At 57.6% G+C, this 57,671-nt stretch carries 50 protein-coding genes (2 of these 50 running past the window's edge); 27 read left to right on the top strand and 23 right to left on the bottom strand.

The features are described from left to right. Both ahcY and CSR02_RS07265 read left to right on the top strand, forming a co-directional pair. On the top strand, positions 1–413 hold the end of the coding sequence (gene ahcY / locus CSR02_RS07270; RefSeq protein WP_042788522.1) for an adenosylhomocysteinase. Its footprint begins 877 nt before the window's first position; the window shows 413 of its 1,290 coding nt (coding positions 878–1,290); its start codon lies off the left edge, out of view; its stop codon occupies positions 411–413. 270 nt (positions 414–683) lie between these two features. Continuing rightward, positions 684–1,079 carry a DUF3597 domain-containing protein gene (locus CSR02_RS07265; protein ID WP_099541074.1) on the top strand — a complete coding sequence of 132 codons (396 nt, stop codon included), beginning with the start codon at positions 684–686 and terminating at the stop codon, positions 1,077–1,079. 101 nt (positions 1,080–1,180) lie between these two features. Here CSR02_RS07265 and CSR02_RS07260 read toward each other — a convergent pair whose 3' ends face one another. The 5 genes from CSR02_RS07260 to zapE all read right to left on the bottom strand — a co-directional run bounded on the left by CSR02_RS07260 (position 1,181) and on the right by zapE (position 9,868). Beyond that, the gene (locus CSR02_RS07260) at positions 1,181–2,215 is read right to left on the bottom strand and encodes a L,D-transpeptidase (protein ID WP_099541073.1); all 1,035 of its coding nucleotides are present in this window, start codon (positions 2,213–2,215) and stop codon (positions 1,181–1,183) included. Positions 2,216–2,280: 65 nt separating this feature from the next. After that, on the bottom strand, positions 2,281–4,002 hold the full coding sequence (gene lpdA, locus CSR02_RS07255) for a dihydrolipoyl dehydrogenase (RefSeq protein WP_099541072.1): 1,722 nt from the start codon (positions 4,000–4,002) through the stop codon (positions 2,281–2,283). An 80-nt stretch (positions 4,003–4,082) separates the two neighbouring features. Then, positions 4,083–5,324 carry a 2-oxoglutarate dehydrogenase complex dihydrolipoyllysine-residue succinyltransferase gene (gene odhB, locus CSR02_RS07250; RefSeq protein ID WP_099541071.1) on the bottom strand — a complete coding sequence of 414 codons (1,242 nt, stop codon included), beginning with the start codon at positions 5,322–5,324 and terminating at the stop codon, positions 4,083–4,085. Between the two features lie 111 nt (positions 5,325–5,435). After that, complete coding sequence (locus CSR02_RS07245) at positions 5,436–8,303, bottom strand: 2-oxoglutarate dehydrogenase E1 component (protein ID WP_099541070.1); 2,868 nt, start codon at positions 8,301–8,303, stop codon at positions 5,436–5,438. A gap of 209 nt (positions 8,304–8,512) precedes the next feature. After that, positions 8,513–9,868, bottom strand: a complete 1,356-nt coding sequence (gene zapE / locus CSR02_RS07240; RefSeq protein WP_099541069.1) for a cell division protein ZapE — start codon at positions 9,866–9,868, stop codon at positions 8,513–8,515. A 17-nt stretch (positions 9,869–9,885) separates the two neighbouring features. Here zapE and CSR02_RS07235 point away from each other — a divergent pair, with 17 nt between their 5' ends. Beyond that, positions 9,886–10,224: a carboxymuconolactone decarboxylase family protein gene (locus CSR02_RS07235; protein WP_042788516.1), complete on the top strand. Its 339-nt coding sequence runs from the start codon at positions 9,886–9,888 to the stop codon at positions 10,222–10,224. Between the two features lie 11 nt (positions 10,225–10,235). On the opposite strand, the gene CSR02_RS07230 is transcribed toward CSR02_RS07235, so the two are convergent. Beyond that, a complete protein-coding gene (locus tag CSR02_RS07230) occupies positions 10,236–12,437 on the bottom strand; it encodes a ComEC/Rec2 family competence protein (RefSeq protein ID WP_099541068.1) in 2,202 nt (733 codons plus the stop codon). A gap of 38 nt (positions 12,438–12,475) precedes the next feature. Between CSR02_RS07230 and gltX the strand changes: the two genes are divergently transcribed. The 10 genes from gltX to CSR02_RS07180 all read left to right on the top strand — a co-directional run bounded on the left by gltX (position 12,476) and on the right by CSR02_RS07180 (position 26,181). After that, positions 12,476–13,882 (top strand): glutamate--tRNA ligase, encoded by a 1,407-nt coding sequence (gene gltX, locus CSR02_RS07225; RefSeq protein WP_099541067.1) that lies wholly within the window; start codon positions 12,476–12,478, stop codon positions 13,880–13,882. Continuing rightward, complete coding sequence (locus CSR02_RS07220; protein ID WP_099541066.1) at positions 13,875–14,816, top strand: aspartate carbamoyltransferase catalytic subunit; 942 nt, start codon at positions 13,875–13,877, stop codon at positions 14,814–14,816. The genes gltX and CSR02_RS07220 overlap by 8 nt, the downstream gene beginning before the upstream one ends. Further along, complete coding sequence (locus CSR02_RS07215; protein WP_099541065.1) at positions 14,813–16,105, top strand: dihydroorotase; 1,293 nt, start codon at positions 14,813–14,815, stop codon at positions 16,103–16,105. Before CSR02_RS07220 ends, CSR02_RS07215 begins: the two co-directional genes overlap by 4 nt. Then, the gene (gene plsY, locus CSR02_RS07210) at positions 16,105–16,746 is read left to right on the top strand and encodes a glycerol-3-phosphate 1-O-acyltransferase PlsY (protein ID WP_099541064.1); all 642 of its coding nucleotides are present in this window, start codon (positions 16,105–16,107) and stop codon (positions 16,744–16,746) included. Before CSR02_RS07215 ends, plsY begins: the two co-directional genes overlap by 1 nt. Before the next feature lie 30 nt (positions 16,747–16,776). After that, positions 16,777–18,015, top strand: coding sequence for a DNA-processing protein DprA (dprA, locus tag CSR02_RS07205; RefSeq protein ID WP_099541063.1), 1,239 nt, complete (start codon positions 16,777–16,779; stop codon positions 18,013–18,015). A gap of 29 nt (positions 18,016–18,044) precedes the next feature. Next, complete coding sequence (gene topA / locus CSR02_RS07200) at positions 18,045–20,738, top strand: type I DNA topoisomerase (RefSeq protein WP_099541062.1); 2,694 nt, start codon at positions 18,045–18,047, stop codon at positions 20,736–20,738. Between the two features lie 6 nt (positions 20,739–20,744). Continuing rightward, positions 20,745–22,772 carry an RNB domain-containing ribonuclease gene (locus tag CSR02_RS07195; RefSeq protein ID WP_099541061.1) on the top strand — a complete coding sequence of 676 codons (2,028 nt, stop codon included), beginning with the start codon at positions 20,745–20,747 and terminating at the stop codon, positions 22,770–22,772. A 49-nt stretch (positions 22,773–22,821) separates the two neighbouring features. Then, complete coding sequence (locus tag CSR02_RS07190; RefSeq protein WP_183172592.1) at positions 22,822–24,465, top strand: S41 family peptidase; 1,644 nt, start codon at positions 22,822–22,824, stop codon at positions 24,463–24,465. A 9-nt stretch (positions 24,466–24,474) separates the two neighbouring features. Further along, on the top strand, positions 24,475–24,816 hold the full coding sequence (locus CSR02_RS07185; RefSeq protein WP_042788501.1) for a DUF1491 family protein: 342 nt from the start codon (positions 24,475–24,477) through the stop codon (positions 24,814–24,816). 129 nt (positions 24,817–24,945) lie between these two features. Continuing rightward, a complete protein-coding gene (locus CSR02_RS07180) occupies positions 24,946–26,181 on the top strand; it encodes an OmpA family protein (protein WP_183172571.1) in 1,236 nt (411 codons plus the stop codon). Positions 26,182–26,283: 102 nt separating this feature from the next. Here the strand turns inward: CSR02_RS07180 and cysK are convergent, their stop codons facing one another. Further along, on the bottom strand, positions 26,284–27,270 hold the full coding sequence (gene cysK, locus CSR02_RS07175; protein WP_099541060.1) for a cysteine synthase A: 987 nt from the start codon (positions 27,268–27,270) through the stop codon (positions 26,284–26,286). Between the two features lie 141 nt (positions 27,271–27,411). On the opposite strand from cysK, the gene CSR02_RS07170 reads away from it, so the two are divergent. Next, positions 27,412–27,861: an RrF2 family transcriptional regulator gene (locus tag CSR02_RS07170; protein WP_099541059.1), complete on the top strand. Its 450-nt coding sequence runs from the start codon at positions 27,412–27,414 to the stop codon at positions 27,859–27,861. 119 nt (positions 27,862–27,980) lie between these two features. On the opposite strand, the gene CSR02_RS07165 is transcribed toward CSR02_RS07170, so the two are convergent. Further along, the gene (locus CSR02_RS07165) at positions 27,981–28,508 is read right to left on the bottom strand and encodes an Ig-like domain-containing protein (protein WP_042788496.1); all 528 of its coding nucleotides are present in this window, start codon (positions 28,506–28,508) and stop codon (positions 27,981–27,983) included. A 26-nt stretch (positions 28,509–28,534) separates the two neighbouring features. Beyond that, a complete protein-coding gene (locus tag CSR02_RS16590; RefSeq protein WP_183172572.1) occupies positions 28,535–28,708 on the bottom strand; it encodes a hypothetical protein in 174 nt (57 codons plus the stop codon). Between the two features lie 187 nt (positions 28,709–28,895). Here CSR02_RS16590 and CSR02_RS07160 point away from each other — a divergent pair, with 187 nt between their 5' ends. The 3 genes from CSR02_RS07160 to CSR02_RS07150 all read left to right on the top strand — a co-directional run bounded on the left by CSR02_RS07160 (position 28,896) and on the right by CSR02_RS07150 (position 32,561). Then, positions 28,896–29,420 carry a hypothetical protein gene (locus CSR02_RS07160; RefSeq protein WP_042788492.1) on the top strand — a complete coding sequence of 175 codons (525 nt, stop codon included), beginning with the start codon at positions 28,896–28,898 and terminating at the stop codon, positions 29,418–29,420. Positions 29,421–29,525: 105 nt separating this feature from the next. Continuing rightward, positions 29,526–31,565 (top strand): DNA topoisomerase IV subunit B, encoded by a 2,040-nt coding sequence (gene parE, locus CSR02_RS07155; RefSeq protein WP_099541058.1) that lies wholly within the window; start codon positions 29,526–29,528, stop codon positions 31,563–31,565. 72 nt (positions 31,566–31,637) lie between these two features. Further along, a complete protein-coding gene (locus CSR02_RS07150) occupies positions 31,638–32,561 on the top strand; it encodes an EamA family transporter (protein WP_099541057.1) in 924 nt (307 codons plus the stop codon). Between the two features lie 28 nt (positions 32,562–32,589). Here CSR02_RS07150 and CSR02_RS07145 read toward each other — a convergent pair whose 3' ends face one another. The 12 genes from CSR02_RS07145 to CSR02_RS07090 form a co-directional block, all read right to left on the bottom strand. Then, complete coding sequence (locus CSR02_RS07145; protein ID WP_099541056.1) at positions 32,590–34,107, bottom strand: complex I subunit 4 family protein; 1,518 nt, start codon at positions 34,105–34,107, stop codon at positions 32,590–32,592. A gap of 118 nt (positions 34,108–34,225) precedes the next feature. Then, a complete protein-coding gene (mutL, locus tag CSR02_RS07140; RefSeq protein WP_099541055.1) occupies positions 34,226–36,160 on the bottom strand; it encodes a DNA mismatch repair endonuclease MutL in 1,935 nt (644 codons plus the stop codon). 17 nt (positions 36,161–36,177) lie between these two features. Then, positions 36,178–36,708 (bottom strand): DUF3035 domain-containing protein, encoded by a 531-nt coding sequence (locus tag CSR02_RS07135; protein ID WP_042788487.1) that lies wholly within the window; start codon positions 36,706–36,708, stop codon positions 36,178–36,180. A 46-nt stretch (positions 36,709–36,754) separates the two neighbouring features. Continuing rightward, complete coding sequence (gene lspA / locus CSR02_RS07130; RefSeq protein ID WP_099541054.1) at positions 36,755–37,270, bottom strand: signal peptidase II; 516 nt, start codon at positions 37,268–37,270, stop codon at positions 36,755–36,757. Next, positions 37,267–40,182 (bottom strand): isoleucine--tRNA ligase, encoded by a 2,916-nt coding sequence (gene ileS / locus CSR02_RS07125; protein WP_099541053.1) that lies wholly within the window; start codon positions 40,180–40,182, stop codon positions 37,267–37,269. The genes lspA and ileS overlap by 4 nt, the downstream gene beginning before the upstream one ends. A gap of 173 nt (positions 40,183–40,355) precedes the next feature. After that, complete coding sequence (locus CSR02_RS07120) at positions 40,356–41,303, bottom strand: bifunctional riboflavin kinase/FAD synthetase (protein ID WP_183172573.1); 948 nt, start codon at positions 41,301–41,303, stop codon at positions 40,356–40,358. Positions 41,304–41,306: 3 nt separating this feature from the next. Next, positions 41,307–42,011: an acireductone synthase gene (gene mtnC / locus CSR02_RS07115; RefSeq protein WP_099541052.1), complete on the bottom strand. Its 705-nt coding sequence runs from the start codon at positions 42,009–42,011 to the stop codon at positions 41,307–41,309. An 11-nt stretch (positions 42,012–42,022) separates the two neighbouring features. Then, positions 42,023–42,568 carry a 1,2-dihydroxy-3-keto-5-methylthiopentene dioxygenase gene (locus CSR02_RS07110; RefSeq protein ID WP_099541051.1) on the bottom strand — a complete coding sequence of 182 codons (546 nt, stop codon included), beginning with the start codon at positions 42,566–42,568 and terminating at the stop codon, positions 42,023–42,025. Further along, entirely contained in the window at positions 42,565–43,188 is a 624-nt protein-coding gene (locus CSR02_RS07105) for a methylthioribulose 1-phosphate dehydratase (protein ID WP_099541050.1), read from the bottom strand. Before CSR02_RS07105 ends, CSR02_RS07110 begins: the two co-directional genes overlap by 4 nt. A gap of 32 nt (positions 43,189–43,220) precedes the next feature. Then, the gene (locus tag CSR02_RS07100) at positions 43,221–43,475 is read right to left on the bottom strand and encodes a twin-arginine translocase TatA/TatE family subunit (protein WP_042788480.1); all 255 of its coding nucleotides are present in this window, start codon (positions 43,473–43,475) and stop codon (positions 43,221–43,223) included. Between the two features lie 127 nt (positions 43,476–43,602). Next, positions 43,603–44,061 carry a CHAP domain-containing protein gene (locus tag CSR02_RS07095; protein ID WP_099541049.1) on the bottom strand — a complete coding sequence of 153 codons (459 nt, stop codon included), beginning with the start codon at positions 44,059–44,061 and terminating at the stop codon, positions 43,603–43,605. After that, positions 44,058–44,717: a RecX family transcriptional regulator gene (locus CSR02_RS07090; RefSeq protein WP_099541048.1), complete on the bottom strand. Its 660-nt coding sequence runs from the start codon at positions 44,715–44,717 to the stop codon at positions 44,058–44,060. The genes CSR02_RS07095 and CSR02_RS07090 overlap by 4 nt, the downstream gene beginning before the upstream one ends. A 198-nt stretch (positions 44,718–44,915) precedes the next feature. On the opposite strand from CSR02_RS07090, the gene CSR02_RS07085 reads away from it, so the two are divergent. From CSR02_RS07085 to CSR02_RS07050, 7 genes are all read left to right on the top strand, one after another. Next, positions 44,916–46,163, top strand: a complete 1,248-nt coding sequence (locus CSR02_RS07085) for an aspartate aminotransferase family protein (protein ID WP_183172574.1) — start codon at positions 44,916–44,918, stop codon at positions 46,161–46,163. 11 nt (positions 46,164–46,174) lie between these two features. Beyond that, a complete protein-coding gene (argF, locus tag CSR02_RS07080) occupies positions 46,175–47,161 on the top strand; it encodes an ornithine carbamoyltransferase (RefSeq protein ID WP_099541135.1) in 987 nt (328 codons plus the stop codon). A 4-nt stretch (positions 47,162–47,165) separates the two neighbouring features. Beyond that, positions 47,166–47,483 carry a hypothetical protein gene (locus CSR02_RS07075; protein ID WP_042788477.1) on the top strand — a complete coding sequence of 106 codons (318 nt, stop codon included), beginning with the start codon at positions 47,166–47,168 and terminating at the stop codon, positions 47,481–47,483. Between the two features lie 122 nt (positions 47,484–47,605). Beyond that, positions 47,606–48,556 (top strand): Hsp33 family molecular chaperone HslO, encoded by a 951-nt coding sequence (hslO, locus tag CSR02_RS07070; RefSeq protein ID WP_099541047.1) that lies wholly within the window; start codon positions 47,606–47,608, stop codon positions 48,554–48,556. A 92-nt stretch (positions 48,557–48,648) separates the two neighbouring features. Further along, positions 48,649–49,626, top strand: a complete 978-nt coding sequence (locus CSR02_RS07065; protein ID WP_244176852.1) for a RodZ family helix-turn-helix domain-containing protein — start codon at positions 48,649–48,651, stop codon at positions 49,624–49,626. Between the two features lie 98 nt (positions 49,627–49,724). Then, a complete protein-coding gene (gene hrpB, locus CSR02_RS07060) occupies positions 49,725–52,292 on the top strand; it encodes an ATP-dependent helicase HrpB (RefSeq protein ID WP_099541045.1) in 2,568 nt (855 codons plus the stop codon). Between the two features lie 138 nt (positions 52,293–52,430). Then, positions 52,431–53,549, top strand: coding sequence for a S1C family serine protease (locus CSR02_RS07050; protein ID WP_099541043.1), 1,119 nt, complete (start codon positions 52,431–52,433; stop codon positions 53,547–53,549). A gap of 17 nt (positions 53,550–53,566) precedes the next feature. On the opposite strand, the gene CSR02_RS07045 is transcribed toward CSR02_RS07050, so the two are convergent. Beyond that, entirely contained in the window at positions 53,567–54,421 is an 855-nt protein-coding gene (locus CSR02_RS07045) for an aldo/keto reductase (protein WP_042788473.1), read from the bottom strand. A gap of 105 nt (positions 54,422–54,526) precedes the next feature. Between CSR02_RS07045 and CSR02_RS07040 the strand changes: the two genes are divergently transcribed. Then, positions 54,527–54,973 carry a DNA polymerase III subunit chi gene (locus tag CSR02_RS07040; RefSeq protein WP_099541042.1) on the top strand — a complete coding sequence of 149 codons (447 nt, stop codon included), beginning with the start codon at positions 54,527–54,529 and terminating at the stop codon, positions 54,971–54,973. Positions 54,974–55,034: 61 nt separating this feature from the next. Here CSR02_RS07040 and CSR02_RS07035 read toward each other — a convergent pair whose 3' ends face one another. Then, positions 55,035–56,519 carry a leucyl aminopeptidase gene (locus CSR02_RS07035; protein ID WP_099541134.1) on the bottom strand — a complete coding sequence of 495 codons (1,485 nt, stop codon included), beginning with the start codon at positions 56,517–56,519 and terminating at the stop codon, positions 55,035–55,037. A gap of 143 nt (positions 56,520–56,662) precedes the next feature. On the opposite strand from CSR02_RS07035, the gene cysQ reads away from it, so the two are divergent. Beyond that, positions 56,663–57,433: a 3'(2'),5'-bisphosphate nucleotidase CysQ gene (gene cysQ, locus CSR02_RS07030; protein ID WP_183172593.1), complete on the top strand. Its 771-nt coding sequence runs from the start codon at positions 56,663–56,665 to the stop codon at positions 57,431–57,433. Positions 57,434–57,524: 91 nt separating this feature from the next. Further along, positions 57,525–57,671 carry the 5' portion of an L-threonylcarbamoyladenylate synthase gene (locus CSR02_RS07025; RefSeq protein ID WP_042788470.1) on the top strand. The gene runs 855 nt beyond the window's last position, so 147 of the gene's 1,002 nt are visible here — the first part of the coding sequence; its start codon is at positions 57,525–57,527; the stop codon falls past the right edge of the window.

The following is a 57,671-nucleotide window of genomic DNA, read 5'->3' as shown; positions in this document are numbered from 1 at the left end:
TTGTGTGCAACATCGGGCACTTTGATTCTGAAATTCAGATCAACGCGCTGCGTAACTTCCCGTGGGAAAACATCAAGCCGCAGGTGGATGAAGTTCTGTTCCCCGATGGCAAGCGCCTGATTGTTCTCTCCGAAGGTCGTCTGGTCAACCTTGGCAACGCCACAGGTCATCCCTCCTTCGTGATGTCTGCTTCCTTCACCAACCAGACACTGGCCCAGATTGAACTGTGGACAGCACCGGAAGGTAAATACGAAGCCAAAGTGTACACCCTGCCCAAAAAGCTGGATGAAAAGGTTGCAGACCTGCATCTGGCCAAGGTTGGCGCACATTTGAGCAAGCTGAGCAAAAAGCAGGCCGAATATATTGGCGTGCATATGAACGGCCCGTTCAAGCACCACGATTACCGCTACTGATTTTTTAGATCAGACGCGCAAAAGGGTATGGGTTGCCAGTTAGCGGCCCATACCCTTTTTTTATGCCCCGCTTGCTGGGGGCGTGCAGCGCCGACTGCCTTTTTTCAGCCATATCATGTAAAAAAACTTAATGTTCAGAAAGCATTAAGCGCTCTATGCAACACACAGGGCTGCTGTATGCTTAGGGGCAGTTGCATGGCTTGCCTTTAAGCATTCTGCTTTAATTGTATTGTAAAAGTCATGCTGGCTCTTGCGAAAGGATTTCTGAACATGAGCATTTTTGGCTCCATTCTCTCTGCCATTTTCCATCATGCCAAGGCCGCCACGCCAGACACCACATCCCCCGCCAACGCAGGTGCGCAGCCTTCTGCTGCTGCCGCTGCAGCACCGGGCACCATTCCGCCTGCTGGCACGCCGGTAAATGTTGATGCCGTGCTGGCCGATATGGCTGCCAAAAACGGCCAGAACCTGAACTGGCAGGAATCCATTGTGGATCTGCTGAAGCTTCTGGGCCTTGATAGCTCTCTGGATGCCCGCAAGAAACTGGCGGCCGAACTGGGCTATACGGGTGACACAAACGATAGCGCCACCATGAACGTATGGCTGATTAAAGAAGTACGCCAGAAACTGGCCGAAAACGGCGGCAAAGTGCCTGCTGGCCTGTAATATCTGGCAAAAAACCAGTTAGACCGGTTTGACTAAACAAAAGGCGTGCAGCTTACAGGTTGCACGCCTTTTGTGTCTTTTTATTCCTGCGGCCTAAAACCTTACCCACGCGCTGCTATTTTATGTGTGTCTGTCATATCTTTAAAAACTGCGGTTTTATCGGCATCCGGGTGATAATCGGCCGAATCCACCACCACAACCGCCATACCAGAAATGGCGGAGGGTTTTCTGTCTGACCGCAACAAGGCCCTGAAGCGAATATCCACAGCGGCCCATTGCTCGTACTCTGCATCTAACAAACCGTGCTTATCAATAAACACGTTCAAAGATGCGGGGATACGAATACACCCTTCAGATGCCGTGTGCCCCAGCCGTTGCTCCAGATAAATCGGGTCTGTTGCATGCATTTCCAGCCTGATCTGGCCTTTTTCCCGGCTGGGTAGCCATCCTTTTTCGGCCCATTGCCAGCCAAAATCCCACACCCGCATGCCTTTAATACCATTGCCGCGGATACCGTTTTCATTTTTGGTGCCCAGCGCGCGGTATCCAAGCCGATCTGCCGTGTTGGTAAAGACCCCGGTTGGTGTGATGTAATAATATTTGCGCCCAGTGGTGCCGGTAGAAACCTTAGTACTGCCAATAACTTGCCAGTCTGGATCATTTGGCAGAGCCAGAATCAGGCACAGGCGCTGCACGGAAGGATTCCGATCCACCACCACCAAAACCTGTGGCCGATCAATACTATATCCAGCCTGTTCCAGTTGCTGGCGGGCCAGCGTAATCCATGCGACCTTACGCGCGGCAGAAACTTTTAGGGCGACGGGCACTTCGTGCCGAAAATCCCGCGTAAGGCTATCTGCTTCCTTTCGGGCTTCCTCATTATCCACAACAGGCATGGGGGGAAGTTGCGCGGCTTCTTCTGGTGGGGGTGTATAGGGCACATGCCCATCTGGGGCATCGGGCGTAACAGGCGCTGTTTGCGGCGCATCACCCTGTGTGGATGATTTTTCGGGCCGTGAATCTTCAGTTTGGGAGGACGCATCTGGCGCAGGCGTCTGGGCAGCGGCAAAGCCGCCCGGCGCCAAAAGCAGGCTGCCCGCCATTGCCCATATTGTTGGATGCCTTGGCACAAACATGCCATCTCTCTCCCATCTTCTGAATGGAAGAGAGTATGGCATCACTTTCAGCGAGAAGGAAACTTTCAGATGTTGATCGCGCGGTTGTCAGCGCCCAACGCGGCTTCCTTCACAGCTTCACTCAGGGTTGGATGTGCGTGGCACACGCGGCCAATATCTTCGGCAGATGCCCCAAATTCAATGGCCATTGTGGCTTCGGCAATCAGCTCGCCAGCACATGGGCCAATAATATGCACACCCAGAACGCGGTCTGTCTGCTTATCTGCAAGCACCTTCACAAAACCATCCGTCATGCCCAAAGCGCGGGCACGGCCATTGGCCATGAAGGGGAACTTACCGATTTTGTAAGCCACGCCCTTTTCTTTAAGCTGCTCTTCCGTAAAGCCAACGGAAGCAACTTCCGGCCATGTATAAATCACGCCCGGAATGGCATCGTAATTGACATGCCCGGCCTGGCCAGCCAGCAGTTCTGCCAAGGCTACGCCTTCTTCTTCTGCCTTGTGGGCCAGCATGGGGCCTGCAATTACATCGCCAATGGCGTAAATGCCCGGCACACTGGTGGCGTAATGGGCATCCACCTCAACACGGCCGCGTTTATCCAGCGCAATACCGGCTTCTTCCAGCCCCATATTCTTGCTGGCAGCCGTGCGGCCTACTGCAACCAGAACCACATCGGCTTCAAGCGTTTCTGCTGCGCCACCGGCTGAAGGTTCAACCGTCAGCACCACGCCTTTTTTGGTTTTTTCGGCTTTGGTCACCTTATGGCCCAGCTTCATCTTGAAGCCCTGCTTGACCAACAGTTTCTGGAACTGGGAGGCCACTTCGTTATCCGTGCCCGGCACCAGACGGTCAAGGAATTCAACCACTGTAACATCTGCGCCCAGACGGCCCCAGACGCTGCCAAGTTCCAGACCGATCACGCCGCCACCAATCACCACAAGGCGCTTGGGCACTTCAGAAAGTTCCAGCGCACCGGTGGAGGTGACAATAACTTTTTCATCCACCTCAATACCGGGCAGATTGGCGCTGTTACTGCCACTGGCAATAACAATATGCTTGGCGGTTACCGGCTTGCCATCCACGCTCAGGCGGCCTGTGCCTTCCACCTTGCCGTGGCCTTTCAGCCAGGTGATGCCGTTCTTCTTAAACAGATATTCAACGCCCTTCACGTTGGCGCCCACAATATCTGCCTTACGGGCCTGCATACGGGCCAGATCCAGCTTTACGCTATCAATCACCACACCATGTGCTGCAAAATCGTGCCCGGCTGCATGATAGTTTTCGGAAGACTGAAGCAACGCCTTGGAAGGGATACAACCCACATTCAGGCAGGTGCCACCAAGCGTTGCCCGCTGTTCAACACATGCCACCTTAAAGCCAAGCTGGGCTGCACGAATGGCGCACACATACCCGCCGGGGCCTGCACCAATAACAACCACATCATAATCTGTTTCTGCCGGGGCCTGTGCTGCTGGCGCAGCGGCTGGCTTGGCTTCTTCTGCCTTGGCGGCAGGGGCGGCTGCTTTTGCAGCGGGCGCTGTGCCAGCAGCACCGGGTTCCAGCGTTGCCAGAACAGCGCCAACTTCTACTTCATCGCCTTCTTTTACGGCGTGGTTTTCAAGCCGACCGGCTGCCGGGGCAGGCACTTCTACACTAACTTTATCTGTTTCCAGTTCAACAACTGGTTCATCTTCCTTTACAGCCTCACCTGGCTGCTTCAGCCACTTCCCCACCGTGGCGGTCGTAACGCTTTCTCCAAGTGTGGGAACTTTAATTTCAATAGGCATGGGTCTCGTCTCGCTCACGTAGGGATATGCAGAAAAACAGGCCGAAGGGGCACGTATTCACCCCTTCGGCAACCGCGCTATCAGACTTCAATCAGAAGGCGGCGTGGGTCTTCCACATTCTGCTTCACCCGCACAAGGAAGCTGACGGCTTCCTTGCCATCTACAATGCGGTGATCATAAGAAAGGGCAATATACATCATCGGGCGGATCACCACCTGCCCGTTAACGGCTACCGGACGTTCCTGAATGGAGTGCATGCCCAGAATACCGGACTGCGGCGCATTCAGGATGGGGGTGGACAGCAGAGAGCCGTAAATACCGCCATTGGTGATGGAGAAGGTGCCGCCGGAAAGCTGATCCAGCTTCAACGTACCTTCACGCGCAGCCTTGCCAAAACCTGCAATGGTTTTTTCAATTTCGGCATAGCTCATCTTGTCGGCATCACGGATAACCGGCACCACCAGCCCGTTTGGCCCACCCACGGCAATGCCGAGGTTTACGAAATCACGGTAGATAACATCATCACCGTCAATTTCTGCGTTAATGGCCGGGAACTCTTTCAGAGCAGCCACAACAGCGCGGGAGAAGATGGACATATAGCCCAGCTTGACACCGTGCTTTTTAACAAACGATTCCTGATATTCGGCACGCAGCGCCATGGCGCCAGACATGTCAATTTCATTAAACGTTGTCAGCATGGCCGCCGTGTTCTGTGCTTCCTTCAGGCGGCGGGCAATGGTGCGGCGCAGGCGCGTCATCTTCACGCGTTCTTCACGCGGGTCATCATTACGCGGCGGCTTGGGGGCAGCAGCAGGTGTTGCAGCCTGCGGGTTGGCCAAAAAGCCCAGCACATCACCCTTGGTAATGCGGCCACCAAGGCCGGTGCCTGCAAGCTGCTGTGCGCTCAGGCCGTTTTCAGCCATCATCTTGCGGGCTGCGGGCAGGGCTGCACCGGCATCTACTGCCGGAGCAGGTGCTGCGGCCTTAGGTGCTGGTGCGGCTGCTTTTGCCGGAGCGGCAGCGGCCACTGGTTCAGCCTTCTTTTCCGGGGCAGCGGCTTTGGCGGCTGGTACAGCGCCAGCCTTGGCAGGTTCCAGCGTGGTCAGCAGTGCGCCCACTTCCACTTCCTGGTCTTCCTTGGCAGCCTGTGGGCCCAGAATACCAGCCTGCGGCGCAGAAACTTCTACGCTCACCTTATCTGTTTCCAGCTCAACAATCGGTTCATCTGCCTGCACCGCTTCGCCCGGCTGCTTCAGCCACTTGGCCACGGTTGCTGTGGTTACGCTTTCACCCAGTGTCGGCACCTTGATCTCGACAGACATCCTGTTCCCCATCTTTTCTTTAAATCCCCGATGCCTGTTTAACTTTTGGCAGTGGCACCGGGGGTGCGCCCGTATTTGCGGGCTATTTTCTTCAATTCAGCCTAATCCGGTTCAGCCAGACTTTTTCAGCCCCAATGCGCGTTCAACCAGATCCGCCTGCTCTGCCGCATGAATACGGGCAAGGCCGGTGGCCGGGCTGGCGGCTGCGGCGCGGCCCACATATTGCGGACGGCCCGCCTTATGGCCTGCGGCAACAAGGGCTGCTTCAATCCGCCTGTCTGCAAAATGCCATGCACCGCCGTTTTCCGTTTCTTCCTGACACCAGACAATGTCTGCTTCAGGATAGCGCTTAAGTTCGGCGGCAAGGGCTGCTTCCGGGAAGGGGTAGAGTTGTTCCAGACGCAGGATGGCAACATCCTTAATGCCTTTTTCCCGGCGTTCGGCCAGCAGATCGTAATAGACCTTGCCAGAACAGATCACCACGCGGCGCACCTTGTTATCGGCACCCAGATCATCAATTTCGCCAATCACGGGTTTGAAGCGTGTGCCCGGACCAAAATCTGCCAGTGCGGAAACTGCAAGTTTGTGCCGCAGCAGAGATTTTGGCTCCATCAGGATCATCGGCTTGCGGTAATCCAGCTTCAGCTGACGGCGCAGAGCGTGGAAGTAGTTTGCTGGCGTGGTAATGTTGCAAACAAACATGTTATTTTCAGCACAAAGCTGAAGATAGCGTTCCAGACGGGCAGAAGAATGCTCCGGCCCCTGCCCTTCGTAACCATGTGGCAGCAGCATGACCAGACCGGACATACGCAGCCATTTGGTTTCACCCGATGCAATGAACTGATCAATAATCACCTGCGCACAGTTGGCAAAATCACCAAACTGGGCTTCCCACAGCACCAGCGTTTGCGGATTGCGCACGGAATATCCGTATTCGAACCCAAGCACGCCGTATTCTGAAAGAAGCGAGTTCCAGATTTCGATTTTTGCCTGCTTGTCCTGAATATGGTTCAGCGGCGTAAAGGGTGTCTGGTTGACCTGATCAATCCACACAGCATGACGCTGGCTGAATGTGCCGCGCTGGCAATCCTCGCCAGAAAGACGCACGCGGTGTTCATCCAGCAGCAGGGAGCCAAAGCCCAGAGCCTCACCAGTTGCCCAGTCAAACCCTTCACCCGTGCTGAACATGTTTGCCTTGGCCTTGAGCTGGCGGGCAATTTTGGAATTCAGGTGGAAGCCTTCTGGCACTTTTGTAATGGCTTCGCCAATTTTGCGCAGCGCATCCAGTGCAACACCCGTTTCGGGGAAAGCGCGTTCCGGATCATGCCCGGCAGCCACCAAACCTTTCCAGCCACCTTCCAGCCAGTCTGCCTTGTTGACCTTGTAAGACTGGGCCGCCTTGTAATCTTCATCCAGCTTGGCGTGGAAGGCATCCCACTGGGCCTTCACTTCGTCATCTGTCACAACGCCAGCTTTTACAAGGCGTTTTGCGTAAAGCGTATGGGGCGTATCATGCGCGGCAATGGCCTTGTACATGATAGGCTGGGTAAAGACAGGCTCATCCGTTTCGTTATGCCCGTGGCGACGATAGCAGACGATATCCAGCACAATGTCACTTGCAAAAGCCTGACGGTAATCTGCTGCAAGGCGAGAGACGTAAATCACCGCCTCGGCATCATCACCATTCACATGCAGCACGGGGGCTTCAATGGATTTGGCAACATCGGTGCCATAAATGCCCGAATGTCCACATTCCGGATTGGTGGTAAAGCCAATCTGATTGTTCACCACCATATGCACGGTGCCACCGGTGCGGTAGCCCGGAAGCTGAGACATGGCAAAGGTTTCGTAAACAATGCCCTGCCCGGCAAACGCGGCATCACCATGGATAATAATGCCAAGGCTGGAAAGACGTTTTTCCGTATCGCCCGCATCATCCTGAATAGCGCGCACCTTACCGCACACAACCGGATCAACCGCTTCCAGATGGGAAGGGTTGGGCTGGAGAGAAATATGCACCGCCTTGCCGGCTACATCCACATCTGTGGAAGAACCAAGGTGATATTTAACGTCCCCCGAACCTTCCACATTGTCCGGCTTGAAGGAACCACCCGCAAATTCGTTAAAGATGGCCACGTAGGGCTTGCGCACTACGTTTACCAGCGTGTTCAGGCGGCCACGATGGGCCATGCCGATGGCAACAGAGGTAACACCTTGGCTGGCGCAGGAATCGATAATGGCATGCAGTGCCGGAATGGAGATTTCGCCCCCTTCCAGACCAAAGCGCTTGGCGCCGACGTACCGCTTCTGGCAGAAGGATTCAAACCCTTCGGCTTCCGTCAGGTTCGCCAAAATAACTTTCTGCTCTTCCACTGTTACATGGGCGCGCCAGTTATCGCCTTCCAGCCGCTTGCGCAGCCATTCGCGCTGTTCGTGGTTGCGCGCATACATGTACTCTGCACCAATGCTTTGGCAGTAAACAGAGCGCAGAGCTGCAACAACCTCGGAAACCTTGGCCGTGTTCTTGCCCTTGAGCAGCGGATCAAGCAGAGATCCAAAAAACACCACGCGGTTCAGGTCTTTTTCACCAAAACCATATGTCGCGGGGTCCAGTTCCTCGGTTTTATGAGGCTCCTTCAGGCCCAGCGGATCAAGCGAGGCTTCCTGATGTCCATATTCACGATACGCACGGATCAGCCGGGCAATGGCCAGACTATCCTGCGCGGCCAACCCACCTGCCGGGCCACCTTTTGGCGCGGGTGCGGGTTCATCCCCCGTGATAATGGAAGGGCGTGGCGCCCAGGAAGCCCCTACAGCATCCTTCAGCACCGCCGCTTCATCATCCCCCAGCGAGCTGAACAGAATATCGAAGGACGGATCCACACTTTTGGGATCTTTCGCCCACTGGGCATACAGATCCGCAAGGTAAGCGATATTGGCACCGTTAAGAGCGGTTGCCAGTACGTCCGAAACCGCCATCTCACATTCCTCCTTGCCACGGGGCACACACGCGCCGTTGGCCAGATATTGCGTTGTTCTCCACCGTAAACCGGACCATTTTTTCTTCACTCCGCCCCATAGCGCGGAGCGTCCCCTGTGTCCTTTTTGCCGAAAAGCCATCCCGCTTCCGGCTTGTTCTGTATCAAAGAGCTAGACCGCGTATGTGGCGGGAACAAGGGCATGGAATGTCACGCTCTAGAGAGGCTGTGGGCCTGTTGCGCAGCCTGCGCCCCATGCTCCAGCCAGCTTTCGCTTCCCATCTCAGCGAGACGTGATGCCGTACGGGCAAACGCATCTGCGCCATCCCCATCCGTAAACAGCTGATCTGGCTGGGCATCCGCCGAGGCAAACAGCAAATTTCCGTTGTCGTACAAGGCATCTATGAGCGTGATGAAGCGCCGGGCCAGGTTGGCGTCATCCTGCCCCATGCACGGAATGTTATCTATCATCACCACCGGAAAACGCTTTGCCAGCGCCAGATAATCGTTCGGCCCGCGCGGCTTGCCACACAAAGAGTTGAAATCAAACCGGCACACCGGGCCTGCCGCCTGATCCACCTCAAACACGCGCCCGCTGAACTTCAGGGCCACGGGTGCGGGCTTTTCATCCCCTGCGTAGCGGGCAAAAATTCTGTCCAGCCTGCTTTTGGCCTGAGAATCCGCTGGTACAATCCATGTTTCGCGGTCCTGCTCACGCCCTCGGCGATAATCGCGCGGCGAATCCAGTTCAATCGTATCCAGTTCTCGCTGGATGATGGCGATAAACGGTTTAAACGCATCTGCGCCGGGGCGGTTCTGGAACAATTGCGAAGGTTCTGTGTTGGAGGTGGCCACAATAACCACCCCATTGGCAAACAGGGCCTCAAACAACCGCCCCAGAATCATGGCATCAGCAATGTCATTCACCTGGAACTCATCAAAGCACAGAAGCTGCGCCTTGCTGGCAATGGTTTTAGCCAGTGGTGGAATGGGGTCTGCCATATTGGGGTTGGCGGCTTTAAGGTCATGCAGATCACGGTGCACATCCTGCATGAAGCGCAAAAAGTGGATACGCTCCTTTTTCTGCACGGGCGCGCAGGCGTAAAACAGATCCATCACCATGGTTTTGCCGCGCCCCACGCGGCCCACAATATACAGCCCACGCGGGCGAACAGGCCAATTGGCGGCAATATCTTCTGGCTGAGAGCGCAATTTGCGGGCCAACCCGGCCAAAAACCCCTTGGCCCTGCTCTCCAACCCGTTGGTAGATGGCGGCGCGGCTGCAGAAGCCGGCATGGCCGCAAGTTCCTTCCACAAGGTATTCAGCCGCGTTACAACGCGCAGCTGGTCTGGATCACTCTTGAGTTCTCCTGCAGCAATACGCTGCTGGTAAACTGCCAATGGCCCCAGCCGAGTTGCGGCTGCTGCCCCGTTCATGTCTGTCTGTGTCATAATCCTGCCCGATAACGGCTCCACCGCATATTCCGCAAGCGTACATGCCTCTCCTAACCGTGTCGTGACAAAAAGCGCCACATCTGATGCAGTTGTGATCGGTTCAGACCACATAATTCAGAGAGGTGATTATGACAGACTGGAATGCTTACCGTGCAAATATGGCACAGAATGTCAAAACACTGGCGTCCCTTACGCCCAATACCCTTAAAGGGCTGCAAACGCTGGAAACACCCTTGCCAGAAAAAAAGCATCTGGATGATAAAACACGTGAACTGATTGCGCTGGCTGTGGCCGTAACCACCCGGTGCGATGGCTGTATTGCCGTGCATTCCGCCGCCGCCAAAAAAGCTGGTGCCAGCAAGGAAGACATTGCCGAAGCCCTTGGCGTGGCCGTAGCGCTGAACGCAGGGGCCGCCCTTGTCTATTCCAGCCGCGTGATGGAAGCGTTTGAAGATACGCCTGAATAAACGCCTTTTGTTTATTCAGAAGGTGCAAGTGGCAGAACAGGCATGCCGTGGCCGCCGGGTTTGAGCACCCAGGGGCGTTGCCCGCGCCATGTGCGGTCTGTTCTGACCACATTTCCGCTTTTGCGCAAAAACACGGCCTCCGCCCCGTTTTCCCATGCTGAAAACCGATCCAGCCTTATAGGCACATTCGGGCAGGACGCACGCAAGGGTGCGACGCTAATCACTACATCTACCCCCACACAAAGAGCAGCAGGCAAAAGTGCACGTCCATCCGAGGCATCCTGCCTGCGCACCACCACATCCTGCCCACGCAGCAAAGCCACGCAGGTATCTGGCGCATCCTCTGCTCCGCAGACAAGCGCGCCATCAGGCGTTTCTCCCTGTGGTGGAAACATCTCTACGGGCTGCGCAAAATATTGGCTCCATGCCTGCATCACAGGCCGCTGCGCGCGAGATTGACCCATCACATGGATCTTGCCGGCATCCCGCACCCCTACCAGCCCACCATCTGGGCTGATCACCACATCTGGCTGTGCCACAAGCCACGGGCTTGCCATACCTAACACCAAACTGGCGCACCCAGCCCAACGCCAGTACTGCCGCCACAGGCACACCCAACACAGCCCCAGCATAACAGCCAGCAAACCCCACCCCGGCATGTGCGGCACAGCCACGCGTGCGGCAGGCCAATGCGCCACCATATGCGCCAGCCCTATAACGGGGCGGATACCTGCGCCCATCAGCCACAAAAACGGGGCATCCATATGCAGGGGCATGAGCGCCAGGGCCAGCAGGCCAAACGGCATGATCCACACAGCCATCAGCGGCACGGCCACCATGTTGGCCACCACAAAAAACGGCTGAATAACGCCAAAATGCGCCATGGCCACAGGCAAAGTGGCACAGCCTGCCAGCACACTTGTTAATGCCAAAACAGCACCATGCCATGCCAGCCAGTGCCCAGCCCCTGTTGTGCTGGCCCGCCAGCGCATCAGCCAAGGCTGCAACACCTCATACCCCGCCACCAGCGCCATAACCGCTGCCATGGACATCTGAAACGCCACACCCATCACCACCTGTGGCATACACAGCACCAGCACACAGGCCGCCACCGCCAAGCCGCGCATGGAAACAACACGCCGCCCTGCCGCAATGCCCAACACTGCCACTGCAGCCATTAACAGGCTGCGTTGGGCGGGCAGATGTGCCCCCGTAAGCAGCACATAAACCAGCCCTACCCCCCAAGCACATAAAGCGGCCAAGGCCTTACAGGGCCAGCGCAAAGCTGTGTATTCTGTTGTAGCCAAAAGCAGGCGGCCTGCTGCCATAACAAGCCCCATTACGATCCCCAGATGCAGCCCTGCAACTGCCAGCAAATGCGCCAGCCCAGAGGCTGCAAAATCTTCGCGCACCTGTTTTTCTACAGTTTCGGATGCGCCCACCAGCACGGTGGCCGCCACACCACCCTCCGGGCCAGGTAAAACGGCGTGGATGCGAGCATTCATGCGTTCGCGCAGGGTTTCAAACCACAGTTGCGGCTTATTATGGCCCCACGCCATTTGCGCCGTTGCCTCAAGCTGCACATAGCCCACGGCACGGCCACTCCCTGCCTGATTGGCAAACCATGCCTCAAACTGTTTGTCCCGCGTGCCCGGAAGAGCCAGAAATGGCGGTGGCTGTAACAGAGCCTTTACGTGCAGTTGGTCTCCCACCCGCAGCACGGTCAAATCATTGGGTTGGAGATAAATGGAAAGCACGCGCCGCAAAGGCGGCATGCCGTCATCCAGCGCATTGTAAAAAACGGCCTGTGCCAGCTCCACCCTGCGCTCAAACGGGGCATCTGTGCCATTTTCTGACGGCAAATGGGCAATGGCCTGCACCGTGCCGGATATTTCTGTGGCAAAACGGGGCAAATCGGGCATGGGTGGGTGCCTGTGTGTGCCGCCCCAAGCCGCGGCAAACCCAAGAGCCACAGTTATGCATCCGCCCCAGAGCAGACGCCCCCAAAGCGAATAACGCATACCCCACGCCGCAATGCTGGCCAGCACAGCCACACCGCACGGCAGCACAAAGCCCACCAGCAGCGCGGGTTCCGTGCGCAACAGGCCAAAATACAACACCGCACCCAGCGCCAAACCCATTGGTGCCCACAGCACCAGCCGCCTTTGTTCCTGAACAAGCAAAGAATGCAGATGTAACATCAGGTGTGGCATATGGCTCCCGGCGCCTGCGCATGATATGGAGCCACCCTATGACCACCATCCGTACACGCTTCGCTCCGAGTCCTACAGGCCTGCTGCATATTGGCAACGCCCGCGCAGCCCTGTTCAATTTCCTCTTTGCCCGTCATCACGGCGGCGAGTTCCTCCTGCGTATTGAGGATACCGACCGTGAGCGTTCCACCCAACAGGCTGTTGACGTTATTTTTGACGGTCTGGCCTGGATGGGGATTGAACCGGATGAAGAACCCGTCTTCCAGTCCTCGCGGGAGGATCGGCACCGGGAAGTCGCCCTTGAACTGCTGGAAAAGGGTCTAGCCTATAAATGCTATTGCACGCCTGAAGAGCTGCACCAGATGCGTGAGGACGCCAAGGCCAAGGGGCTGCCCCCGCGCTATAACGGCATGTGGCGGGACCGTGACCCATCCGAAGCCCCGGCTGGCGCACCTTTTGCCGTGCGCATTAAAGCCCCGCGTGAAGGGGAAGCCACAATCAATGACCTCGTGCAGGGTGAAGTGCGCGTTGCCAATGCCGAACTGGATGACATGATCATCCTGCGCTCCGATGGCACCCCCACCTATCAGCACGCCGTTGTGGTGGATGACCACGATATGGGCATTACCCACGTGATCCGTGGTGATGACCACCTGACCAACACTTTCCGCCAAGCCATGATCTACCGCGCCATGGGGTGGGAGCTTCCACGCTTTGGGCACCTGCCGCTTATTCATGGCCCGGACGGCGCAAAGCTTTCCAAACGCCATGGCGCACAATCTGTGGTGGAATTCCGTGAAATGGGCTACCTGCCCGAAGCCCTGTGCAACTATCTGCTGCGTCTGGGCTGGGGCCATGGGGATGCGGAAATCCTCTCGCGTGAAGAGCAGATCAAGCTGTTTGATATTGATGGCGTTGGCCGCTCTCCTTCCCGCATGGATTACGCCAAGCTGCTGCACATCAACGCCGTATGGCTGCGGCAGGCGGATGATGAACGCCTGACCAACGATGTGATGGAACGCTTTAAAAAGATGGAAGGCGTAAGTGTGGATGAAACCACCCGCGCCCGCGTGGCCGCCCTGATGCCGGGGCTGAAGGAACGCGCGCGCACGCTGGTGGAACTGGCAGAAAGTGCGGCTTTCCTTGGCCGTCAGGTGCCGTTGACGTTTAATGACAAAGCGCAGAAGCTGCTGACGCCAGAAGCCCGCACCATGCTGGGTGAACTGGCGCGTGATCTGGCCGCCGTGCCGGACTTTACGCCAGAAGCCATTGATACCACCCTGCGCAACTTTGCTGAAAAGCATGAACTCAAACTGGGCAAGGTAGCCCAACCTGTGCGCGCCGCCGTAACAGGCTCCAACACCTCCCCCGGCATTGATGCCACCCTGCAAGCACTAGGCAAGGATGAAACCCTCGCCCGTTTGGGAGCCGTTCTGCATGGCTAGCTTTCCCGGCCGCCACACCCGGCATCTGCTCGGGCTGGAAGGCATGACGCCCGACCAGATCGAGCCTTTGCTGGATCTGGCCGAAAGCTATGCCCTGCTCAACCGCTCCCGCAAGGTGCCGCGCGATGTGCTGCGGGGGCGCACCCTTATCAACCTGTTCTTTGAGGACAGCACGCGCACCCGCACATCTTTTGAGCTGGCGGGCAAGCGTTTGGGGGCGGACGTTATCAATATGTCCGTTGCCCAATCCTCGGTGAACAAGGGTGAAACCCTGCTGGATACGGCCGCAACGCTTAACGCCATGCGGACAGACCTGCTGGTGGTGCGCCACTCGCAATCCGGCGCACCGGCTCTGCTGGCGCAAAAGGTGGAAGCCAGCGTGGTCAACGCTGGTGATGGCATGCATGAGCACCCCACACAGGCCCTGCTGGATGCACTGACAATCCGCCGCCATCTGGGCACGTTGGGTGGGCTGAAAGTGGCCATTTGTGGGGATGTCGCCCATTCCCGCGTGGCGCGTTCCAACATCTTCCTGCTGACAGGCATGGGCAGCATGGTGCGGCTTGTTGGCCCGCCAACGCTGGTGCCCGGCGCCATGAAGCAACGCGGGGTGGAAATCTTCCACAATATGGAAGAAGGTTTGCAGGATGTGGATGTGGTAATGATGCTACGTTTGCAGCGTGAGCGCATGTCCTCCGGCCTTATCCCCAGCGCGCGTGAATATTTCCGCTTTTTCGGGCTGGATCAGCGCCGGTTGCAGTTGGCCCGCAAAAATGCGCTGGTTATGCACCCCGGCCCCATGAACCGCGGCGTGGAAATAGACAGTCTTGTCGCTGATTCTAGCCAGAGCGTCATTCAGGAACAGGTTGAAATGGGCGTTGCCGTACGCATGGCCGTTCTGGACCGCCTTACCCGCAGCAGGCCCGCCGTATGAATACCCTTCTATTTGAAAACGTCCGCCTGATAGATCCTGCATCCGGGCTGGACCAACCCGGTCGCCTGCTGGTGCGCGATGGCGTTATTGCTGGCACAGATAAAGCCGGTGCCGAAGGTGCGCCGGAAGAAGCCACTGTTATTGATGGCAAAAATGCCGTGCTGTGCCCCGGCCTTGTGGACATGCGCGTAGAAATTGGTGAACCGGGATATGAATACCGTGAAACCGTTTCCTCCGCCGCACGGGCCGCTTCTGCCGGGGGCATTACCACCCTTGCCGTGCTACCCACCTGCAAACCGGCCATAGATAACCCGGCCCTTGTGCGCATGCTCCGCACCCGTGGGGAAGAAACCGGAGCCATTACCATTTTGCCCTACGGTGCCCTCACCAAAGGGTGCGAAGGTAAGGAACTGGCCGAAATAGGCCTGCTGCACGAAGCCGGTGCCATTGCTTTTACAGATGGCGCACGCGCGCTGGACCCCGCACGCTTAATGCGGTTGGCTCTTTCCTACGCCAGCGGCTTTGGGGCCATGATTGTGCAGCACCCAGAAGAACCTTCGCTGGCGGGTTCAGGCTGCGCCACGGCTGGTGCTTTGGCCACGCGGCTGGGCCTGCCCGGTATTCCCGCCGCGGCAGAAGCCATCATGATTGCGCGGGATATCCGTTTGGCAGAACTTACGGGCGGACGCCTGCATTTTGCCCATGTTTCCACCGGTGAAGGCGTGGCCCTTATCCGCCAAGCCAAGGAACGTGGGCTGAATGTAACGTGTGATACCGCGCCCCCGTATTTTGACCTGAACGAAAACACGATTGGGGATTTCCGCACCTACGCCAAGTTCTCCCCTCCATTGCGAAGCGAGGATGACAGGCTGGCCATTTGCGCCGCACTGGCTGATGGCACGATAGACGCCATTGGCTCGGACCATCTCCCGCGTGATGCGGATGATAAGCGCCTGCCCTTTGCTCAGGCCGCAACCGGTGGCACAGGCTTGGTAACGCTTTTGGGTGTTACGCTGGCACGGGTGCATGATGGCACACTTACGCTGCCACAAGCCCTTTCCCTGCTCACCCATCGCCCCGCGCAGTTGCTGGGTGCAGATTGTGGCACGCTGGCTGTAGGCGCTGCGGCTGACCTGTGCCTGTTCGACCCCGAACAAAGCTGGCTGGTGCAAGCCGGCAAGCTGCCGGGCCGTGCGCAGAATACGCCTTTTGATGGCCGCCCGCTGGAAGGCCGCGTGCTGGGCACATGGAAAGCAGGCCGCCGGGTGTATGAGGCGGAGCAGGCATAATGGAATCCCTGCCTCCCTATGCCTTAAAGCTTGTGGCTGCCATGGCGTTCATGGGGTACACGCTGGGCAGCGTGCCTTTTGGCCTACTTCTGACCAATCTGACGGGTGCGGGAGATTTACGTAAAATCGGCTCCGGCAATATCGGGGCCACCAACGTATTGCGCACAGGGCGTAAGGATCTGGCCGCCGCAACGCTGTTGCTGGATGCTGCCAAGGGCTTTTTGGCCGTTGCCATTGCATGGATTATGACGCCGCCCGATTTTTCAGATCGCACCACAACTGTGGCGGCTCTGGCTGCTGTGGTGGGGCACTGTTATCCGGTCTTTCTGGGGTTTAAAGGCGGCAAGGGTGTTGCAACCGGGCTGGGTGCCATGTTGGCGCTTTCTCCCATTACGGGTCTGCTTGGCTGCGCCACGTGGCTGAGCGTTGCCAAGATCACACGCATTTCCTCTGCCGGGGCACTGGTGGCTTTCCTCATTATGCCCATCGTGCTGTTGGGGCTGTATGGTTTTTCTTTTCAGGCTTCTCCCAAACCGCTCGCAGCCGTGCTTATCAGCGTCTTGGTGATTGCGCGGCATCATGAAAACATTGTCCGTATTTTCACCGGAAAAGAACCGCGGATTGGTGAAAAAAAGTCGTGATCCGCAGTTTGGCTGCCTGATTCCCCACACATGACATCTCTGCCCGCCTGCCTTCGTCTGGCCCGTACCGAACAGGTTGGCCCCCGCACATGGCGGAAACTGGTAGATAAATATGGCTCTGCCGCAGAAGCGCTGGAAGCCCTACCTTATCTGCCTGTACGCGGGCGTAACCAACCGGTTATACCACCCCTGGATGTGGTGATGCGGGAAATAGACGCTACCTTGCAGATGGGTGGCTGTTTCCTCACACTTTTTGATGCAGATTACCCTGCTTTTTTGCGCCAGATTCCAGATGCACCACCCGTGCTGAGTGTGTTGGGCGATGTCTCATGCCTCAGCCGTGCGGGGGTGAGCATTGTGGGGGCACGCAATGCCTCGGCACAGGGTATGCGGCTGGCAGAAAGCCTTGCAACAGAGCTGGTGGAAGCCGGGCTGAGTGTAATTTCCGGCTTGGCACGCGGTATTGATAAAGCCGCCCATAAAGGTGCGCTGCATCGACAGGGTTGCACCATTGCCGCCATTGCTGGTGGGCTGGATTGCCCCTACCCGCCAGAAAACGCCAACCTTCAGGCAGAAATTGCTCAAAAAGGCGCGGTGGTAACAGAAGCGCCACTGGGCACAGCGCCTTTGGCCCGCCATTTTCCGCGCCGTAACCGGCTTATTGCGGGGCTGGGCCTTGGCTGCGTGGTGGTGGAAGCAGCACCCCATTCTGGCACACTTATTACCGCCCGCATGGTGGTGGATTATGGGCGGGAGTTATTTGCTGTTCCCGGATCACCGCTAGACCCGCGTTGCCGGGGCAGTAACAATCTTTTGCGTAATGGCGCTCTTCTAACAGAAAGCGTTGCAGACATTCTGCCGCATTTACCGCCAATTCCCACGCAACCCGATGCTTTTGCGGTTTCCCCAACCAGTTCTTCTCCATCACACCAGAAAAAATCTGTTTCTCCCGCCCAAAGCGGTCTGCCTTTTGTTTCAGACCCGCCAGAACCCGCATTTTTTGCATCTCCCAAAAATGTGGATGAAAAAGCGCCAACAGCCCCAAAACCGCATTTTTCAGCGCCTTTTCCCGTACAGGATGTGCACAAAAACCTGCTTTCGCTCCTCTCCTTTACGCCTATAGCGGTTGACGATCTGATTAGGCGCTGCCAGTTCTCGGCTTCTGCCGTGCTTGTCGCGCTCACGGAACTTGAGCTTTCTGGCTGCGTCACCACCTATTCTGGGGGCATGGTCGGTCTGGCGGATAATCAGGCAGAAACGGCAGGGTAAGTGCTGCTTGCAGGCAGGTCGGAGAGAGTATGACTGACGTTGTTGTGGTCGAATCGCCCGCAAAGGCAAAAACGATCAACAAATATCTGGGTGAGGGCTACACGGTGCTGGCCTCCTTTGGGCATGTGCGTGATCTGCCCCCCAAGGATGGCTCCGTGCTGCCGGATGAAGACTTTGCCATGAAGTGGCAGTCTGATGAGCGGGGCATGAAGCAGGTTGCCGCCATTGCCAAGGCGCTTAAAGGTGCCCACCGACTGTATCTGGCCACTGACCCGGACCGTGAGGGTGAAGCCATATCATGGCATGTGCGCGCCATGCTGGAAGAACGCAAAGCCCTGAAAGGGGTGGACGTTCAGCGCGTTACGTTTAACGAAATTACCAAATCCGCCATCCGCTACGCCATGGAACACCCGCGGGATCTGGATTTCCCGCTGATTGAGGCCTATCTGGCCCGCCGGGCGCTGGATTATCTGGTGGGCTTTACGCTTTCCCCCGTGTTGTGGCGCAAGCTGCCGGGGTCTCGCAGTGCGGGGCGTGTACAATCTGTGGCGCTGCGCCTGATTTGTGAGCGCGAAGCCGAGATTGAGGTTTTCAAACCGCGGGAATACTGGAGCGTTATTGCATCGCTGCTCACACCAGCAGGTGCCGCCTTTACCGCACGGCTGACATATCTGAACGGCAAAAAGCTGGATCAGTTTGATCTGCACAATGCGGAACTGGCCGAGGCCGCCAAAAAGGCGGTGGAAGCTGAAAACCTTGCCGTCAAATCTATCGAGCGCCGCAAGGTTCGCCGTAATCCGCAGCCGCCGTTCACCACTTCCACCTTGCAGCAGGAAGCCTCCCGCAAGTTGGGCATGAGCGCGCAAACCACCATGCGCACCGCCCAGCAACTTTATGAAGGGATGGATCTGGGCGGTGAAACCGTAGGTTTGATCACCTATATGCGAACCGATGGCGTGACGATGGCGCAGGAAGCCGTCAACGCCATTCGCCAGCATATTGGCCAGAAAATTGGCGCGGAATACGTGCCTGCCAAGCCACGTATCTATACCTCCAAGGTCAAGAACGCGCAGGAAGCGCATGAAGCCGTGCGCCCCACCGATGTGTCCCGCACGCCCGAATCTGTTGCTCGGTTCCTGAACAGTGATCAGCGCCGGTTGTACGAACTGGTGTGGAAGCGTGCTGTTGCCAGCCAGATGGAATCCGCATCGCTGGATCAGGTAGCGGTAGATATTGCAGGCCCCTCCGGCCAAACCGTGCTGCGTGCCAATGGCTCCATCATCACGTTTGAGGGCTTTCTCAAGCTCTACCGTGAAGGGCGTGATGATACGGAAAAAGCAGCGGATGATGATGCCCGCATGCTGCCCAGCATGCAGGAAAAAGACCCGCTCAAGCGTGAAAAGGTGGAGGCCGAGCAGCACTTCACCCAGCCGCCACCACGTTATTCCGAAGCATCGCTGGTCAAAAAAATGGAAGAGCTGGGCATTGGTCGCCCATCCACCTACGCTTCCATTCTGACCGTGTTGCAGGACCGCAGCTATGTGCGCCTAGAAAACCGCCGCTTTGTGCCCGAAGCACGCGGGCGGCTGGTCACGGCCTTCCTTGTCTCGTTCTTTGAGCGGTATGTGGATACGGGCTTTACCGCCAGCCTTGAAGAACTGCTGGATGATATTTCCGGCGGACGCGCACAGTGGAAGCAGGTTCTGGCCGCGTTCTGGAATGACTTTTCCAAAGCCGTGGCCAGCACCAAGGAACTCACCATTACCGATGTGCTCAATGCGCTCGATAAGGATCTGGGGCCATTCTTCTTTCCTGAACGGGCGGATGGATCAGACCCACGGGTTTGCCCCTCCTGCGGCACAGGCCGCCTTGGGCTGAAGCTGGGCCGTTATGGCGCGTTTATTGGCTGCTCCAACTACCCGGAATGCCAGTACACCCGCCGTCTGACAGCCGATAGCGCAGAAGAAGGGGATGATGTTGCCCTGAAGGACGGCATGCGCCTTTTGGGCCAGAACCCGGAAACAGGTGAGGATATTACTCTGCGCCAAGGCCCGTGGGGCCTGTACGTGCAGCAGGGTGAACCCAACCCGGAAGATAAAAAGGCCAAGCCCAAACGGGCTTCCCTGCCCAAAAACATCAATGCGGAAAGCATAACGCTCGATCAGGCACTTGGCCTGCTCTCCCTGCCGCGCCTTGTGGGTATCCACCCTGAAACGGGTGAGCCTATTCAGGCCGGGCTTGGGCGTTTTGGTCCGTTTGTAAAAATGGGTGCGGTGTATGGATCTTTGGACAAGGACGATGATGTTCTGACCATCGGGCTTAACCGCGCGGTGGATGCGCTGGCCAAAAAACTGGCCTCCATCCGCAATCTGGGCGTGCACCCCAAGGATGGTGAACCGGTTATGGTGCGCAAAGGCCGCTTTGGCCCCTATGTGCAGCATGGCCAGATGGTGGCCACCCTGCCGCGCGGCACAGATATGGATGCCGTAACGCTGGATGAGGCCGTGGCCCTGCTGGCAGATAAGGGTAAGCCCCTTAAAGCCAAGGCTGGTGCCAAAAAGAAAGCCACCACCACCAAAACGGCAGCCAAAAAGAAAACCGCAACCAAAAGCACAGCCAAGGCTGATGAAGAAGGTGCGGAAAAGGCAGCGCCCAAGAAAAAGGCACCTGCCAAAAAGAAGGCCACCACCACAACACGCAAGAAAAAAGCCGAGACCGAGTAATCTGTCATGTCGGCAAGCCCGTATGTTTCTGCTCTGCCATCAGCGCAGGAGCTACGGGCTTTTCTTGAAAGCCATACCGGAAGCCCCACGGGGCTGACGGACATTTTGCGCAATTTCCAGCTTTCCATGCGGCAAAAAGCCCCCATACGCGCCCTGCTGCACGATATGGCTGTTGCGGGGGATTTGCTGGATCTTGCACCCGGAACACTCAAGGCATCCATCGGCCTGCCAGATGTAGCCCGCATGCGGGTTGCCTATATTCGGGAAGATGGCAACGCGGCTGGCTTTTTAGCCGATGATGCATTCTCCCGCCCTGTTGTATTACTGATAAAGCCGCCGGATACGCCATATCTCTTTCCCGGCGATATCGTGCTTGTGCGCCTACGCCCGGCAACGGGCCCCCAAAAGCGCGAGGCCCGCGGCCTGCGGCTGCTTACCCGGCTTGATAACAACCTGCCCGTTACCCCCGCCAGCACGCCAGAACATCTGCTACTGCCCTGTGATGCACGGCTAAACCTGCCGCTTACGCCAGAAGAAAACGCAAGTTCTCTCCCCCTCACACTAGGGCAGATTGGGCTTGCAACGCCTCATGTTCAGCCCGATGGCACTTATGCAGGCTGTGTACATAGCATTTTGGGGCGTGCTGATGAGGCAGGCATGCCCTCACGCCTCAGCCTGCTGATCCATCATCCACCCACTGCATTTTCAGAGCAGGCCGAGGCTGAAGCCCGGCAGATCGCACAGCAAAGTGCTACTTTGCAGGGCGCACCAGCACCTTCTGGCCGCACAGATTTACGCCACCTGCCGCTTATCACCATTGATGATGCCTCTGCGCATGACTTTGATGATGCGCTCTGGGCCGAACCCACAGAAAACGGCTTTCACCTTATTGTGGCCATTGCCGATGTGGCGCATTGGGTCAAACCCGGCTCCGCACTGGACAAGGAAGCGCAGGAGCGCGGCAATTCCATTTATCTGCCAGACAGAGTGGTACCCATGCTACCGCTGGCTCTTTCTGCGCAGGCCTGCTCTCTCCTGCCGGGGCAGGATCGGCTCTGCCTGTTTGCTGATGTGCACCTCACCGCAACGGGGCACGTTACTTCTGCGCAAATGCGGCAGGGGATCATGCAAAGCGCGGCCCGCCTGACATATGAAAACGTGCAGCAGGTGTTTGATGCTCCAACCGGATCATCCCTGCCTGCCGATCATCCAGCCGCATCTTTACCACCCACTTTATTGCCCGCGCTGCGTGCTGTGGGGACCATTCTGCGGCAGATGGGTGAGCAACGCGGTGTGATGGAGCGGGAAGAAGAAAGCTGGTGCGTACAGTTTGATGCCCACGGGCAACCCTGTGCCTTTCTGCCGCGTAAACAGCTGGAAACACATAATACGGTGGCAGCGTGCATGATTCTGGCCAACCAGATTGCGGCAGAAGAATTACAGGCGCAAAATCAGCCTGCGCTGTTCCGCACCCATGCAGAACCCACACCCAACACCCCGCGCCCTGTTGCACGCTACAGCCCGCATGCTGCGCCCCATTATGGCCTACGGCTGAACTTTTATACGCATTTTACAAGCCCCATCCGCCGTTATGCGGATTTACTGGCGCACCGTGCGCTCCTCCACACAGGCAACATGGCGCCATCTTCCACAAAGCCTGTGCCGGTGCCCGATGTGGCTTTGGCAACACACCTGAACTTTACAGAACGCCGGGCAGCCACCATCATGCACGATAGTCTGAACAGATTGGCCGCTCTTTTTCTTGCCCCGTTTATTGGCCAGAAAATGTCCGCCCATGTGATGACAGCAACGCGGCATGGCTTGCGGGTGAGATTGACGAAAACCGGAACTCCGTCTTTCCTTGCATGGTCAGCTTTTCCGGATCGCACAGGGATGAATGACGACTCGCAGCATAATCATGCCACGGCACATCACCCCCGCGTGCAAAGTGGGGCCGCGCTTTCAGTTACTCTTGCGGGCACCTGCCCTGCACGTGGTATGCTGAAGCTGACTGATGCCTTATATGCGCACTGAAAACGCCGTTATCTGGCGCGTGCGCAGGCTGCCACGCGCCCTGCCCGGCATGGTGCTGGCTGTGTTGCTTTTTTGCCAGCCTGCACCGCTGCATGCCCAAAACAGTTCCAGCGCGTCTGTGCCAGATGCCACACCGGCACCTCCCTCCACTGCGGCCCAGGCTGCCTCATCCGCACCCACTATGCCGGAACAGCCCGTAGCAGATAAAACGCCCGTGCCGGATATGCTGCTGGTCAAATCTGTTATCAGTACGGGCCTTCAGTTTTTACAGCCCCGCACGCTGGAGCCCCACAGTTTTCGGGAATTCACGCTTTGGGGGCTGGCAAGCCTCTCTGCGCTGGATCCTTCCCTGTCTTTCGATTCGCGCGGGGCCAATATCCAGCTTCTTTCTGGCCAGACCAGCCTGCTCTCCCATTCTGTGCCCACAGATGGCACGGCGGATGACTGGGCACAGATTGCCGTGGATTTTCTGGAAAGTGCCCGCGCACATTCCCTTGCCGTGCGTACTGCCAGCCGCGAAGAACTGGTGCAGGCCTTTTTTGATGAACTGTTTAACCATCTGGACCCCTATTCCCGCTATATCGGCCCCAGTTCCGCCACCTCGGACCGGGCCGCACGTGTAGGGGGAGAAGCCGATATTGGCATCAGTTTGGGGCAAAACGGGCGCTACCTTGTTATTTCCGCCATAAATGCCAACGGTCCGGCATGGACAGCCGCCATAGATACGGGAGACCGGCTGCTTTCCGTCAACAATCGCCTTACCGCCGGCAAAACGCCACAAACCGTTATGGAATGGCTACGGGGCGAGGAAGATACCCCCGTTGTGCTGCGCCTGCTCACCCCCGGCCAGCGCCGTGCCCGCACCGTTACCTTGCGCCGCGCCAAAACACCGCCAGAAACCGTGTTTGCCTTTGCCAGTGGCTCCATTGTGGTGCTGCGCGTAACAGCTTTTTCTGCCGATACAGCAGAGGAAATGAGCCAGTATCTGGATCAGGCCGTGCAGGATACGCACCTGAAAGGCCTGATTATAGATTTACGCGGCAACCGTGGTGGCGTGCTGCAACAGGCCGTAACCGCTGCTGCCCTATTGCTTGATAGAGGGGTGGCGGCCGTTACCAGCGGGCGCGATTCACAAGCCAACCATATCTGGGCTGTGCAAGGGGGCGATATGACAAATGGCCTGCCTATTGCCATTCTGGTAGATGGGCGCACAGCAAGTGCGGCAGAAATTCTGGCCGCAGCCCTGGCCGATCATCGCCGCGCTGTAGTGATTGGCAGCACAACATTGGGCAAGGGGCTGGTACAAACCGTGGCCCAGCTGCCCGATGAGGGAGAACTGTTTGTAACATGGAGCCGCGTAATAGCGCCGCTCCACTGGCCGCTGCAGGGCCTTGGTGTTATGCCACAGATCTGCACCAGCCTTGGCGCTGCTGATGTTGAAAAAAGCCTGCATGATCTTGCTGCAGGGCAAGTGGACAATCAGGCCGCCATTACGGCATCCCGCGCGGCGCGTTTTCCGATTCCCGTTTCCCAGATCATGGCTATCCGCAAAACCTGCCCTGCCGCCCTTGGCACTGACCGGGATGTGAACGTGGCCCGCAGCGTGCTGGAAAATCCGGAGTGGTACAAAAACGCCATCAACGCCATTCCTGATGATGCTGTAACCGCCCCCCAACTTTCCGCTGCGCCATAAGGCAGATAAATGACACCTCCCCCACGCCTGAAAACCGATATCATGGCCCGTGCCATTTTGCGCCAGAGCGGGCAGGATGGCCGTTCCGCCATGCTGTTGCGCAAGGGAGACCCCGATGCAGGCGGGATTTTGGTGGTGTTGGCTGCGCGCAACGGTTCTGGCGTGGTTTTAAGCCAGACCCGCACGCCAGAAGGTGAACCCGCATGGTTGCGCGCCACAGGTAATACGCCCGTTGATGCGCAACAGATTCAGGCGTTTATAGAACGTCAGGTGAAATTTGACCCCGACTTATGGGTTGTGGAAATTGAATCGGACAACTTCAGCCCTTCGTTTGAAGCAATACTGCTCTGATACAAAATCCTTAATTGTGGCTTATCGCACACGCCTGCGGCATTTATTACACATAAAACCTGTCTGTTTGTGTCAACAGGGCGTTCTACCTGTTGCACAGCGGGCAACTTTACAGCAAAGAAGGCAAGCATGTGTGCCTTCGTACTACCAGATGCGATGCCGGACGTATCGCGCGACTACTGCCATAGCAGGGAGAAGACCATGAAGCCGCGCCAGAAATTGCTTGCGCAAACGCTGCTTTCTGCGCCGCTGGCCGCGGGGCTTCTGCTGTGTGCTGCCGTAACCGCAAAAGCCCAGCCTGTGCAGGGGCTTTATATTGCGGGTGAAGGTGGTGCCACCTTTAACCAAGACCAGCGCGTGCGTACGTCTGGCCAGTTTCCCGATGGGCGAGACCGCTGGCGCACGGGTGCCGCGGGTATTGGCTCCATTGGGTGGGGCCTGGGTAACGGCTTCCGTGTGGAAGTTGAGGGTGATTACCGCAACATGGATTACCAGCGGTTTGTAACCAACACCTTCAACAGCCGTGCAGATGGCCGCCGCCAGACCTATGGCGTTATGGCCAACGCCCTGTTTGATCTGGATATCGGCAAGCCGTGGCTCTTTCCCTATTTTGGGGCCGGTATTGGCTATGGCTGGACCGCCATGCGCACATCCGTAACCGCACCGGGCAACCAGCTTGCAGAAAAAATGGGCGGCACGTTTGGCAACTTTGCCTATCAGGGCATTTTTGGCCTCGCCTTCCCCATTCCGTGGGTTGTGGGGCTTTCTGCCACGGCGGAATACCGGTTCTGGACCATGCTTGGCCCGCAATCTCATGGTGCAACATCTTGGGGCACCATTGGCGGAACTATTAACAGTATCAACCAGACCCATCCGTATCAGTTCTCCAGCGGGCATCATGATACGAAAACCGATTTCAACCACACGCTCATGTTAGGGCTGCGGTATGAATTCAATCCGGCTCCGCCCCCACCGCCGCCAGCACCTATTGTGGCCGCACCGGCCCCGGCTGCAGCCCGCAGCTATCTGGTGTTTTTTGATTGGGATAAAGCCGACCTGACAGACAGGGCACGTTCCATTGTGGGTGTTGCCGCGCAGGCCGCCGCGCATGTGGCCCTTACCCGTATTACGGTTTCTGGCTATACAGATAACTCCTCTGCCCATCCGGGCCAGAAAGCGGGTGAAGAATACAATATGCGGCTTTCCATCCGCCGTGCGGAAGTGGTGAAGGCCGAGTTGATGCGTGATGGCGTGCCGGGCACCACCATTGATATTCATGGATATGGTGAAACACATCCGCTGGTCACAACAGGCCCCAACACCAAGGAAGCGCAGAACCGGCGCGTGGAAATTATTTTCCGCTAAAAGCCACTTCAGCTTTACAGCTTCAAAAAAGCCCGTTGGCCATATGGCTGAACGGGCTTTTTTGTGGCCGGATCGGCCTTTTCAGAAAACTGAAAACCGACCTTACAGGCCGGTAAACAGAGGCGTGGACAGATAACGTTCGGCAAACGAGGGTGCAATAGCCACAATGGTTTTGCCCTTGTATTCATCCTGGCCAGCCAGTTGAAGCGCTGCATGCAAGGATGCGCCAGAAGAAATACCAACCGGAATACCATCCAGGCGCGCACAACGGCGTGCAGCGGCAATGGCCTCACGCTCTGAAACAGTGATCACACCATCCAGCAGCTTGGTATTAAGCGTGGCCGGGCAAAAACCGGGGCCAATGCCCTGAATGCCATGGGGGCCGGGTTCATCACCGTTCATAATGGCACTTTCCGCCGGTTCTACCCCAAAAACCTGCAAGCCTTTGCGGCGGGGCTTTAGGGCCTCCGCAATGCCGGTGGCCGTGCCGCCTGTGCCAACGCCCGCCACAACAACATCTACCTTGCCATCCGTATCTACCCAGATTTCTTTTGCCGTGGTGGCGGCATGTACGGCCGGGTTTGCCGGATTATCAAACTGATCAGGCATCCACGCATCTGGTGTTTCGTTCAGAATTTCATTTGCGCGGGCAATTGCCCCGGCCATGCCCAGCCGGGCAGGTGTAAGCTCCACCTGTGCATCCATCAGCCGCAGCATACGCCGCCGCTCAATAGAAGCCCCCTCCGGCATGGTGACGATGAGCCGATAGCCCCGCGCAGCCGCCACAAACGCCAGAGAAATGCCTGTGTTGCCAGAGGTAGGCTCTACCAGCAGGGTATGGCCCGGCGTAATCAGGCCCTTACGTTCGGCATCCAGCACCATTGCCGTGCCAATGCGATCCTTTACAGAACCAAGCGGGTTAAAAAACTCCAGTTTCAGCAGCACGCGGGCTTTTAAGTCATCTTCCTTGGTCTGCCTTGGCAGCGCAACAAGCGGCGTGCCCCCCACCAGATTAAGAACAGACTCGTAAACATGCCCGCGGGGCGCGGCAAAACCGTAATCCTCTTTTTCCTGCGTTGATGCTGCCATTGAAGTTCTCCCATGTCTGTTTGACAATTCTCAAGCCCATATAATACGAATTTATAGCGTAGATAAACCATATCTGTGCTGTTATACTGAACATCAGATCTGGAAATAAAACATGATCAACCAGAACAGGGATAGTTTTGCATGATCCTCCGTCGTGATAGAGCCATGACCGCCGTGCTTATTATGCTGGATGTTGCGTTTCACGCCGGGCGTTCAGGCACGGTAAGTGCCGCAGATATTGCACAACGGTCCGAACTGGCACGGCGTGGCATAGAACCTCTGCTTCAGGCTCTTTCCCGTTCCGGGCTGCTGGAAAGCATTCGTGGCCCGCGTGGGGGGTATCGGCTTGGGCGCCCACGGCGCGATATCTCTTTGGTTGATATTATTGAAGCTGTGGTGAACACAGATACCGATGGCAATGATGGCCCACAGGGTGCACTCTTTCAGAAAGTTCTGGCCCCATGTTGGGATCGGTTTGATCAGAAACTGATTGCACAGATGAGCAAGACCACACTGGATGATCTGGTAAAACAGGCGGAATCCGCTGGGCTAAAACGCCCATTGGCCGAACCCATTACATTTTCCATCTAACTCCGTTCCGTCAGATACCGCCGGGTTTCACCCGGCATATCACGGCATAAAAAAATGGTGCTCCATTGCTGGAACACCATTTTTTAATTCATCATCCAAAAACAGGGCTGACTGGCATATTAGCGCTTGCGCGTAACAGCCTTGTGCACCACTGCCTTTTTGGCTGGTGCTTCTGCATGAGGCACCGTTACAGCCGGATGCGGAATAACCACACCGGTTGCATCCACCTGCGCTGTCACTGTCAGACGGGTGCGCTGCTGGCCGGGGCCAGGGATAAGAATAACCGTAAACTGGTCCTGCCCGGCATAACCCAAGGTGGGGGTGTAGGTTACGTGCGTATCGCTATCCAGCGTGTACAGGAACGCCTTGCCGTGTTCTGGCGCTGGGGAAACCCCAAAGGATGCATACGCCTTGCCACCGGGCTGATCTACCAGCACTTCGCACAGACCATCATCAGACCGTACGGTCATGGTGGTGGAAAGTGAGCCATCAGCCTCTTTTTTAATCGGCGTTGTGCTGCATACGGCAGACTTTTTAAGATACCCAAAGGGATTGGGGGACCCGATGTGAATAGGGCCGCCCGTTGTTGCACAGCCGGCAAGCATCCCACCAGTTAGCGCCAAACCGGCAATTCCTCGTAAGCGCACTCGACAGCTCCGCTTTTGTTATCGTGTTAAAACCCATATCTCTTCTGCACGCTTCGGGGCTGAATGGAAAGAGGCCCAAACCGGGCATCTGCCCCCACCCGCAAAGCATGATTCGCATCTGCCTTTAAAACATCCCGCAGCAGGAAGGAAGGGGCATACAGCACACGCACACAGCTTGTGGTGCATCTGCTTACACACAACTGCGCGAAAACTTCTTTTGGCCGCAAATATTCTGCTAAACAGAGCGGCTTATTTTTCCAACTTTTATGCCAGAATATACAGGCTGGATAACACGCAAGCACCAAAGCAGGCAGAGGGTATGAAAAAATACCAGTTTCTTTCTTGCGTGAATGCGGTATTCCGTTTCCAGCATCTGTCGGAGGTACTATGTCCTTTTCCCGTTTCCTTGCCGCGGGGGTTCTTGCCGCGGGCGTTCTGCACAGCTCGGCTTCCTTTGCCGCCAGCGAATGTGGCCACTCCCCTGCGCATGAAGCCTTTAACGTGCAGGGCCTTAAAAGCGAATTGATGGTGACTGCACTGTCCTGCAATGCGCAGGACCGCTACAACGCATTCGTGGCCAAGTTTCGCACCACCCTCCTGCGGGAGGAAGATCGCCTGAACAGCTACTTCCGCGCCACCTACGGCCGCAGCGCCCAGCGTGAGCATGATGATTACATCACGCAGCTGGCCAATGTGCAGTCTGAACGTGGGTTGCAGTCCGGCACCATTTTCTGCCAGCAGCGCCTTGCCATGTTTGACGAAGTAGATGCACTGGAAAGCGGGGAAGATCTTTCCAGCTATTCTGATGCCAAGGATGTCACGCAGCCTGCTTCCTTTGAAACATGCGCCGCACCTTCTGCATCCCGTTCCACGCACACCACCACACGCCGCCGCACCACGCGCCGCGCCTAAAAGCCTGTGGATAAGGGGGCTTTGGCCAAAAAGCTGTTAAAAGCCTTGCCGCCCCCTCACCACCACGCTTGACGAATCAGCGCCAACGCGGGACAGATTTCCCGCATGAGCGATCTGTTTTCCAATACCCCCCCAGCCCGCAAATCCTCCACCAGCAAATCCCGCGATACCAAGCCGGGCACGCAGGCAGACGCTGCACAGGCCTATGATGCCAGCGCCATTGAGGTTCTGGAGGGGCTGGAACCCGTGCGCCGCCGCCCCGGCATGTATATTGGCGGCACGGATGAAAGCGCGCTGCACCATCTGGCAGCGGAAATCCTTGATAACGCCATGGATGAAGCCGTGGCAGGCCATGCCAACACCATTGATGTGCGGCTGGATACAGACAACCGCCTGACAGTGCGGGATAACGGGCGTGGCATTCCGGTTGATCCGCACCCGCGCTTTCCCGATCGTTCCGCACTGGAAGTTATTTTGACCACCCTGCATGCAGGGGGGAAATTTTCTGGCAAGGCTTATGCCACATCGGGCGGCCTGCATGGGGTTGGCTCATCCGTGGTGAATGCGCTTTCCACCCGTATGGAAGTGGAAATTGCGCGTGATCGCACCGTATGGAAACAGGTGTATGAACGCGGCAAACCCGTTACCAAGCTGGAAAAAGTTGGCGCAGCCCCCAACCGGCGTGGCACCCAGATCAGCTTTCAGCCAGACCCGGAAATATTTGGCACGCATGTCTTTGTGCCCGCCCGCTTGTACCGCCTCTGCCGCTCCAAGGCGTTTCTTTTCCGTGGCGTTACCATCCGCTGGTCTTGCGATCCGGCGCTGATTAAAGCGGGGGATGAAACACCAGCAGAAGCCACCCTGCACTTTCCCGGTGGGCTGGCAGACAGCCTGGTGGATGAACTTGGCCCCAAGGCCCCGCTACTTACCCCCCTATGGGCTGGAGAAGCCCCTCTGCCGCCCGCCGCTGATGGTACAGATAACGGCAAGGTGGAATGGGCTGTGGCGTTTCTGGAACACGGTCCGGCCTCTTTGGTGTCTTACTGTAACACCATCCCCACCCCGCAGGGTGGCACGCACGAAACCGGATTCCGCAACGCGCTGGTAAAAGGCCTGCGCGCATGGGGGGATCAACGCTCCATCAAAAAAGCCTCGGCCATTACGGCGGAAGATGTGCTGGGCATGAGCGCGGGGCGGCTTTCCGTTTTTATTCGTGACCCACAGTTTCAGGGCCAGACCAAGGAAAAACTCACTTCATCCAGTGCCAGCAAGCTGGTGGAAACCGCTTTGCGAGACAGGTTTGACCATTGGCTGGCACAAAATCCGCCACAGGCCGATACGCTGCTGGGCTTTGCCATAGAACGGGCGGAAGAACGCCTGCGCCGCAAGGAACAAAGGGAAACACCACGTAAAAGCGCCACCCGCCGCCTGCGCCTGCCCGGCAAGCTAACAGATTGCACAAAAGAATTTGCCCCAGATACAGAAATCTTTCTGGTGGAAGGCGACTCGGCAGGTGGGTCCGCCAAGCAAGCCCGCAACCGCGAAACTCAGGCCGTGCTGCCCCTGCGCGGAAAGATTCTGAACGTTGCCAGCGCCACAGCAGAAAAACTGCGCAACAATCAGGAACTGCGTGATCTGATTGAAGCACTGGGCTGTGGATCTGGTGATAGATTTGATCTTTCCAAACTGCGCTACGGCCGCGTGATTATTATGACAGACGCAGATGTGGACGGCGCGCACATTGCCTCGCTGCTCATGACATTCTTTTACCGGGAGCTGCCGGAGCTTATCCGCAACGGGCACCTGTATCTGGCCCAGCCCCCGCTTTACCGCCTGACACAAGGTGCAAAATCGGTTTACGCCATGGATGATGCCGACCGTGACCGGAAAATGAAATCCGAGTTCAAGGCACGCGGCAAAATTGATGTCTCCCGCTTTAAAGGGCTAGGGGAAATGCCACCGGGGGATTTGAAAGAAACAACAATGGACCCCAAGCGCCGCACCCTGCTGCGTGTTATCACCCCGCAGGAGGACAGGCTTTCAACACGCCAGCGGGTAGAAAGCCTGATGGGCCGCAAGCCGGAACTGCGCTTTGCCTTTATTCAGGAACATGCACGCACAGTGGATGATCTGCTGGATGTTTAACCCCGTCCCTCTTACGGCAGCAGGCAGGGGGCTTTTTGTAAAAAGAACGCACCTGCCTGCATACAGGCGTGCATGACGGCATCTTCCACCACGGCTGGCCACCCTCTGCGCACGCGCCTGCTGGCCCTGTGCCAGCTCTTGGTCAGCATGGTGTGCATTCAGTTTGGCTCCTCCATTGCCAAGGCCATCCTGCCGGTATTTGGTGCCTTTGGCGTTATGGGTCTGCGTATCTGCTTGGCAGCATTAATACTGGTGCCACTTTTTAGAAGCTGGCGGTTTTTATCTGCGCATGTCTTGCGTCTGGTTCTTCCCTATGGATTGGCCATGACAGGCATGAACCTGAGTTTTTATCTGGCCCTCCAACATATTCCGCTCAGTACAACGGTTACGCTGGAATTTATTGGCCCCCTTGTGGTGGCCTTTTTGGGCTCTCGTAGGCTTTCCGATATCGGCTGGATTTTGCTGACCATATTGGGGCTGGCACTGGTGCTTAACCCCGCCACCGCCACCAACAAAACCGATTTTGTGGGCGTGGGCTTTGCCCTAATGGCCGCCTTGTGCTGGGGGCTTTATATTCTGTTTGGGCAGCGTGTGGCGGGCAAGGTGCCCGGTGCCCATGCCTGCGCCCTTGGCATGGCCTGTGGCGGCGCTGTGGTGTTTTTACCCTGCTTTGTGCCTGCTCTGGTAACAGGCTTTTCAGCGCCTGCCATGTTGGGGATGGGCATATTGGTGGCGCTCTGTTCTTCCGCCCTGCCCTATTCTCTGGAAATGCTGGCCATGCAGAACCTCAGCACGCGCGATATCGGTATTCTCAGCAGTTTGGAACCAGTATGCGCCACAATAGCCGGGGCCGTAATCCTGCACGAAACACCTTCTCCATTGCAGCTTTGTGGCATTTTGTGCGTGGTTGTGGCTTCAGCGGGCATTATTCTTACCCCCAGCAAACCAAAACAAAAGGCAGCTCCGGCATGGGATATGCCAGAACTGCCTAACTAAAAAAGAAACCCTTGTTTTTCAGGCCCTGTTAACGGGCCGCCACATGCAAAACAGCATGCGTGGAAGCTGAAGCCATATTGGCCGCGCTACCATGAATAGCCTGCATAATGACGGGGTCAAACAACCGGGTAAAGCTGCCCGGATGCACACCCATCCACAACGTCACAATGGCTAATGGCGCCAGCACGGCAATTTCTGCGGCTGTCAGATCCCGCAGCAGGCTTACCGTGCCTTTTACGCCACCAAACAGCACCCGCCGATACAGGGAGAGCATGTAAACCGCGCCCATAATCATGGTCGTGCCCGCCAGCAACGCCACCCAGAAGGATACATGCACAGCCCCCATAAGCACCAGCAGTTCCCCTACAAAGGACCCCGTGCCCGGTAGCCCCACATTGGCCATTGTAAACAGCATGGCCAACAGGGCCAAAACCGGCATCTGCCGCGCCACACCGCCTAGCGCATCAATCTGCTGGGTTTCGGCCCGCCATGCCACCGCTGCCACGCAGAAAAACAGAGCCGCAATAACCACCCCGTGAGAAAGCATCTGAAAGATTGCGCCATCAATGCCTTCCGCCGTGAGCGTAAACAGCCCCACGGCAATCATACCCATATGGGAAAAGGAGGAATATGCAATCACGCGCTTCATGTCTGTTTGGGCAAAAGCCACAAAAGCCGCATAGATAATGGCCACAACCCCAAGAGCCAGCACATAGGGTGCAAACAGCCGCACGGCATCGGGGAACATCAACACCCCAAAACGCAGCAACCCGTAAGCGCCTGTTTTAGAAAGCACGCCAGAAAGCATGGCGGAGGCCGGTGTTGGGGCCTCGGAATACGCATCGGGCAGCCACGCATGCAGCGGAAACAGCGGCAGTTTGACACCAAAGGCCAGCAGAAAGGCCAGCAGTAACCAGCCCTGCAAGGGCTGGGAGAAGCCCGCGTGCATTAAGGCCGGAATATCCGTGGTGCCCGTTTGCAGCCACATGGTGATAAGCCCCACCAGCATGAACAGCGAGCCACCAAACGTGAACAGAAAGAACTGAAGCGAGGCCCAAACGCGTTTTGGCCCGCCCCAAACGCCAATCATCAGGCTACCGGGAATAAGCGTTGCTTCATAAAACACATAAAACAGCAGCATATCCTGTGCAGAAAACAGGCCAAACAAGGCTGTTTCCAGTGCCAGCATGGCGGCTACAAACTGCCGCCCCTGTGTTTGCACGCTGCGCCAGCCTGCCCCAAGCGCCAGTGGCGTAAGAAACGCCGTAAGCAGAATGAACACCAAGCTGATGCCATCCACCCCCGTATGGTAGGAAATTCCGTAATCTCCCATCCAGCGCAGGCGTGTTTCAAATTGCAGACCGGGCTGGGAAGGATCAAACTCCAGCCACATCAGCACACTTAGGCCAAGCGTAATAAGGCTGCTCCACAACCCAACCCACCGGGCTGTGCTGTCCTGTTGTTCTGGCCTGCCGGGCGCAAAAAATGCCACCAGCGCTGCAACAAGAGGAAGATAGGTTATGAGCGAAAGCAGGATGGGCTGCACGGCATCACCACCATTCAGGTTATATAAAGAGGCTGTAAACCTGCTCTTTTTTGCAGGCTGATGCCAGCGGGTGGCCGTTCACGTTCAGCCGATCACACCACGCAGAACAGCCATATCCCTAGCGGCGGCCAAACAACTTTTCGAGATCAGCCTTGCTGAGCTTCAGCCATGTGGGCCGCCCGTGTGAGCATGTGCCCGCGCGGGGTGTTTCTTCCATCTGGCGAAGCAGCGCGTTCATTTCCTCAACACTCAGCCTGCGCCCGGCCCGAATACTGCCGTGGCAGGCCATGCGGGCAATTACGGCATCCAGCCGCCCATCAAGCGCTGCCATTTCATCCGGCGCGCCGTTTTCATCCGCTTCCAGCTCATCTGCCAGATCACGCAGCAGATTTACGGCATCACTGCTGCGTAGCATGGCCGGCAAAGCCCTTACCAGAACGGAATCGCCACCAAAGGCTTCAATTTCCACACCCAGTTTTTCCAGCGTGGGCTGGCGGGCCAGGAGCAGGTCCACCTGTGCACGGGGCAGGTCCACCACATCGGGCACCAGCAAACGCTGCGCCTGCACATGCCCGCTTAAAAATTGCGCCCGCAGGCGTTCATGCGTCAGCCGTTCATGCGCTGCGTGCTGATCCACCAGAACCAGACTGCCATCTGCCGCCACGGCCAGAATATATGTATCCAACACCTGCGCGATAGCCGCCCCCAAAGGGTGATCTGCCGCAATTGGCTGTGCTGGGGCCATAGCTGCCGCATGGGGGGGCGTTACCTCTGCGTTTGCAGAGGTCTGCGGCAGATCCCACCCAGTGCCAGATGAAGGCATGGCAACAGGCGGCAAGGTTCTGGCTGCCGGGGCATCACCAAACTGCAACCGGCCTTCGGCAAAACGTGCGCCTTCTGGCGTTGGGGCATGAAACGCGGGAGCAGGCACCGGCGGAACTGCCCCTTTTTCGGGCGGATACCAAATACGCGCCTGCCGTGGGGCAGAGGAAAGAACAGGCCGCACCCCTACGTCCCCCGCTCCGTGCTCCAATGCGCGCTGAATGGTGCCAATAACCAGAGAGCGCACGCTGGCTTCATCTGCAAAACGGAGTTCCGTTTTGGCCGGGTGCACGTTAACATCTACTCTATCCGGCGGCACCGTGAGCATAAGTGCAACAACGGGGTGCCTGCCGGGTTCAATCACGCGCCTATAGGCCACGCGCACGGCAGTTTTCAGCACCGGGTCCACCACCGGGCGGCCATTTACCAGCATGAACTGCCCATTGGCCGTAGAACGATGCACCGATGGCGGACAAATAAACCCGCTAAGGGTCATGCCATCGCGTTCACCAGAAATTTCCAGAAAACCATCTGCCTCGCTGGCATCCAGCAAGGCGGCAGAACGTGCGGCCATATCCTGCGCGGGCAGATCAAACAGCACGCGCTCATCCAGCACAAAGCGAAAGGCCGTTTGAGGCACAGCCAAAGCCAGACGCCGCACCACGTTTTCAGCGTGTCGGCCTTCCACACGGGCACTTTTTAAAAACTTGCGCCGCGCAGGTGTGGCAAAAAACAGATCTTCCACCACCACGCTGGTGCCCGGCGCACCGGCTGCGGGTTCAACAGGAGAAACCTTGCCGCCCTCTACCCGAATACGCCACGCGCCACTTTCCCCCCTTGGGCGAGAGGTAATGCACAGCCGCGCTGCCGCGCCAATGGAAGGCAGAGCCTCCCCCCGAAAGCCGAGCGTGCTGATATGCACCAATGTTTCATCGCGCAGTTTGGATGTGCAGTGCCGGTCCACCGCCAGCGCCAGATCGGCAGGAGACATGCCCATACCATCATCGGTAACGATAATGCGGTCCACACCCCCACCTGCCAGAGAAACCTCCAGCCTGTGGGCACCTGCATCTATGGCGTTTTCAACCAGCTCCTTCACTGCTGCGGCAGGGCGTTCTATCACCTCACCTGCGGCAATGCGGTTCACAATCACTTCTGGCAGCCGCCGCACATGGGCCGGTGTTGTGGGCGGATTTGTATCCATACCGGGTTCAGCAAACAGGCCGGACATGCGTCAGACCTTTCTGATCAGAACAGACCAGAGCCTTTGGCGTGCTGTGTGGGTGTAACCCCTTTGGTGGGTGAATTGCCAAGGGCTGCATTGGTTTTCAGGCGGCGGTTTTCTGCATCCGCATCCACCACGGCCCCCGCCTTGCCGCCTTTCCAGAACATCAGCTCCTGCACAAAGCCCGAACCGGCTTCACCCAGTTCACCCCGATCCGGCGCATCCGATGCCTCTGTGGCTTCGTTCACCAAAATGGTCTGGCCTTCACTGGTATCACCGTTTGTGCCACGCAGCGCCACATCGGGGGAAAGTGTTTCCAGCGCCTGTAGGCGTTCACTTTCATCCTGCTGGCGGTCATCACCTTTTGTTGGCTTTACCAGCTCATCTGATGGCGGCATGGAAAGCGGGGCACGGGTTGTAACCGTGTATTCATCCGGCAGGCTGCGCTCCAGCCCGAACGCACGGGCGGCCTCATTCCCTGAACAGCCACTTAGCAAAAAGCAGCCGCCAAGAAGCAGCAGCGGAGAAATCAGTGTCGAAACACGGCGCGCCATCGTCTGCCTTCCACTCATCCTGAAAAAACACCCAGCCCTTTGGGGATTACCCGGTTTTTACGTTATCCTGTTGCGGGCTGCCTGCCAGAAAATTCTGCACCAGCAGCATGCATACGGCGCATACTATAGCGGAATCCGCCACGTTGAATACATACCATGACCACCCAAAAGCATGGGCATGCAGAAAATCCACCACCGCCCCATAGCGCACACGGTCCATAACGTTGCCAATGGCCCCGCCCGTAATGGCGCCAACACACATGGCTGTCAGCCTGCTGTGGGTACGGAAAATCCATACCAGAAGGCAGCAGGCCACGGCCAGAGCAATGGCAGAAAATACAATACGCCCCGCCCCACCAAGGCCGCCAAACATGCCAAAAGTAACCGCGTGGTTCCAGACCATGGTGAAATTAAGAAATGGCAACACTTTAACAGAACCCCGCGCGGGCAGATCCAGCCCGTACAGAATCCAGTATTTACTCAGCTGATCTGCTGAAAGGGTCAGCATCAGCACCAGCAGGCCGAGGCCTGCCGGGCGCAGCATGAAGGGGCGAGAACTCACGCGCCCTCCTGCCCTGTGTGTGGGCCACCCTGCTGTTCCACCACATCGGCGCAGCGCAGGCACAAGCCAGCGTAATCATCCCGCGTGCCGGTTTCTGGCAGAACCTTCCAACAGCGCACGCATTTTTCACCGTCTGCAACCTGCACAACCGGCGCACCATGCAGCGTGCCGCCTTCATCCCCTTCCACGTAAATCGAGGAAGATGTGGGGTCCACCACCACATCCACGTGGGAAACAATGGCCAGTTCGCTCCAGTTTACACCGGCGAACAGTGCGGCTTCTTCTTCAGAGAACGTCAGTTCAACCTGTGCCTGAAGGGAGGAACCAATGGTGCCCTCACGCCGTGCACCTTCAATTTCCGTGGTGATGATACGCCGCACGGAACGAATACGCGCCCAGCGTTCATCCAGTGCCGGATCATTCCATTCCGCCGGCAATTCGGGGAAGGCCTGCTCATGCACGCTTTGTTCTGCCCCAAAACGGGATGTCCATGCCTCTTCCGCCGTAAACACCAGCACGGGGGCCAGCCACGTTGTCAGGCAGCGTTGCAGAATATCCAGCACTGTGCGAGCCGCGCGCCGTGTGGGGTTGGAAGGTGCATCGCAATACAACGCATCCTTGCGGATATCGAAGTAGAATGCAGACAGATCTGTGGTGCAGAACCCATGCAGGGCCGGATATACCCCCACCCATTCATGTGTTTCCACTGCACGGGCAATCAGCCCACCCAGTTCTGTCAGGCGATGCAGCACCCAGCGTTCCAACTCTGGCAGCTCGGCATACGGCACGGCTTCTGCTTCTGTATAGCCATCTAGCGCACCCAGCAGCCAGCGCAGCGTGTTGCGCAGGCGGCGATACAGCTCACCCTGCTGCTTGAGAATTTCCTTGCCAATGCGCAGATCATCATTGGTATCGGAGTTCACCACCCACAGGCGCAGCACGTCTGCGCCCAAGCTGTCATTCACATCCTGCGGGGCAATCACGTTGCCGAGGGATTTGGACATCTTACGGCCCTGCTCATCCAGAACAAAACCATTGGTGACCAATGCCTTGTAAGGTGAAACACCACGCGTGCCCACACTTTCCAGCAGGGAAGACTGGAACCAGCCCCGATGCTGGTCCGAGCCTTCCAGATACAGATCGGCCGGAAAGCTCAGCCCCGGCTTGCCCAGCACGAAGGCATGGGTGGAGCCACTTTCGAACCACACATCCACGATATCGAACACCTGATCATAATCATCTGGATTACGATCCGGGCCGAGGAAGCGTGCGGGTTCAGAGCTGTACCACGCATCTGCCCCTTCTTCCTTAAAGGCATCCACCACGCGCTGCATCACATCGGCATCACGCAGCACTTCGCCTGTGCGTTTTTCAACAAACACGGCAATGGGCACGCCCCATGCACGCTGGCGGCTAATGCACCAGTCTGGGCGGGTGCGGATCATGGATGTTAGCCGGTTACGCGCCTGTGCGGGCACGAAGGTGACATCTTCCAGCGCCTTGAGAGCTTTTTCACGCAGCGAATCCTCACCATCCATACGGATGAACCACTGCGGCGTGGCACGATAGATAACCGGTGCGCGTGAACGCCATGAATGTGGGTAGGAGTGCACAATTTCACCACGCCCCACCAGCCCAGCCGGGGCTGTGCCGTTGGCGTTGGCATGTTCCATCACCGCTTCCAGCGTGGAGCAGATAACATCTGCCGCCTTGAACACATGCGTGCCTGCAAAGCCTGAAACCCACGGCGCATATGTGCCATCGGCCTGCACAACTTCAGGCACTTCCACGCCGTACATGCGGCAAAGCTGGAAGTCATCCTCACCATGAGAAGGCGCCATGTGCACAAGGCCGGTGCCAGCCTCGGTCGTTACAAATTCACCCGGCAGCATGGGCACATCAAAATCATAGCCCGCACCACGCAGCGGATGGGAGCATACGGCCCCTTTCAGCGCGCTGCCCGGCAGGGTGTAGAGGATATGATGCGCAGTAACGTGGGCTTCCTGACAGAAGGCATCCACCAGCGCTTCGGCCACCAGCACCTTTGCGCCGGGTTCAAGCAATGCGCCCTCACCTGTTTCATCCACCCGCAGCACCACGTAGGTGATTTCCGGCCCATAAGCCAAGGCACGGTTGCCGGGGATGGTCCACGGTGTGGTGGTCCAGATGACAACCGATACATCTTCCAACGCATGAGCTGGCGTGGGGTCCCGCACAACAGGGAAGGCCACCAGAATGGTGGTGGAGGTGTGATCGTGATATTCAATTTCCGCTTCGGCCAGAGCGGTTTTTTCAACCGGGCTCCACATCACTGGGCGCAGGCCACGATACAGCCGCCCGTTGAGCAGGAACTTGCCGATTTCATTCACAATAGCCGCTTCGGATGAAAAATCCATGGTGGCGTAGCGGTTCTGCCATTCCGCCTGCACGCCAAGCCGCTTGAACTCCTGCATCTGAATGTTCAGCCACTCTGCCGCATAGGCGCGACATTCGGCACGGAACTCCAGCACAGGCACGGAATCCTTGTCCTTTTTTGCCTTGCGGTATTTTTCTTCCACCTTCCATTCAATCGGAAGGCCGTGGCAATCCCACCCCGGCACATAGCGCACGCCATAGCCGGACATGCGGTGGGCGCGGTTGATCACATCCTTGTTGATCTTGTTCATGGCATGGCCAATGTGCAGGTGGCCATTGGCATACGGGGGGCCATCATGCAGCGTAAAGGTGGGGCGCCCTTCCGCCTGCTGTTTCAGCCGCGCATCCAGCCCGGTTTCTTCCCAATTTTTAAGCCATTGGGGTTCCTGCTTTGGCAGGCCTCCACGCATGGGGAAAGAGGTACGGGGCAGGAACACCGTATCACGATACAGATCGGCGGGGGATTGGGTGTCCTGGTCGCTACTGGATGTGGTCATGAGCGGGTGATGTCACTTCAGTTCGGGTTCATGGTCTGGCCCCGCATGTGCTGGTCAAACCATCTTGCATTCAGGCTCTTATCAAAAAGGACAAGCGCAGGGTCAAGCATGAACGGCCACATGGCAGCCGCAAAATATATTCTGCCCCATCTGCCCGCACTTTTACAGAGGGGTTATATGCCTGCCAGTTCGGCGTTCAGAACCACGCGTGCCTGCTGCGCATCCTGCGCGATCTGGGCCTTGAGTTCATCCAGCCCGGCAAAGCGCTGTTCTGCCCGCAGCATTTTATGCAGCGCTACAGACAGTGTCTGGCCGTACAAATCACCATCAAAGTCAAACAGGTGCACTTCCACGCGGCTTTCCTGCCCATCGTTAATGGTGGGTCTGCGGCCAATATTGGCCACGCCGGGGCGTGTATACCCACCAGGCAGGCGCACTGTTACGGCGTAAACCCCACGTGCGGGTTCCAGATGCCGCCCCAGTGGAATATTGGCTGTCGGAAAGCCCAGCAGACGGCCGCGCTTATCACCATGCTGCACCTGCCCGCGAATAAACCACGGTCGGCCCAGTTCTTCCGCTGCGCGTTCGGGATACCCTTCCTGCAACAGCCGCCGGATGCGGGTGGAGGAATACGGCCCTGCCGCATCTGCCAGCGCTGGCACGGATGTAAAGCCCATACCCAGCTCACCCGTGCGTTCGGCCAGAAACGTAACATCACCCCCGCGCCGATAGCCGAAGGCAAAGTCCGGCCCACAGGCAACGTGGCGCAGGCACAGGGCATCATGCAGCACGTCTTCTACAAACCGCTCTGCCGTCATGCGGGAGAACTCTTCATCAAACCCGATCTGGAACACATGCTGCACGCCCAGCGCCTGCAGGGCGGCAAAGCGCTCATCTGGCAGGCTTAGACGGAATGGTGGATCCTGCGGGCGAAAAAGCTCACGCGGGTGGGGTTCAAACGTTACCACCGCCAAGGGCAGATCTGGCCGGGCGGCATGAGTGGAATGAACCAGATGGGCGTGGCCCAGATGCACACCATCAAAATTGCCAAGCGCTGCCGCACAGCCGTGCGCTTCCGGCGGAATATCCCGCCAGTTTGTGTGCAACCGGGCTTTCAGCACTTTTTATGCTCCTTCCGGCAGGCCAAACATCTGCCCCGCCTGCGGCAGAGATTGCGCTACAGGATGGGTAGTACCTGCCACCGTGCCATCTTCCGGGCGGGCAATCTGGCATACACGCAGGCCCGCTTGGGCTGCTGCATCCAGTTCTGCCACCACATCGGACAGAAACAGCACATCCTGCCCCTGCCAGCCACTTTGTTCCAGAATATGGCGATAACTTTGCGCGTTTTTCTTACCACCAACGCGCAGATCAAAAAATGCACTGAATAGCGAGGTCAGGTTCCCCTGCGCGGTATAGCCATAAATCAGCTTTTGCGCGGCTTCAGAACCAGAGGAATACACGGCCAGTATAAGCCCTACGGCTTTCCATGCCTTTAGGGTGGGGGCAACATCCGGGTAAAGCTGGGCTTCCAGCTCTCCTTTTTCATACCCCTGTTGCCAGCACAAACCTTGCAGGCTTTTAAGCGGGGCCACCTTGGCATCCTCTGCCATCCAGCGCTCAAGCTGCTCCAGCGGAGGCACGCCGGGAGCAGCTTGGGCAATCTGGGCCAGTGCTTCCTGCACCACCGGGTTATCATGCTGCGCCAGCAATGCGGGCAGATGTTTGCGCGCATAGGGAAACAGCACTTTATGCACAAAAGCCACTGGCAAAGTGGTGCCCTCAATATCCAGCAGCACCACGCGCGGAGGAATCCGGGTATCGGCCATTATGCCCTCAATCAGTTTTCGTAAGATGGAAACTGCCGGGCAATATCGGTGCCTGTATAGCGGGCTACCCAGCCTTCCTTGTGTGTGAAAATGCGCAGCGTGACCATATCTGGCTCTGGCCCGGCATCAAACCAGTGTTTTGTGCCTTCTGGCACAGAAATCAGATCTGTTTGCGTGCATTCCACATCGTAAACATAGCCGGCAATATGCAGAATGAAGTGCCCGCTACCGTGCACAAAAAAGCGGATTTCATCTTCACTATGCGTATGTTCGGACAGGAACTTGTCCCGCAAGGCATCACGATTGGGCGTAGAAGGGCTTACGCGCAGCACATCGGCAGAGCCTGCGCCTGTTTCCCCCATCAGCTTATCCAGAAACGGGCCATATACATCCAGCACGGCCTGCTCATCCGCATCCCTTGGGGGAATCTGCGGGCCTTCCCAGCGCTCAAACCGCACGCCCAGTGGTGCCAGAACGCGGGCCATTTCTGCCGGGTCCTGCGTTTGCAGCACGGGGTGTTCGGGGGTGGTATCCTTGTAAACTGTCAGGGAACTCATACGTGCAGTTTCCTTCGCTCAAGCGCGCAGGCCAGCAGGAACTCCAGCCCTTCCAGCCGCGCAAGGGCGGTGGGCATATCCTTGCCCCACACATATACACCGTGGCCGCGAATAATGTAGCCCGCTGGCATGCCTGTGCCAAAAAACGGTTCTACCACGTCTGCCAGCTGCGCAATGTCCTGATCGTTCTCAAACAAGGGCACCTGCACGGATGTTGCGTGCGTGGTCTGCCCTTCAAACACTTTCAGAACTTCGTAGTCCGCCAGCGTAAGTGCTGCTGTTTCTTCCTCCATGGACAGAACAGTGGAGGCCACGGAATGACCATGCAGCACTGCGCCCATTTGCGGGAAATGGCGGTAAATCTGGCAATGCAACAGCGTTTCCGCGCTGGGCCGGTTTTCCGGGCTATGCGGTTTGCCCTGCATATCCACAGTAATCACGTCTGCCGCTTGTAGGAAGCCTTTGTGGCAGCCAGAGCGCGTAATGGCTATGCGGCCATCTGCCAGCTTGCGGCTGATATTGCCTGCTGTAGCTGGCACCCATCCGCGCTGATCCATCCGCTGCCCGGCAAACAGAATATCCTGCACAGCACGGGCAAAATCCGTAACGGTCTGATCCATGGCTTTATCTGCTCGCCTGAACTGCCTGCACCTTACGGCTGAACAGATTTATCTGCTGGGGCTGCGGTGCGCTGCTCCACCGTAGAAGATGCTGGCGGGGCAATATGCCCGCTGCCTGAACGTGCGGCACTCTCATCCATGGGTTCATCATCCGCCATGTGTTTCTTGAAGGATTTGATGCCCTTGGCCATATCACCCATCAATGAGCTGATTTTGCCGCCCCCACCAAAAACCACAAGCACAACCACAAGCACAATCAGCCAGTGCCAGATACTCAAGCTACCCATCAAACCAGTCCCCTACACTTGCGGCACACGGCCAAAATGATCATGCGCTGCACATCTTGTTTGTACATGATGGCCCAAACACATTCTTGCAAGTTTTTCCTTGCGTGGCCAACCCGCCTTCTGGGTTTTAACTTCCGCCCGTGCCTGTTGGTTCAATAAAACCATAAACGGGATAAACCGTTTTGCCCATGGCATGAATGGGGCTCCACCACACGCGCACACGCGACCAGTTATTGTTGGGGGAAACATCCACCACGGGGGCATGGTGTGTTACCCGCCCTGGCTCCCAATTAGCATGATCCACCAGCACAAGGCGCGAGTTACGCACCTGCTCCACAACAGAAACATGGCCAGAAGGCAACCTGCCGGTAGAACGAAACACCAGAACATCCCCCGGCCTGGGGGAGGATGTGCGGGCATACTGCCCCTGTGCCTGCCCCCACCAGCTGGCCGCCGCACCGCGCAGGTTTACGCCAGAATGTTCCCGCGCATAGGGCGCGCACTGCACAGATCCGCTCCAGCTTCCGCGCCCGCCGCCACAGGCCGCAAGTAATAAAGGCAGAACAAGAACAAGGCTACGCTTCACGATTCGGCCCTCAAACGTTGCATCCAGTCCTCCGCTTCCGTGGGGGGCATATCCAAAACCTGTTCCGCCACATCCCGCGCATATCCCGCACGCGCCAGCACCCCCAGCGCCTTGTGCCTGCGGGCAAGGGCCTGCTCGGTATCGGCCTCATCATCCGCAACATAAGGTGTGGCAAAGGGCCCCAGCCTGCGCTTGCGCGCCAGAACCAGTGCGGCACACAATTCTCTTTGCGCAGGAGAAAACCCTTCCACTGCATCCCGCAAGGCGGCATCGCGCAGATCTGCCTCCACCCCACGCGCAGCCAGATGCGCCTGCACCGCCCGGCCAGACCGGCCAGACCGCACCAGCCTGCGTGCGCGAGATGTGGCAAAACTGGCATCATCCACCGCGCCAAGGCGCACCATTTCTTCTGCTATTTCAGCCACTAAGGGGCGCAGCGCTTGTGCGGCTGCGGCCACATCCTCTGCCTCCACTCCGGCTTTAAGGGCCTGCTTCTCCCACCGTGCAATCCGGCGCAGAAGTACCTGTTCCAGCCCGTGGCGCGTGGTGCCAAAACGTGCCAGATGCGCCAATGCCGCCTCGCGCAATACGCGGCGATCAAGCTGCGGAAACCCCGATGATGAAGATGCGTGTGAGGAAGAGCCAGAATGCGTCATCCCTTTTTCTTACCCATTCCCGCCATGCAGGAAAATATGCAACAGGCCATGCCGCGCATGTTGCATATGCACAATTTTCCGCACAGAATATTTGACTTCAACCCGCACAAAAGGCCATGATGCGCCCGCAATACGGGCCGCCCGCTCACCTTATATCAAGGCAGCGGGCGTTTTTCGTTCTGCACTCCACTTCTCACCATGCAGGTTTATCAACCGCCAGCACAAAGACCAGATTCCATGATTTCTGCCCTGATGCCGACATACAAGCGCGCTGACCTCGCCTTTGAGCGGGGAGAAGGCTCCTGGCTGCACACGTCGGACGGGCGACGATTTCTGGACTTTGCCGCAGGTATTGCCACGTGCTCCATTGGCCACGCACACCCCAAGATGGTGGAAGCCGTAAGCCAGCAGGCTGCAAAGGTGATGCATGTTTCCAACCTGTTCCAGATTCCGCAGGCGGAAAAGCTGGCACGCAGGCTGGTTGAAAACTCCTTTGCCGATAGCGTGTTCTTCTGCAATTCCGGCGCGGAAGCCAACGAAGGCATGGTGAAAATGGCCCGCCGCGCCCAGATGATGGCAGGCCACCCCGAACGCACAGAAATTATCTGCATGGATGGAGCTTTTCATGGCCGCACGCTGGCCATGCTTTCTGCCACCGGCAACCCGAAATATCTGGAAGGCTTTGGTGAGCCTGTAAAAGGCTTCCTGCACGTTCCGTTCAACGATATTGAAGCCGTAAAAGCCGCCATTACCCCCAACACGGCCGCCGTTATGCTGGAACCCATTCAGGGTGAAAGCGGCATTAAGGTTGCCAGCCCGGAATATCTGCGTGCACTGCGTGCACTGTGTAATGAAACTGGCGTGCTGCTGGCGCTGGATGAGGTGCAGTGTGGCGTTGGCCGTACGGGCCGTCTGTTTGCGCATGAGTGGGCAGGCATCAAGCCAGATATTGTCAGCACGGCCAAAGGTTTGGGCGGGGGCTTCCCCATTGGGGCCATTCTTACCACAGAAACCATTGCCAAGGGCATGACACCGGGCACACATGGCACAACATTTGGCGGTAACCCGCTGGCCTGCGCGGCAGGTAATGCTGTGCTGGATGTTATTTTGGCCCCCGGCTTTTTAGATCAGGTTTGCGCCCGCGCTGCCCTGCTGGATGAACTGCTGGACAGCCTTGTGGCCGATGCGCCAGATATTTTTGCCCAGCGCCGTGGCCTTGGCCTGCTGATTGGCCTGCGCTGCGTACCTGCCGTGGGTGATGTACAGGGGGCTGCGCAGGATGCGGGCCTTTTGTGTGTAACGGCGGGTGATAACGTGCTGCGCCTTGTGCCGCCGCTTACCGTTTCCGAAGAAGAATGCCGTAAGGCTGTGGCCCTGCTGGTTCAGGCTGTCAGCACCATCAGAGAAAACCATAAAAACAAAACAGTTCTGGAGCCAACAGCGTGAACGCCGCCAACATGACTACTGCCCTGCACTCTTCCTCCTTGGCAACGCCACGCCATTTTCTGGATCTGAAAGACCTGGATGCCGCAACCCTGCGCCAGATTCTGGATGTAGCCGCCAGCATGAAGCGCATGCAGCAGAACCGTCGCTTTCCGCTGCACCCGCGCCAACCACTGGCCGGGCGGCAGTTGGGGCTTATTCTCTCCAAGCCATCTACCCGCACCCGTGTTTCTTTCGAGGTGGGTATTCGCCAGCTTGGGGGCGATGCCGTGGTGCTGAGCCCGCAAGAAATGCAGATTGGCCGCGGTGAAAGCATTGCCGATACCGCACGTGTGCTCTCTCGCTTTGTAGATGCCATTATGCTGCGCACAGGCAATACAAAAACCATGCACGAACTGGCACAGTGGAGCACGGTGCCCGTTATCAATGGCCTCACCCCTCATTCCCATCCGGTGCAGATTCTGGCCGATATCATGACGTTTGAGGAACATCGTGGCCCCGTACGTGGCCGCACCTTTGCGTGGACAGGTGATGGCAACAACGTGCTTGTCTCCCTTATTGAAGGGGCCGTGCGTTTTGGCTTTGCCCTGCGTGCCGCCACCCCGGCAGACATGAAGCCCCCGCAGGATGTGCTGGATTGGGCCCGTGCTGAAGGCGGTGATGTGGAATGGACGGCAGACCCAAAAGCCGCCGTTAAGGGCGTGGATTGCGTGGTGACAGATACATGGGTGAGCATGTCTGATTCCCCCAAGGAAGCCGCCACCCGCATGAGCAAACTGGAACCTTACCGCGTGAATGCGGAATTAATGGCGCTTGCCGCACCCAATGCCCTGTTCATGCACTGCCTGCCTGCCCATATAGGGGAAGAAGTGACCAAGGACGTGTTTGAAGGCCCGCATTCTGTGGTGTTTGATGAGGCGGAAAACCGCCTACATGCCCAGAAAGGCGTACTGGCATGGACAATGGGCGGCACAAACTGGACCTCTTTCGGCAAGGAATAAGCACATGAGCGGCACAGACAAAACAGTTTTCATGACATCAACCGAAGATGCACCCGCCACCCCTGGCTGGGTGGAAAGCAGTCTGGACGCCATTCTGGCCACCCTGCCTTTTCCGGCAGAAAAGCTGGCACCATTCCGTAACTCCTATCTGGATTGTCTGGCTGGCTGTGGCCGCACGGAAGATCTGGACAGTGAGCATGATGCCTGCCGCAAAGGTCTGCTTCTTGCGCTCAAGGATGGTTTGAGCATGGATGCCCAGACCGCCCGCGCGCTTGAACAGAAGCTGGAAAAGCTGGAGCTGGATATTTCCGCAGGGGCATAACCCCCTGCTTTCCACCTTGTTCCTTTTGTCCGCCTGAAAAGCACCCTCAGAGTCCGCACGCATCAGGCGCAGTTTCTTGATATTTCCGTATCCTTGATGGACTCAGGACAGACTTATACTCCATGGAAAAACCCGCTTTTCTTGACCGTGACCGCCCCGATGTGCCTGATCTGGTGGTGCCCGGTGGTGTTACACCGTTTTATCTGGCTGGTCGGCCTGTGCGCGGCCGATTGGTGCGGCTGGGCGTGCTGGCCGATACGTTGCTCACACGGCATGATCATCCCGCCCCTGTAACACGCCTTGCGGGCAAGGCTTTGGCACTGGTGGCGGCTTTGGCCTCGGCCCTGAAGTTTCAGGGCTCTTTCTCCCTCCAGATAAAAGGTGATGGCCCGGTTTCCATGCTGGTGGCAGATTGCACCAATACCGGCGCATTACGCTTTTACGCCCGTACGGATGATGAGGCACTGGAAACCCTGCTGGCCGAAACCCCAAAACCCACAGACCGCGAATTGCTGGGCAATGGTTATATGGCCCTTACGGTGGACCAAGGCCCGGAAATGGACCGCCATCAGGGTATTGTGGACATTGCAGGGGATGATCTGTCTGCAATGGCCATGCATTACTTTGCCAGCAGTGAACAGCACGCCTGCTGGATTATGCTGGCCTGCCAGATGACAGATACAGGCTGGCGCGCAGGCGGGCTGATTCTGGAACGCATTGCGGGTGAAGGCGGCAACCACGTGGTGGAAGATGATGCCGCAGAAGCAAGCTGGGAAACAGCCACCATTCTGGCAGGCACACTTTCCGCCAAGGAACTGCTGGATGACAACCTGCCCAGCCTGCAACTGCTCAACAGGCTTTTCCATGAAGAAGACCTGCATGTCAGCCAACCGCGGGCCTTGGCTTTTGGCTGCCGCTGCTCCCGCGCACGGCTGGCCAATGTGCTGGAAACCTTCCCCAAGGATGATCTGGACCACATGTGCCAGGATGATGGAAACATCGTGATGACTTGCGAGTTCTGTAATGTGGATTTCCGCTTTGCTCGCAAGGATATTGCCACGCAAACACAATAAACACGCAGCAGGGTTTGCCAGCAGGGCCACAAGCGCAATATCTTGGGGCGTTGCTGGCATGGAATATGTGCCTAAAGGCAGGCATTTTTAGAATGTCAGATAAAGTTCACAAGAGGTTTTGCGCCATGATGCTGTTTTCCCGCATGCGCCTTTCTGGCCTAACAGCCGCACTGCTGTTGCCTGCCCTGCTGGCTGGCTGCGCGGAGCAAAAGCAGCCAACGCAGTTTGCCCCCCTACGGTATGATAACCTCAGCCAGATCAACCTCAACGTAAACACGCTGACATTGGTGGATAACACCGTAACCCACCCTGTTGCGGGCGATATTGGCTATAAATCCCCTACCCCGCCCGTGCAGGCGCTGCGCCAGATGGTGCAGGACAGGCTGGCCGCCAAAGGGGGCATTACCAGTGCCAACTCTGCCCAGTTTGTGATTGATCGGGCTTCTATCCTGCACGAACCCGGCGGCACGTTGCAGGGCCAGATAGATGTGCATCTGGATATTCTAAACCCTGATGGCAGCAAGGCCGCCCATACAGAAGCCCATGCCAGCCAGAGCCTGCACCCGGACCCTACCGAGGATACGGAAAGCCAGGCCAACCTGTATAACGTCACCAAAGGGATGATGGACAGCATCAATACCGAGCTGGACACACAGGTGCATCGTTCCCTCACCAAATGGTTGGTGGATGCCGGGGGTATGCCGGTGGATGGCGCCATTCAGGCCCAGCCTCTTACATCTGATGGCACAACGGGAGCCACCACAGGGGCAACTGCCGCAGCCGCGACACCAGAAGCACTTTCCCCCGTTTCCGCAGCCAAAACCGGGCAGGCTACATCGCCTGTAACAGTGCCAGAAAATGCCCCGGTTGTTGCGCCTCCGGCAGACACCGCAAATACGGCCGCCAGCACTACGGAAAACAAGGCCGCAGCCGCCACAAAAGCACAGGATGACGAACCCAACCCAATCTTCCCGGCTGGGGAAGATGATGATTCGGCCTCCAGCTCTTCCACCACAAAGGCCACATCACCCAAACCGGGTTATCTCAAGCTGCCGTCTCAGCCTCAATAAGGCGGGCCCTCTACAGCAACGCGCCTTAAACATCTGGCGCATAGCCCTACTGCCACACAACATTGCACTGTTGCGGTAGGGCCGCCATAAAGCAGGGCATGACAGCATCTGCCCCCAGCCTGAACCCTTTTTCCATTGCACATGGTCTGCCCGTGCAGGATGTGCTGCCAGAACTTTGTACGGTGCTAGCCAAAACCCCTACGGCAGAACATCCGGCATCGGCCATTCTGGTGGCACCGCCGGGGGCGGGTAAAACTACATCCGTGCCACCCGTACTGGCAGCTGCGGCATGGCGTGCACCATCTGATAAAATTATCATGCTGGAGCCACGCAGGCTGGCGGCACGTGCCGCCGCCCAACGCATTGCATCACTGATGGGGGAAGATGTTGGCGGTTTTGTTGGGTTCCGCACCCGGCTGGAATCCGCTGTTTCTGACCGCACCCGTATTGAGGTGCTGACAGAAGGCCTGTTCCTGCGCCGTCTGCTAGGTGACCCCATGCTGGAAGGTGTGGCCTGCGTTATTCTGGACGAAATACACGAACGCTCATTGGATGCAGATCTGGCACTGGCTTTCTGCCTGGATCTGCAACGTACCCTGCGGCCTGATCTGCGCCTTGTGGCCATGTCCGCCACTGCGGAAACAGAGCGCCTTGCCGCACTGATGCACGCGCCGGTGCTGACAAGTGAAGGGCGCGTGTTCCCGCTTACCGTCCACCATGCCAAGCACGATATTCCCAGCCTGCGCGATATTGCCACCGCCACGGCAACAGGCGTGCGGCAGGCTCTGGCGGAAACAGAAGGTGATATTCTCACCTTTCTGCCCGGCACGGGAGAAATCCGCCGCGTAATGCAGCTTCTGGATGGCGTGCCCGCCACGGTGCTGCCCCTGCATGGTGAGTTGCACCCGGCAGAACAGGCCCGCGTACTGCGCCCCGGAAATGAAGGGGAACGACGGGTTATTCTGGCCACCTCCATAGCCGAAACATCTCTGACCGTGCCCGGCGTGCGCGTTGTTGTGGATTGCGGGTTCCGCCGTGTGCCAAGGTTTGATGCCGGGGCTGGGCTTTCCCGGTTGGATACGGTGCGTATTTCCAAAGCAGCCGCACGGCAACGAGCAGGACGCGCAGGGCGAGAAGCGCCCGGCGTGGCATATTGCCTGTGGTCTGCCCATACCGAGCGCGCCTTGCCCCAGCATGACAGACCAGAAATATTGGAAGCTGATCTGTCTGATTTTGTGCTGGCAACCGCCTTGTGGGCCGATACGGTAGGTTCTGCCGATACGCCGCTTCCGCTGCCAGATCAGCCCCCCGGCAGCGCGGTAGCCGCCGCCAGAGAGTTGCTGATTTTGCTGGGCGCGCTGGATGATGCAGGCCAGATTACAAAACTGGGCCGCAGCATGGCCGATCTGGGCACACACCCGCGCCTTGCCGCCATGATGTTGGCCGCCCGCACTGCCGAGGAAGCCGCACTGGCCGCAGACCTCGCTGCCCTCCTGGAGGAACGAGACCCCCTACGCCCCCGTGCTGCCGGGCGTGGTGGCCCGCCGCCCATTCCGCCCGCAGATATTACCCTCCGGCTGGACTTGATAGCCGGGGAAGATAACAACCCACAGGCAGACCGTGGCGCCTTGGCCCGTATTCGGCAAGCAGCAGCACGTTTTCGCACACGCATGGGGCTGAAGGCCCGCCATCCGGCAGCGGGTGATGCCGCAGCCCTTCTGGCCGCAGGCTTTCCTGATCGGGTTGCACTATGCCGGGGAGATATGGGTAGTTACCGCATGGCCAATGGCAGCAATGCCCGCCTGCGGCGAGATGACGGGTTGGCAAAGCATAGGCTGCTAGCCGTGGCGGGCCTGCACCTGCGCACCGCTGCGGAAATACGCATGGCGGCCCCGCTGGAGAGCAATGCCCTACCTCCGGCTCTGCTGGAACGCACGCGTGAACAGGTGGAAACCACGCTGGACCCCGTATCGGGCAATATCATGGCCCGCAGGCGCACCCGCATTGGCTGCCTTGTGCTGAAAGACCGCACAGAAAAAGTAAAACCCGAAGATGCAGGCCCGCTGCTGCTGGCTCAGGCTAGGGAAACACCGGAAACCACACTAAACTGGACAGACGCCGTAAGGCAGCTTCAGGCACGTGTAGAACTGGCCCGCACACTACCCGGTGGCACAGGCACCGAGGAAAACTGGCCAGATTTTTCCACCCCTGCCCTTGCCGCCTGTATGGATGAATGGCTGGCCCCCTATGCAGAAGGCTGCACATCCATCACCGCATTGCGGGAATTGGATATCCTCAGCCTGCTACGCACTTATCTGGGTTACGCCCGCACAAGCTGGCTGGATAAGGAACTGCCTACCTCTCTGCCCTTCCCCGGCGGTGTGGCAGAGGTGGATTATACACAGCCTGTGCCCGTGGCTGCAGCCCGTGCACAGGCTTTTTATGGCACGGCAGAAACACCCAAACTGGCCGGGGGCCGTGTGCCGTTGCGGCTGGCGCTGCTTTCTCCCGCAGGGCGGCCACAGGCCATTACGGCAGATCTGGCGGGGTTCTGGCAAGGGGGTTGGGCGGATATGCGGCGTGATATGCGTGGGCGTTACCCCAAGCATGAATGGCCCGAAAACCCGGCATTAGCCCCGGCGCGCCCACGCGCCAAACGCAGCTGAGGCCTATGGACGTGGCGCAAACAACACCCTTGCGCCATAAAAACGTACCAGATCAAGGGCAAACCCCTATAGCCGGTTGCATAAAGCAGATAATCCGGGCCACAAGTTTGTAATGTCTGGAGCTTTATTGCCATTTCCATGAAGATGCTTCTACGGAACCTGCCTGCACTGGCCGTAGCCTGCTTTTCCCTTCAGGAAACAGGTCCGCACCATTCAGCACAGGCTGCAACACTCCCGACATTTGAGCCCGTAGTGCCGCTGGTTTCTGGCGGGCCTATCAGCTTTGCCCCGCTGGTGCGCAAGGTGGTGCCTGCTGTGGTCAATATTTCCGTTACGCGTGATTCAGATACCAGCGCCAAACATAAACTGCCCTCCACCGTAAAAGGCACCCCGCTGGAAAAGCGCTACCGCGAACGCATGCGCCGCCATAGGGATGAACTGCTTGGGGCTGGCTCCGGCTTTATTATAGACCCCGAAGGCACCATTGTAACCAACGGCCACGTGGTGGAAGATGCAGACAAAATTACCGTTGCCCTTGCAAGTGGCAAGGAATTTACCGCCACGCTGGCAGGCATAGATAACCTGACGGATATTGCCGTTATTAAAATCAGCTCTCCACAGCCTTTACCCTATGTGACATGGGGCGATAGCAGACTGGTGCAGGTGGGAGACTGGATTATGGCTGCCGGCAACCCATTTGGTCTGGGGTCTTCTGTAACCGCAGGCATTGTTTCCGCCCGCGGGCGCGATATTGGCACCAGCCCGTTTGATGATTTTCTGCAACTGGATGCCCCCATAAACCCCGGCAATTCCGGCGGCCCCACATTTAACCTTGCCGGGCAGGTGGTGGCACTTAATACCGCCATTGTTTCGCCTACCGGGGGGTCTGTAGGGCTTGGGTTTTCTATCCCTTCAGAAATTGTCATCCCCATTGTGGAAACGCTGCGGCAGGCCGGGCATATTGAGCGCGGCTGGCTGGGCGCCACGCTGGAAGATATTATCACCCATAACGGAACACAGGTCACCGAAGTGGACCGTAACGGGCCCGCAGCCAAGGGTGGGCTGAAAAAGGGTGATATTATTGTGGGCATGAACAACGAGCCCGTGGAAACCGCCCGCGCCATGATCCGCGCTGTGGCATCTGCCAAGCCGGGGCTGGATGCGCAACTTAACGTATTGCGCAATAACCAGCCCATAACGCTGACCATCCATATCGGCCGTCGCCCCAAATGGGAGGACGGCAACGGGGGCAAATAACCCCCACCCCGTTTTTATCAGATCATATCCAGCGGTGTTTTTTTGGTGGGCGGCGGAAAGGCTGTATCCAACTGGGCAAGATCCTGCTCTGTCAGCACAATATCCTGCGCCGCCAGATTCTGCTTCATGTGCTCATGCGTGGCCGCTTTGGGAATGGCCAGCACGTTGTTCTGGTGCAGCACCCATGCCAACGCAATCTGTGCCGGTGTGGCGGGGCCAAGTGCCGTTTTGTGCCTGCTGGCAATATCTGCCAGAACCGGGCTTTGCAGCAGTTCCCCCCCCTGCCCGATGGGAGAGTACGCCATGGTGACAATCTTGCGGCGATAATCTGTTTTCAGCAGATCATATTCCACGCCACGATGTTCCAGATTGTACAGCACCTGGTTGGCCACACATTCCCCAATGCGGGAACAACCATCCAGATCATACACATCATCCGTATCAAAGTTTGAAACACCCCAATGGCGAATCAAACCTTCCTGTTTCAACTTTCTAAAGGCATCCACCGTTTCTGCCAGCGGCACGCTGCCGCGCCAGTGCAGAAGATACAGGTCTATCCACTCCGTTCCCAAACGGCGCAGGGATTTACGGCAGCTTTCCGCCACCCCCTTGGTGGATGCATTGGTTGGCAACACTTTTGTCACCAAAAAAACCTTGTTGCGGTAAGGGTAAATGGCTTCCCCCACCACACTTTCAGATCGGCCGTTGCCATACATTTCAGCCGTATCCACCACCTGCACACCGTTTAGAATAGCATAGCGCAGGCTTTCCACTTCCTCTGGCCAACGGGCTGTTTCCTCACCCATATTCCATGTGCCCACGCCCAAAGCGGGCAGAACAGTGCCATCGGCCAGTGTTACCGTTTTTGCCATTGCGCCGGTTCTCCTTTGCAAAACAGGCCGCAAATAGGCCTGTTAATTTTTTAAACCTGCATTACCTGCCTTCTGCCAGCAGGTAAGGCTGATATACTAACACGTATGACACAGATTGGTTTTTACCACCTTACGCGCACAAGCGTGACAGAGGCCCTGCCCAAACTTCTGGCTCGCACACTGGCCAGCGGGCAAAAAGCCGCTGTGTGGTGCGCCAGCAAACCCATGCTGGATGATCTGGACAAAACATTGTGGAAAGTTACTACCCCCACATGGCTGCCGCATGGGCGTGAAGGTATTGCCTGCCCCGATCTGCAACCCATCTGGCTGAGCATGGGGGAAGATGCCCCCAATGAGGCGCGCTTTCTGTTCTTGCTGGAAAACCGCAGCTTTCCTGATCTGGCTGCTTTTGAACGGGTGTTTGACCTGTTTGACGGCCATGATGAAGAAGCTGTGGCCGCCGCCCGCATCCGCTGGAGTGCCGCCAAAGCCGCCGGGCATGAACTGACCTATTGGCGGCAGGAAGAAAAAGGCTGGAAACGCGCCCGGTAACTTTGCCGCAGCGCCCTTCCAGCCCATATTTTTACACCAACCGTTTTAAATAACAGCGGATTCAGTTCTTAGGTTCATATTCGTAGCCATCACGCACAAACCGATCGAGCAGACGCACACCAAAACCAGTTGCGCCCTTGGGCTGGCCATTCTGCGCCTTGGATGCCCAGGCCACACCGGCAATATCCAGATGTGCCCAAGGGGTTTCACCCACAAAGCGCTTGAGGAACTGCGCTGCGGTAATGGAACCACCCGCACGGCCACCGCTGATGTTTTTCATATCCGCAATGTCGGATTTCAGCAGGGCATCGTATTCCTTACCCATGGGCATGCGCCACAGCTTTTCACCCGCAAACGCACCGGCATCTGCAAGGCCTGCGGCAAGCTGATCGTTATTGGAGAACAGGCCCGCATATTCATGCCCAAGGCTGATGATAATGGCACCCGTAAGCGTTGCCAGATCCACCATAATCTGCGGGGCAAAGCGTTCACGCGCATACCAGAGAATATCTGCCAGCACCAAACGGCCTTCGGCATCGGTGTTCAGCACTTCAATGGTCTGGCCAGAAGCACTGCGCACCACATCGCCGGGGCGCTGGGCGGTGCCAGACACCATGTTTTCCACCAGCCCCACAACACCAACGGCGTTGACCTTGGCCTTACGCCCAGCCAGTGCTGTGAGCAGGCCGGTTACCGTAGCGGCACCAGCCATATCCCACTTCATGTCTTCCATGCCAGCGGCGGGCTTGATGGAAATACCGCCGGAATCGAACGTGACACCTTTGCCAATAAAAGCCAGCGGGGCTTCATCCTTGTTGGCAGCACCATTCCAGCGCAGGATAACGGTGCGCGGTTCATTCGCGCTGCCCTGCGCAACACCTAACAGCGCACCAAAGCCCAGCTTTTCCATGGCGGCGCGGTCCAGCACTTCCACTTCCAGCCCCAGAGCCTTCAGGGTTGTGGCGCGCTCGGCAAATTCAGCCGGGGTGAGCACATTTGCAGGCTCGGTCACCAGATCACGCGTGAGCACCACACCACGCGCCACGGCAGAAAGGGATGGCCATGCTTCCTCTGCGGCATCCACATGGTCTGTCAGCACAGAAAGTTTGGCAAGACGATGGTTTTTGCTGGCATCCGGCGCCCCATGATACAGGCCAAAGTGATAGGCCCCAAGCACTGCGCCCAATGCCACATGCGCTGCCAGCACCCCGGGCAGATCACCCACAGCCAAAGTTGCCTGCTCATCACGGCCCAAGCGAGATGCCGCTGCACCACCGGCCTTTTCCGCCGCCCAGGCATCCACGGCTTCCAGCTTGCCAATGCCAATCAGCACCACGCGTTCAAACGCATCAGATGGCGCCAGCACAACGCAGGCGGTGCCTTCCTTGCCTGTAAAATCATCCGCTTTGGCTGCGCGGGTAAGCGCGCCGTTGGTGGCTTTATCCGCCTGCTCAAAAATAGCGGAGCGTTTTTCCCCTTCCGGCACCAAAATGGCCAGAGCGCCACCTGCTGGCAGCGTAGCGGATGAAAACTTGATCTGAAGCATGGTGTTTACTGCCCTTTCTGTAAACTCATCCTTTCTGCGTACGTCTCCCCCGGCGGCTTGGCAATAGGAAGCCCGCGGGTGCATGACATGCGCTTGCATTTGTGGGCATGACGCAGCCCGCGTGCTGGCGTATGCTTACCGGCATGACAAGCCATACCGATGCCGACCTTCTGGCCCTTGCCGCCAGACTGGCCGATGAAGCTGCTGAAATTATTCGTACAATCCGTGCGCGCGGCTTTAAAACCATAACCAAAACCGATTCTTCCCCCGTAACGGAGGCAGACCACGCGGCAGAAGCGCATATTCTGCGCGGCCTGCGCGCAGCAACGCCAGATATTCCCGTTATTGCGGAAGAAGAAGTGGCCGCAGGCAAACAAACCGCCGTAGCACCCGCCTACTGGCTGGTGGACCCGCTGGACGGCACGCGTGAATTTGCCGCCGGTCGTGATGACTTTACCGTCAATATCGGTCTGGTGCGTGATGGCCACCCCGTTCTGGGGGCTATGGCACTCCCCGCTTACCATCAGCTTTATACAGGCGGCGTGGGGCTGGGCGCACACCGTACGGATAAAAACGGCACGCAGCCCATTCATGTACGCAAAGCCCCAGCAGAAGGGCTGAGTGTTCTGGCATCTCGCCATCATGCGGATGACAAGCGGCTGGCGGACTATCTGAACGGTCGTAAGGTGGCCAAGCTGGGCAATATTGGCTCTGCCGTAAAGTTTGCCCGCGTGGCAGAAGGGCTGGTGGATTTGTACCCACGCCTTGGCCCCACCATGGAGTGGGACACCGCAGCCCCGCAGGCTATTGTGGAAGCCGCTGGCGGAAATATTACGCTGCTGGACGGTTCTGCACTGGTTTATGGCAAAACGGGCTGGAAAAATCCGCCATTTGTCTGTACCGGAACGCTGTAAACCCCATAACACTTTACTGGCCCGCCTGTGCACAAGGTGGGTCAGTGCAGCAAACAGGCAGCCCCTTCTTGCCCTGCTCTGACAAAGACGTATGACCAACCTTCTGGACGCCTCACCCTCTGGCCTTCAAACAGCTGCCCGCATTTTGCGCGAAGGCGGCTTGGTGGCGTTTGGAACAGAAACGGTTTACGGCCTTGGCGGAGATGCCACGCAGCCCAAAACCGTGGCCCGGATTTTT

The organism is Acetobacter pomorum, from assembly GCF_002738225.1.
GTDB classification, from domain to species: Bacteria; Pseudomonadota; Alphaproteobacteria; order Acetobacterales; family Acetobacteraceae; genus Acetobacter; species Acetobacter pomorum.
Note: the sequence above shows the minus strand (reverse complement) of the source record. Positions and strands in the feature narration are given on the sequence as shown.

Coding starts and splice junctions, on each gene's coding strand:
- lpdA (WP_099541072.1), bottom strand. CDS start 4,002: ATGCCTATTGAAATTAAAGTTCCCACACTTGGAGAAAGCGTTACGACC.
- argF (WP_099541135.1), top strand. CDS start 46,175: ATGACTACTGCCCTGCACTCTTCCTCCTTGGCAACGCCACGCCATTTT.
- cysK (WP_099541060.1), bottom strand. CDS start 27,270: ATGGCAGCATCAACGCAGGAAAAAGAGGATTACGGTTTTGCCGCGCCC.
- CSR02_RS07045 (WP_042788473.1), bottom strand. CDS start 54,421: ATGGCAAAAACGGTAACACTGGCCGATGGCACTGTTCTGCCCGCTTTG.
- CSR02_RS07215 (WP_099541065.1), top strand. CDS start 14,813: ATGAATACCCTTCTATTTGAAAACGTCCGCCTGATAGATCCTGCATCC.
- CSR02_RS07220 (WP_099541066.1), top strand. CDS start 13,875: ATGGCTAGCTTTCCCGGCCGCCACACCCGGCATCTGCTCGGGCTGGAA.
- CSR02_RS07190 (WP_183172592.1), top strand. CDS start 22,822: ATGGTGCTGGCTGTGTTGCTTTTTTGCCAGCCTGCACCGCTGCATGCC.
- CSR02_RS07065 (WP_244176852.1), top strand. CDS start 48,649: ATGTCAGATAAAGTTCACAAGAGGTTTTGCGCCATGATGCTGTTTTCC.
- CSR02_RS07235 (WP_042788516.1), top strand. CDS start 9,886: ATGACAGACTGGAATGCTTACCGTGCAAATATGGCACAGAATGTCAAA.
- CSR02_RS07265 (WP_099541074.1), top strand. CDS start 684: ATGAGCATTTTTGGCTCCATTCTCTCTGCCATTTTCCATCATGCCAAG.
- CSR02_RS07050 (WP_099541043.1), top strand. CDS start 52,431: ATGAAGATGCTTCTACGGAACCTGCCTGCACTGGCCGTAGCCTGCTTT.
- CSR02_RS07180 (WP_183172571.1), top strand. CDS start 24,946: ATGTGTGCCTTCGTACTACCAGATGCGATGCCGGACGTATCGCGCGAC.
- CSR02_RS07185 (WP_042788501.1), top strand. CDS start 24,475: ATGACACCTCCCCCACGCCTGAAAACCGATATCATGGCCCGTGCCATT.
- CSR02_RS07040 (WP_099541042.1), top strand. CDS start 54,527: ATGACACAGATTGGTTTTTACCACCTTACGCGCACAAGCGTGACAGAG.
- hslO (WP_099541047.1), top strand. CDS start 47,606: ATGGAAAAACCCGCTTTTCTTGACCGTGACCGCCCCGATGTGCCTGAT.
- parE (WP_099541058.1), top strand. CDS start 29,526: ATGAGCGATCTGTTTTCCAATACCCCCCCAGCCCGCAAATCCTCCACC.
- cysQ (WP_183172593.1), top strand. CDS start 56,663: ATGACAAGCCATACCGATGCCGACCTTCTGGCCCTTGCCGCCAGACTG.
- CSR02_RS07160 (WP_042788492.1), top strand. CDS start 28,896: ATGTCCTTTTCCCGTTTCCTTGCCGCGGGGGTTCTTGCCGCGGGCGTT.
- CSR02_RS07150 (WP_099541057.1), top strand. CDS start 31,638: ATGACGGCATCTTCCACCACGGCTGGCCACCCTCTGCGCACGCGCCTG.
- CSR02_RS07245 (WP_099541070.1), bottom strand. CDS start 8,303: ATGGCGGTTTCGGACGTACTGGCAACCGCTCTTAACGGTGCCAATATC.
- CSR02_RS07230 (WP_099541068.1), bottom strand. CDS start 12,437: ATGCCACACCTGATGTTACATCTGCATTCTTTGCTTGTTCAGGAACAA.
- ileS (WP_099541053.1), bottom strand. CDS start 40,182: ATGACCACATCCAGTAGCGACCAGGACACCCAATCCCCCGCCGATCTG.
- CSR02_RS07195 (WP_099541061.1), top strand. CDS start 20,745: ATGTCGGCAAGCCCGTATGTTTCTGCTCTGCCATCAGCGCAGGAGCTA.
- CSR02_RS07100 (WP_042788480.1), bottom strand. CDS start 43,475: ATGGGTAGCTTGAGTATCTGGCACTGGCTGATTGTGCTTGTGGTTGTG.
- zapE (WP_099541069.1), bottom strand. CDS start 9,868: ATGTGGTCTGAACCGATCACAACTGCATCAGATGTGGCGCTTTTTGTC.
- CSR02_RS07085 (WP_183172574.1), top strand. CDS start 44,916: ATGCAGGTTTATCAACCGCCAGCACAAAGACCAGATTCCATGATTTCT.
- mutL (WP_099541055.1), bottom strand. CDS start 36,160: ATGTCCGGCCTGTTTGCTGAACCCGGTATGGATACAAATCCGCCCACA.
- gltX (WP_099541067.1), top strand. CDS start 12,476: ATGACCACCATCCGTACACGCTTCGCTCCGAGTCCTACAGGCCTGCTG.
- CSR02_RS07035 (WP_099541134.1), bottom strand. CDS start 56,519: ATGCTTCAGATCAAGTTTTCATCCGCTACGCTGCCAGCAGGTGGCGCT.
- CSR02_RS07110 (WP_099541051.1), bottom strand. CDS start 42,568: ATGAGTTCCCTGACAGTTTACAAGGATACCACCCCCGAACACCCCGTG.
- topA (WP_099541062.1), top strand. CDS start 18,045: ATGACTGACGTTGTTGTGGTCGAATCGCCCGCAAAGGCAAAAACGATC.
- CSR02_RS07260 (WP_099541073.1), bottom strand. CDS start 2,215: ATGTTTGTGCCAAGGCATCCAACAATATGGGCAATGGCGGGCAGCCTG.
- CSR02_RS07090 (WP_099541048.1), bottom strand. CDS start 44,717: ATGACGCATTCTGGCTCTTCCTCACACGCATCTTCATCATCGGGGTTT.
- odhB (WP_099541071.1), bottom strand. CDS start 5,324: ATGTCTGTCGAGATCAAGGTGCCGACACTGGGTGAAAGCGTAACCACA.
- CSR02_RS07135 (WP_042788487.1), bottom strand. CDS start 36,708: ATGGCGCGCCGTGTTTCGACACTGATTTCTCCGCTGCTGCTTCTTGGC.
- dprA (WP_099541063.1), top strand. CDS start 16,777: ATGACATCTCTGCCCGCCTGCCTTCGTCTGGCCCGTACCGAACAGGTT.
- CSR02_RS07075 (WP_042788477.1), top strand. CDS start 47,166: ATGAGCGGCACAGACAAAACAGTTTTCATGACATCAACCGAAGATGCA.
- hrpB (WP_099541045.1), top strand. CDS start 49,725: ATGACAGCATCTGCCCCCAGCCTGAACCCTTTTTCCATTGCACATGGT.
- mtnC (WP_099541052.1), bottom strand. CDS start 42,011: ATGGCCGATACCCGGATTCCTCCGCGCGTGGTGCTGCTGGATATTGAG.
- CSR02_RS07105 (WP_099541050.1), bottom strand. CDS start 43,188: ATGGATCAGACCGTTACGGATTTTGCCCGTGCTGTGCAGGATATTCTG.
- CSR02_RS07170 (WP_099541059.1), top strand. CDS start 27,412: ATGATCCTCCGTCGTGATAGAGCCATGACCGCCGTGCTTATTATGCTG.
- plsY (WP_099541064.1), top strand. CDS start 16,105: ATGGAATCCCTGCCTCCCTATGCCTTAAAGCTTGTGGCTGCCATGGCG.